Below are 57,671 nucleotides of genomic sequence, written 5' to 3'. Positions count from 1 at the left end.
CATATCCAAATATTCTTTATTGGTCAGCTTGTCATATAACCAAGATCCGTGGGATTTTTCAATATCCATCACGAAATCAAAACCGTCTGCCAAAACGTGCCTGCCGATGGTTTCTTTAACTCTATTTGCCTGTATATCTATTGTTGTCTGTTCCATATTGTGAATTGAAATTTATTAAAAGATCAAAAATTAGAGATTCTTAATCGTTTAATTTTAAATAATTAGAGTAATACTTTTATAAATCAAATTTAATCCCCTGTGCCAAAGGCAGACTCGCAGTATAATTTATCGTATTGGTCTGGCGTCTCATGTAGTATTTCCAGACGTCGGAACCTGATTCTCTTCCACCTCCGGTTTCTTTTTCACCTCCGAAAGCGCCGCCGATTTCCGCACCGGAAGTCCCGATGTTGACATTGGCAATTCCGCAGTCTGACCCTGCATGGGAAAGGAACAGCTCTGCCTCTCTTAGGTTCTGCGTCATGATGGCAGAGGATAATCCCTGCGGAACATCATTCTGGATAGCAATAGCTTCGTCTAACGTGCTATACTTGATTAAATATAAAATCGGCGCAAAAGTCTCATGCTGAACGATCTCGTAAGAATTCTGAACTTCAGCGATACACGGTTTTACATAACAGCCGGATTCGTATCCTTTTCCGTTCAGCACTTCGCCTTCAACCACAAAGTTTCCGCCTTCTTCCTTACATTTTCTGATTGCTTCTTCATACTGTGTAACTGCTACGGTATCGATAAGCGGGCCTACATGATTTTTCTCATCGAGCGGGTTCCCGATCTTCAGCTGGCCGTATGCTTTTACCAGTCTGTTTTTTACTTCATCATATACATTTTCGTGGATAATCAGCCTCCTTGTTGAAGTACATCTCTGACCGGCAGTTCCTACGGCTCCGAAAACGGCTCCGATAATCGACATGTCAATGTCTGCATCTTTAGAGATAATGATCGCATTGTTTCCTCCCAATTCAAGGATTGATTTCCCGAACCTTTCGGCAACTTTAGATGAAACCATTCTCCCGACTCTGGTAGAACCGGTAAATGAAACCAGGGAAATTCTTTTGTCATCCACTAATTTCTGTCCGATTTCATGATCTGCAACCAGAACACTCGAAATTCCGTCATAAAGACCGTTTTCCTTCAACACCTCATTCATAATATTCTGACAGACAATGGCACACAGCGGTGTTTTTTCTGACGGCTTCCAGATGGTTACGTTTCCGCAGATCCACGCCAAAGCGGTATTCCATGCCCAAACGGCTACCGGAAAGTTGAATGCTGTAATGATTCCTACAATTCCAAGTGGGTGGTACTGTTCATACATCCTGTGGCCCGGCCTTTCAGAATGCATGGTATATCCGTGAAGCTGTCTTGAAACTCCCACGGCAAAGTCGCAGATATCAATCATTTCCTGAACCTCACCCAATCCTTCCTGTAAGGATTTACCCATTTCATAGGAAACAAGCTTACCCAAATCATCTTTATATGTTCTTAATTTCTGGCCTAACTGCCTTACGATTTCCCCTCTTTTAGGAGCCGGAATGAGTCTGAACTCTTTAAAAGCTTTTTCGGCAGTTTCAATTACTTTATCGTAATCAGATGTCCCGGAAGTCTTTATTTTAGCAATCAGATTGCCGTCTACAGGAGAATAGCTTTCTATGGTTTTTCCAGAGGCAAAGTATTTCCCGCCTGATGAAGTCCCTTTATTTTCTTCTTTAATCCCCAGATTTTTGAGTGTTTTTTCGATTCCAAAATCCTTTACTTTTTTAGACATAAAAATTTTACTTTTCGTTTTCCCTAAAGTTAAAAATATTAAGCGAACTGCAAAATTTTAATTTTGGCCTCTTTTTTATTTGGACTAATTATAAACATGCTTATCTTTGTACAGTAATCATTTGAATTTCAGAAATGGAAAATAACAAGACGATACAGGAACCGCTGCAAGAAAAAAAGGATTCTAAATGGAAAAGCCTGGTAAAGAAGTTCGGTATTGGAGGCATTATCTTTTTTACCGTCAAAGGCATCATTACTTCCACGCTTATTTATTTTCTCGGAAAAAATTTCTGGACGGTGATCAGCAATTACTTTTCGACGATGTTTGATTAATTGATTAATATATAAAATGTAAAAAGCAGGGAAAATTTCTCTGCTTTTTTATTATCAATGTATGGTATTCTAATCTTTTTTCTTTCTTCCGGACTCAATTAATTTTTGATGCAGCAAATACTCAATCTGTCCGTTCACACTCCGGAATTCGTCATTTGCCCATTTTTCCAGAAGCTTGTAAGTAGCTTCATCCATCCTTAAAACGAAAGATTTTTTGCTTTTATTTTCGGAAAGATTCTGAGCTTTTTCTAATTTCATTTTATTGATTTCTATTTCTGATCGTGATAATTTATTTTAAATGCAATTTTTACGTAGCTTTTTTATTGAACTTTATATGTAATTCCGCAGAGGCATTTCAATTCGGCAGTTATTTTGTGTTCGGTCATTCAAAACGAAATAAAGTAAAAAATTCATTACTCTACTAGTGTTCTTTTTGTGGAAATGACAACCTTTATCTTGATAAATTAATTATACAAAGTTCCGGCATTTAAGATCGGTTGTGCGGCTTTTTCACCACAAAGAACCACCATTAGATTGCTTACCATGGCAGCTTTTCTTTCATCATCCAGTTCGACGATATTCTCTTCAGAAAGCTTTTTTAACGCTAAATCTACCATACCGACAGCTCCTTCTACAATCTTAGTTCTTGCTGCAACGATGGCCGTTGCCTGCTGTCTTTGAAGCATAGCGCCGGCAATTTCCGAAGCATAAGCCAAATGTGAAATTCTTGCCTCCTGAATGATGATGCCTGCTTTTGAAAGCCGGTCTGTAAGTTCCTGCTCCAAAATAGAATTGATCTTTTCGCCCCCTTCTCTTAACGTAATCGGGGCGTGATCGTCTTCCAGATTGTCATAAGGGAAACTCATTGCCAAATGACGTACCGCCGCTTCACTCTGCATTTTTACAAAGTCTGAATAACGCTCAACATCAAAAGCTGCTTTGTAAGTATCTCCCACTTTCCAAACCATTACGACTGCAATTTCTATGGGATTTCCCATTTTATCATTTACTTTCAGCGTCTGCCCCTGAAGATTTTCAGAACGGAGAGACATTTTCTGTGAAGAATACAAAGGGTTAATGAAGAACAATCCATTATCTTTTACCGTACCCACATATTTTCCAAAGAAGTTCAGGACTCTTGAATGATTGGGCTGAATAATCATCAAACCTTTAATGAAAAAGAAAAATGCAATAAAACATGCTCCTGCTAATACGATATTGGTAATATTTTCACGGTCTGTCCCTGTGATAAATAAGTAAGCAGATGCTACGAACAAAACTAAACAAATAACTAAAGCGAGATACCCCGACATTGGTTTTAAAACTTTTTCCATGATATAATTTTTATTTTGATATTAATTTGATATCATAAAGATATAATTAAGTTTTGAATGGCAGGTGATAAGTTTTGAGTTTTTTTTATTTATTTTAAATTACAATAAGCTCTCAGTTATTCCAATAATATCTACAATTTTAACTTTTTTATTCATATCCTTAATTTGACGATTTCATATTGAATTCGGATAGTTGAACTATTTTTTATTATCATTTATTCCGGTCAGTTTATTCAATTGTTGAATTGAGCAGATCTTATACAGGATTTTTTTAACATCTACTTCTATTTCAATAAAAAATCCCTGAAAATTAATTTTCAGGGATTCTGTTTATATATAAATCTTAAAGTCTATTTTTTATTCAAAGATCTGAATTTAACATAAGAAACGGCTGATAAAAGTGCCATCGATGCTAACCCGATATATACCCATGCCGGAACCGGAACCGGATCTCCTGCCGCGTATGAATGCAGACCGCTCAGATAATAGTTTACCCCGAAGTACGTCATTACCATGGAACAGAAGGCAAACATGGTGGCTACGTGGAATGCCCATCGGTTTCTCAGCCCCGGAACCAGTCTCATGTGTAATACGAAAGCATAAACCATGATGGAGATGAATGCCCACGTCTCTTTCGGGTCCCAGCTCCAGTACCTCCCCCAGGATTCGTTAGCCCAGATTCCGCCTAAAAAGTTTCCTACGGTTAAAGCGAACAAACCGATGGTTAAAGACATTTCGGAAACGATCACCAGTTCCTTCAGTGTGGTATCATGATGGATTTTATAATCTTCTTTATTTGAAATAATATAAAATACCAGACTGATCACGGCAATAATCATTGATAAAGCAAAGAAACCGTAACTGGAGGTAATAATAGCCACGTGAACGATCAGCCAATATGATTTTAATACGGGAACCAGTGGTGTAATCTGCGGGTCAAGAGCCGAACCTCCATGGGCAAACCCCATCATGATAACAGCTACCATGAATCCGGCTGCAGGAATCAAGGCATTGGAATTTCTGTACAGGATTAATCCGGCTGTAATTCCTACCCACGAAATGAAGATAATGGCTTCGTATCCGTTACTCCACGGCGCGTGGCCTGAAATATACCATCTGGCAATCAGTCCCAGGAAATGGAAAATATAGCCTATGGCGCCTATAACAACAATCGCTTTAATAATTTTATTTAAAGATTTTCGGGATTTGAACAACTCAACAAAACCTAAGATCAGCAGTAGGCTTCCTACGATGGTGTAGAAGATTAAAAGTTTAAAATTGAGGTTCACCTCATTCATAAATACTTCCAGGTCAACTTTTGACTTCGAAGGGACCACCGCTTTACCCCATTTCTGCTGGTAGTCTGAAAGCTTGGCCAGTTCTGCATCTACCTTGCTCCAGTTCCCGCTCTGCTGCGCCTGTAACACTTCTGCGAAATAAGGTCCCATTACTTTCTGAGACTCAATATCTGGTTCCATTTTTTGGTCCAGCCATGAATGCCAGGTATGGTTCGCATCATTTTTCACAGGAACAATTCTCATAAACTGTCCGCTGAAAAACTCATTGAAAATCTGAACCCTTTCGTTAACCGAAATCACTTCCTTGTCATAATTGGTCTGTTCAGATGGTTTTTTACGGAATGCCGTGTTATAATCGTGCTCAAGGATGTAGGATAAATTCCCGTTGGCATCTGCCGGGAAAAGATTCATTAATGAAGTATAGTCTTCATCGTTGGCTTTTGTTTTCTTTTTTAGTTCATCTCCTCCTTTTGATCCCACTTTGATCATCGGAACCATTGTCCAGCTCGGTGTATCGGTATTGACCGACAGGAACCATTGATTGGCAGTCAGAGATTTTCCGTCTGTTCCTTTAAACTCATCTTTTTTATACAGCTTTCTTAAAACATCCAGTGCTTCCGTGTTGATCGGAACAATTCTTCCTTCAAAATTCTGAACCAGAAGATACCCGAATTTGTCTGCATGTTCTTTGCTGATTTTATTTCTTGCTATAATTTCATCAGCAGAGATCATTTTCATTTTGCTCAGCGGTGCTGCTAGTGAATTCTGTTGTGCTTTCTGCTGAACCTTTGTTTCAGGTGCCGGAGCGGGATCATGGCTGTGGTTGTCACCTTCCGTATGGATATGTTCCCTGCTTCCGTCGGTTGTTCCGTGTGTTTCGATTTTCTGAGCGCTTAATCCCAGGCTTAAAAACAACAGAACTATTGTCGCCGCTCTTTTTTTATTAACATCCTTCAGCATTTTATTCAGTTTCCAGAAATGGGTTCCTTTCCAGAAGAAAACAACGAAAAGACCTCCGAATAATAAAGCATATCCGATATAGGAAATCAACGTTCCCCAGAAATCATGGTTAACGGAAAGTACGGTACCCATCCTGTCCGGATCAAAGCTGGACTGGAAGAAACGGTATCCTTTATGGTTTAAAACGTGGTTCATATAAATTTTAAAAGGCGTCTGCTTGCCTTCATCAATAATTTTAATATGGCTTTCATAAGCACTCGGAGAGGAACTTCCCGGATAAGTTTCCATCACGAAATCATCCAGTTTCAGCGCAAAAGGCGTATTATAGATTTTAGGACCAAAACCGATCATAATGTTCAAGCCGTCCATGGCAATCTGCTTGTAGGCATTTGGGTTGCCTTTTTCTACTGATAAATCAACCAGCTGTGTCGTTTTCGGACCCTGAATTTCAACGGTAAGCATGTCCGGAACATTCTGGTCTTTCTTTCGGTCACCTTCAAAAGCCATCAGCTTTCCTTTCTTTAATCCTTCAGGGACAACCAGTTTTAATTCGTTGATGCTGTATAGGCTTCTTAATACCAGTGGCTGGAATTCGTCTTTTACCGTATTGCCTGTAGCCTGCGTAGCCATTGTCATAAAGGATGCATCCACCGGGGTCTTGATCATCAGTTTCCCGCCGTCATTTCTGAATTCTACGGCTCCTTCAATCGCCCTGTTGAAAGTAACCAAAGTCCCGTTTATGGATTTGGTCTCTCCCGGTTTGATATAGATATTCTGCCTGCCTGTATTCCCTGTAGAAACCAGATGAAGATATTGTGCGCCATTCGGGTCAGCAATTAAGCTGTCCTTTTTTCTCTGAACATAATCCTTGGCAACCACTTTTACATGTTTTCCGCGGAAATCGTACGTTGCCTGTAAATCTTTGTGCAGCGGAGACATCAGATACGGAATGTCCTGATAATCTAGGGCATCGCCTTTTTCTTCAATCTTGATCTTAAGGAAATTCTTATCGGTTACAATCTCGTTTGATGTTTCCCCTTCCCTGATGTGCATCGTACCTTCAAAGCTGATGTACCGGGTCACGGCTCCACCAACGAAAATCAATACGAAAGCAAGGTGAAATACCAGTACCGGCCATTTTTCTCTCCTCCACAACCTGTATCTTCCGATATTACCGATGAAATTGAGAATGAGCAGGAACATAATAAGTTCAAACCATTTCGCTTCGTAAATTAATGCTTTTGCTGTTGGAGTTCCGTAGTCGTTTTCTAAGAACGTTGCATATGCCATCGCGAATGCGTACACCAATAACAACACAGCCATTGTCCTGGTCGAGATAAGAATATCCTGGAGTTTCTTCATGTTATATATACTTGATAGGCAAAAATAAGGATGATAAACTATAAAGAGGGTAAAAAAAGCTGTTTTTTATCATTTTAAAGAAGTCAGACGTTATTTTGAAACATTCTTAATAACATTGATTGAGAGTGAGAAAAATTGAATCCGTCATCCCCTATGCAGAAAAAATTCTATAACCACAAGCCATAATTATAAAGATAATACGGAACCTACTTTATAATTAACCGCTTTGTGCATAAAAAACAACAATACGCTGTATTGATCATGATCGGTAGAATAGTTTCACTTATTGTTTACACCATTTTTAAAATAAAAAAGATTCCTTTACTATAGAAAAAACATTAAATTTGTTCCCATTGATATTATGGACAAGAATACATCAAAACAACAGCAGGAATCGCCTGAAAAGGGCAAATTTTTATCGAAGCCCAGAGTCTTTTTCGGGCTTACCTGTATCCTTTTTTCTGTAGTGCTTACCTTTTCATTTGTCTCTTACTTAATGAATTGGCAGGCAGACCAGAGCCAGGCGGGAACCATGCTTGACAAAAGCATCAAATCTTCCAATCTTTTCGGCAAGCTGGGTGACTGGCTTGGAAATATTTTTATTTTCGAAAGTATCGGAGTGGCTTCATTTATTATTGCCTTTTTATTCCTGGTATTCGGGACACTAATTCTGAAAAAGAAAATGTTCAAGCCCTGGAAAACGGTCGGCCACTCGCTGTTTTTTATCTGTTGGCTGCCGATCCTGTTCGGAGCGGTTACCAAAGGTCAGGGAGTCCTGAGCGGAGTCTACGGCTATCAGATTATGGATTCTTTGAATGCAATTATCGGAAGTGTCGGACTTTGGATGGTCCTGGCAGCGAGTATTGCTCTTTATTTTATCCTGGAATTCAATCTTCGCCCGAGCTCTATCAAGTCCAGACTGAATGATATTAATGAAAATACCATCGGAAGGGTAAAATCGATGATGCCGAGCTCCGATGAAAATTTTGAAGCGGACGAAGAGCTTATCGAAGAAGCCGGAATTGCTGAAGAACCTTTGCCGAAAATCACGGTTACCGAATCGGTAAAGTCCAAAACCCGTATACCGGACCCTGTCGCTGTTCCGAAAGGATTTCCTGAAGTTCCGGTTTCCACGGATCTGGATACCATCGTAACACCGAACCAGACCTCTTTTGAGGAAGAAAAAAACGATTTTTCCCAGCCTCTAAATGTCAATCTGAATCTCAGTTCAAAACCTGCAGTACCGACTTCCAATCCGGAAGAGGCCTTTGACATGAGACCTTCCGCTCCGCCGGTAACACCTGTATCAGCACTTGTATCTGACGAAGAGATTAAATTCAATGTAGAAGTGGCTAAGGTGGTTGACATCTTGGATGATTCAGACAGAAAATCCAATGAACTGGTACAGAAACACGGGCTTTATGACCATAAACTGGATCTTGCCAATTTCCAGATGCCGACTGTGGATCTTTTACAGGATTACGGAAATGAGGAAATCTCTATCAATAAAGAAGAACTAGAAGAAAATAAAAATAAAATTGTCGGATTACTGAAGAATTTTAATGTTGGAATTGCTGAGATCAAAGCAACGATAGGTCCTACGGTAACTTTATATGAAATAGTTCCGGAAGCGGGAATCCGGGTATCAGCCATCAAAAAGCTTCAGGATGACATTGCGCTGAACCTTTCGGCTTTGGGAATCAGAATTATTGCGCCGATGCCGGGGAAAGGAACGATAGGAATCGAAGTTCCGAGAAAAAACCCTACCATGGTTTCTATGCGCTCAGTGATTGCTTCCCATAAATTCCAGAATACGGACATGGATCTTCCCGTGGTTTTCGGTAAAACGATTTCCAATGAAATTTTCATGGCTGACCTTTCCAAAATGCCTCACCTGCTGATGGCGGGAGCTACAGGACAGGGTAAATCGGTAGGGATCAATGCCATTCTTACTTCCCTCCTTTATAAAAAGCATCCGAGCGAACTGAAATTCGTGATGGTGGATCCTAAAAAAGTAGAGCTTTCATTATATTCAAAAATTGAAAGGCACTACCTGGCGAAATTACCAGATTCAGAGGATGCTATCATTACAGATACCAATAAAGTAATCAATACCCTGAATTCTCTCTGCGTAGAAATGGATATGAGGTATGACCTGCTTAAAAATGCATTCTGTAAAAACTTAAAGGAATACAATAAAAAATTCACGGAAAGAAAATTAAACCCCGAAAACGGGCACCGCTACTTACCTTATATCGTTTTGGTGGTTGATGAGTTTGCCGATTTGATTATGACGGCCGGAAAAGAAGTGGAGTTACCGATTGCCAGACTGGCCCAGTTAGCCAGAGCCGTAGGCATCCATCTGATTGTAGCCACCCAAAGGCCTTCGGTCAACGTTATCACAGGGATGATCAAGGCCAACTTTCCTGCCCGGGCGGCGTTCAGGGTAATTTCAAGTGTAGACTCCAGAACAATCCTGGATTCTCCAGGTGCAGATCAGCTAATCGGTAAAGGAGACATGCTGTACTTCAACGGAAATGAAATTTTAAGGCTTCAGTGTGCCTTTGTAGATACGCCTGAAGTGGAAAGACTGGCCGAATTTATCGGGGAACAGAAAGGGTATGCTTCCGCATTCCTCCTTCCGGAATATGTTTCTGAAGATTCTACCAGTACCGTGGGTGCTTTTGATCCTAATGAAAAGGATGCTTTATTTGAAGAAGCGGCAAGAATTATTGTTTCCACGCAGCAGGGTTCCACCTCGATGCTTCAGAGACAGCTTAAATTAGGCTACAACAGGGCCGGAAGAATTATGGACCAGCTTGAAGCCATCGGGATCGTAGGCGGATTCAACGGGGCAAAAGCAAGAGAGGTGCTCATCAGTGACCTTCATTCTTTGGAACAGTTTTTGGAAGACATGCGCAGTTAACGGAATTACCGTTAGTTTAACTTTTACCATTTAAAAAAGTCTAAAGATTAAAGAATTAAATAAAATGAAAAATATTATTTCAAAGGTGGTTGTAAGCAGTCTGGTTGTAGGAGCAATAGGCTTTACAAATGCCCAGAAAATTGATGCCAAAGCAAAAAAAATATTAGACGATATTACAGCAAACTATAATTCTAAAAAGAATACATATTTCAAATTCTCTTTCGGAACCGGGACTAACGGTCAGGTATCCAAAACAGAACCGGGAATCTATTACGCTGCAGGAGATAAATATAAACTGAAAATCATGGAAATAGAACAGATTTTCGACGGAAATAAAATTTACAACATTAATGTGGAAGACACGGAAGTCACCGTAGCGAAGCCCAACGGCAGCGGCTCTATGTTCTCCCCTATCAATTATCTTTCCACTTACAGAAAAGATTATAACGTCACTTACAACGGTAAAAAAAATGTAGACGGCGTAAATGCGGATTTCATTAAGTTGACTCCGGTAAAATCAAACGGGATTAAATATGTCTATCTTTTCGTAGATTCAGCAAAAAAACAAATGGTAAAGCTAGAGCAGCATGGCAGCAATAATGATGTTGCCGTCATTGCAATTAAAGATTATAAAGAAAATCAGAATCTGGATTCGGGAATGTTTGTTTTCGATAAGGGTAAGTATAAAAATTACCTGGTTACGGAATTATAAAGTGAATTATATGTTAATCTGAAAAGCGGAAATCTTTCCCTGCAACATACATTTCAGGTTTTTACAGAGATACGCCTCCATTTAATTATAAAATTTCATAAAATATAAGAGCTGCAAAGGAAACTTTGTGGCTTTTTGATTAATTTTGGCGAATGTTTAAAATATTAGACCGGTATATCATAAAAACTTTCTTCGGACCGTTTATTTTTATATTCAGCGTACTGTTTTTCATATTTATTGTTAATATTGTATGGGTTCAGCTAGGCCAGTTTATGGGGAAGGGATTAAGCTCATGGCAGATTCTTAAACTGCTGTTTTACCTTGGGGTAAGTGTGATCAGTATGGTTTTGCCGCTTACCATCCTGCTGGCAAGTATTATGGCATTTGGTGAATTCGGCGAACGCTATGAGCTTGCCGCTATGAAGGCAGCCGGAATTTCATTGACCCGCGTCATGCTTCCGCTGTTGGGAGTGACTTCTATTATGGCGGTCATGCTTTACTTTTTCTCCAATAATATCATTCCGGATTTTCAGCGGAAAGCCAAAAATATGCTCTTCAATATTGCCCAGACCAAACCGGCACTGAACTTTACTCCCGGGCAGTTTATCGATCAGATTCCCGGCTACATGGTGAAATTTGATAAAATTACCGGGGAAAACGGAGAAAATATTACCGGTGTTTTTATTCATAAAAAAGCAACCAGTTATGAAAATCAACGGTCTATCGTTGCGGAAAAAGGAAGATTTGTGCCGGCAGCCAACAAAAATTACCTTCAGCTGGTTCTTTATAACGGCTACGTGTATGAAGATAATTTTGCAGGGAAAAGTGAGAATGTCCGCTTAAAACAGCCCGATCAGTCAATTAAATTTGATTCCCTGGTTTCACATTTTGACGTAAGCGATATCATCAACAGAGCCATTGAAGAGGAAAAGATTACAGATGATTACCGTTTCCAGACCTTTAATCAGCTGAATATAACGATTGACAAAACCAAAAAGGACAACGAGAAATTCTTCACCAATGTCAATAATGATGTGCTCGGTCAGACGAATTCGGTAATAAGCTACATGGATACCAAGCAGAACAGGGCAAAGGCAAAACCCAAGCAGATTCTGAAACTGGACACTCTGAAAAGTGAAAAGAGACTGGAAATCATAAAAAATGCCTACAGCAGACTGGATAACCTGAAGACCACACTGGATGCTAAAAATAACGAAATTAATCCCGGGATAAAATATTACAGCAAAGTGGTAATTTACCAGCAGCGGATTATTACCTATTCATTTACCTGTATTATTTTCTTCCTGATCGGGGCCAGTCTGGGTTCCATCATCCGAAAAGGAGGCATGGGGCTTCCGGTTATCATTGCCATTGTTATATTCATTATTTTCTATATCATCAATGTAGGGACGGAAAATATGTCGTGGTCGGGCAAACTGAATCCTTACCTGGCTGCGTGGGTCCCCAATATGGTGCTTTTCCCTTTCGGCATCTGGATGACTTATAAAGCACTGACAGATTCCCAGTTATTTGATGCTGAAAAGTACAAAGCGCTGTTAAAGCCGCTCATCAAACTATTCGTTAAAAATAAAGAACACCAACGATATCAGTAATAAATTGGTAAAATAAAGAGAAGATCCGAATGTTTCCGGATCTTTTTTTATGGTATGTTAAAATTTCCTTTTATATGGTTATAAAAATTACCTTTGCCGGAATCTAAATATCAACTTATGAAAAAATTATTACTTATTGGATTATTCGGCCTCGTTTCACTGAACGTTTATGCGCAGGATGACAATACTGAATATGAAATGAGAGCCTATGAAAAGCCAGGCTATATTATCGATAAAAGCGGAAAGAAAATTGAAGGCATTGTAAGGTTGGCCGGCAGTGAAACGAGCCCGTGGACCAATCAGAAAAAAGTAAAGTTTATTGCGGCTTCTGATATTGACAGTTCTAAGAAAAGACAGAAATTCAAAACGCTTGACACCGATGACCTGAAAGGATATATGGCTATTGACAATGATGCCGAAAGACATTTTGAAGCCATTAAATATACCAATACCAAAGAAGGATTCAATACGGCAAACGGAGGACTGAGCGGAGGCTTAAAAGCATTTAACAACCTTACGAAAAGCACACAGTTTGCAGAAGTTGTAGCCGACGGGAAAATCAAGGTATATCGGTTATATGGTTTCCCTACTACCTTTTCAGCAGGCGGGCAGATTGATGCAGCGGAAAAAGAAAATAAAAGAATGAGGGAAAATCCTTCTTACGTGTATTCCAAAAAAGGAGGAAAGCCCGAAGAACTTACGCTGGCCAAGGCGAAAATGATTGTGGCAGACTGCCCTGTGGTCAAAGGGAAAATCGCGAGCGGGGAATACGGATCACTTAAAACCGATACCAAGCAAAGATCCGGATTAGGCAAATTTATTAAAAATGAAGTTGACAAAGCCATGTCCGATAACCTTTCTATCGTTAATGAAGTCATTTTTGATTACAATGAAAATTGTAAATAATCACTCCTAAAAATCTATAAAAGCAGTTTCAGAGGTTGGAACTGCTTTTTTTGCGCTTATTTTTCTGCACGTTTTTTGTTAGGTAACAGTAACCCATCACCTGATTATTATGAAAACCGCACTTCTTACTTTAAGTTTAGCTCTCATCATTTCATGTAAAAAAGAAAACCGTCCGGAACATCAAAGACAAGATATCGCTAAAGACAGTATGTCTATTAAAAGCATCCCGGATACAGTAAACAGTGACACTATAAAATCCGTGGATGATATTAAAAAAGAGTATGCTGTGATCAGTAATCTTTTGGCAATGAAAAAATTAGATTCCTCCAGCAGATTTACGTATTACTGTAATGAACGAGAAGGTGAAGTAGTCTTATACAAACAGGATGGGAAAATCCGAATGGTGAAAGATTTTTATGCAGAGCACAGCCATTTTTCTTCATTCACTCAGTATTTCATTAAAGATAATCTGGTCTTTTTCATTTTTCAGGATGAAACATTATGGAATTTTGACGGCGGGACTGCCGAAAAGCCGGAAACAAAAGATGACATTACAGAAAAACGCATGTATATTTTAAATAATAAAGCAGTACAGTGCCTCGAAAAAAAATATTCTATACGTTCTAAAGGGAACAACAGGCAACCGGATAAAATAGCCAGCCGGGCAACCCAGTGTGATATTTCAGAATTATTAAAGAATTATCAGGCCATCATCAGAAATAAAGATAAAAAAGGCGAACTCAAATGCCTGTAAAAATAAAATCGGCTTCTGAAAAAAAAGCCGATTTTTTATATTGTAAAAACTGAACATTATACTTTCATAATTTCAGCTTCTTTTACTTTAAGATGATCGTCACAAGCTTTCACATATTTATCCGTAAGAGTTTGAATGTCTGCTTCCACTCCCTTAATAAGATCTTCGGAAACACCGTCCAGCTTTTTAAGTTCTTTAATGCCGTTCTGTCTTGCATTTCTTATCACAACTTTTGTATCCTCAGTTTCACCTTTAGCCTGCTTTGCCAGCTCTCTTCTTCGTTCTTCCGTCAAAGGCGGGACATTAAGGATAATATTGATTCCGTTGTTAGAAGGGGCAAACCCTAAATTTGAATTGATGATGGCTTTTTCGATATCATTAATCGCTTTAGAATCCCAAGGTTGAATAGAAATCGTCATCGCATCCGGAACAGATACATTGGCAACCTGGTTGATGGGAGTCAATGATCCGTAATATTCCACCATGACATCCTGAACCATATTCGTAGACGCACGTCCCGCCCTGATTCTCTGAAATGCATGATCCAGGTGCTTAACGGCTGCTTCCATGTCGTCTTTTACAGACTCTACTATAAGATCTAATTCTTCCATTATATAATAAAAATTTGATAAATTGCACATTTATAAATAATCGGTATCCGTATTTTTGAATTTCTGAATCTCTTAATGAGACTAATTCCTAAATCCTGGTACCAAATGCCTGAAATTACAAATCAACTAAAGTACCAACACTTTCTCCGTCTATAATTTTTTCCAGATTGCCCATTCTGTTCATATCAAAAACAATAATAGGCAGCTTATTCTCGTGGCTCAGGGTAAAAGCGGTCATATCCATTACTTTAAGGTTCTTAGCATATACTTCATCGAACGACAGCGAATTGTATTTTACGGCATCTGCATTCGTTTCAGGGTCGCTGTCATAAATTCCGTCTACTCTTGTTCCTTTTAAAATAACATCTGCACCGATCTCGATAGCTCTTAAAGTGGCTGCTGTATCGGTTGTAAAATAAGGATTCCCGGTTCCGGCACCGAAAATAACCACCCTGCCCTTTTCAAGATGTCTTACGGCTCTCCTTTTGATGAAAGGCTCGGCTACTTTATCCATTTCAATAGCAGACTGAAGTCTTGTCCTGATGCCTACATCTTCCAAAGCGCCCTGCAAAGCCATTCCGTTGATTACTGTTGCCAGCATGCCCATATAGTCACCCTGTACCCTGTCCATTCCCTTAGCAGCACCCGCAACACCACGGAAAATATTTCCTCCTCCGATTACAATGGCGACTTCACAGCCTTTATCCACTGCTTTTTTGATCTCAGTTGCATATTCCTGTAGCCTTTCGTTGTCAATACCGTATTGTCTATTCCCCATTAAGGCTTCACCACTAAGTTTGAGAAGGATTCTTTTATATTTCATTTTAATTTTTAAATAACTTTTAGCTGTGTCATTTTCCTGTAGAATTTGACTTTGCAAATATAATCATTAATAATATTGCTTTTACATATCGATCATAAATTTTAAGAACAGCCCCTTTCAATATTAAAAGTTTGGGCTTATAATATACTTTTCGAATAATAGTATGGATTTTTTTGTCTTTTTCAGAGGCGGAATATTTCTTTCCTGTTCTATATTAAAATCATCAGGTAATCTCCGGCAATTTACTTTCAAAAAAAAACAAATAAATAATTGATTATCACTATTTAAAATCCTTATTTATAATAAAAAATGACTTTTTTATTATAAATAAAAATCATATACAGACTTAAAATAAAGGATACATTGACAGGGATTAAAATATTTAATGATAAATAATGTGAGAAATATTTTGAAAAGTACGAAAAAGGATTATTTTTGCATTACTAATAAACTGAGTTGAAGAAAATTGTCATTTTTTCATTATTTCTGTCAGGAATTGTTTCTTATGCACAAACAGGAACAAACGTTTTTCCGTTTTTAAATCTTCCTGTATCTGCCAGACAGGCTGCTTTAGGCGGTGATGCAATTTCTATAAGAGATCATGATGTATCCTTTGCCATTGCAAACCCCTCTTTGTTAAATAAAGATTCTGATAACCAGCTTTCTTTAAATGCCACAGCATATCTTGCTGATTCTAAATACGGGACGATTGCTTATGCCAAAGATTTTGATAACGGCCACATGGCTACGATCAATGCGAGGTACATGAGCTATGGAGATATTCCCAGAACTGATGAAAGCGGTTTTGAAAACGGAACCTTTAACGCTTCTGATGTAGCGATCGGAGCCGGATATGCCTATCAGTTCGAGGAAGACTGGACCATCGGCGGAGGATTGAATTTCATTACGTCAAAAATCGACAGCTATACGTCTTCTGCCGTTTCAGGAAATGCAGGCGTTACTTACCATAACAGGAAAAATAAGGAAACAGCTTCTCTGGTGTTCAGGAATTTCGGTTATCAGTTCAAATCTTTCAACGGGACAAGGGAAAACCTTCCGTTCCGGGTAGATATAGGATATACTAGAACTTTAAAAGCCATTCCGTTAGCCATTACGGTCACGGCTCATGATTTACAGGAGTTTGACATTTCATCTCCATATAATGTAAACGGTCAGGAAGTGAATGCAGGCAGAAAAATTGCCGATCACTTTTCCCTGGGTGCCGAACTATTCCCTGAAAAAGGATTCAATATCAGATTAGGATATAATGTGAAAAGAGGAAATGAACTTGCGGTGGCAGACCAGAGGAACTTCTCAGGCCTTTCTGCAGGATTCGGAATTAAAATTTCAAGGTTCCGTGTAGATTATGCCCATGTACGGTATCACAATTCTTCAAATGTCAATCAAATCGGGGTTTCGGTAGATCTTACCAGCCATGCCGGCGAATAATTTACATCATAAAATATATCAAAATAAAAGGACCTTAAGAATTTTCTTAAGGTTTCTTGATTTTTAAGAAAAATTCTTTGAAATTTGCAGTATGAAAAAACCTGTTATAGCAATCGACGGCTACTCCTCCACCGGAAAAAGCTCCATCTCCAAAATCATTGCCGAAAAACTTGGACTTATTCATTTGGATACGGGTGCGCTTTACAGAGGCGTAACTTGGTTTGCACTCCAGAACTGCCTTGATCAGAATGGTATGATCGACCTTAATAGGTTATTTTCATCATTTGATCAGATCGATCTCGAATTTAGAAACAACCATGGCGAACTGATCCTTTTTCTTAATCATATCGATATTTCAAAAGCCATCAGAACGAATGAGGTTTCTGAAAATGTAAGCTTTATTGCCAAACAGAAAGAAGTACGGGATTTTTTACTCCGGTATCAGCGTGCCTTGGCAGAAAATGGCGGTATTATAATGGACGGGCGTGACATTGGGACAGTGGTATTACCTGATGCCGATTATAAATTTTTTATGACAGCCAGCATAGACGAAAGAACAAAAAGGCGGTATCAGGAACTCATCAGTCTCGGCATTGAAGCCGATGAACAGCAGGTGAAACAAAACCTGATGATACGCGATAAGATTGACAGTGAGCGTGAGATAGCTCCGTTAAAACAGGCCGATGATGCCATCGTTATTGACAATACTTCTATTGACAAAAAAGAAACTATTGACCGCATTTTGTCATACATAGATAATATTTGACATTTTTTATAGTGTCACAACTGCTTTTGGTATGTTAATTGTACATTTCATCACAAGTAAAAGCTAATATTTATTAACTATTAAAAAAAACGAAAATGTCTAAGAAAAACAATACAGCAGGTGTTTTGGCAGGACTTCTTGCAGGAGCCGCAGCAGGTGTTATTTTAGGAATGCTTTATGCTCCGGAAGAAGGTAAAGAAACAAGAAAAAAAATTAAAGACAAGGCGGGCGATCTTAAAGATCAGGCTAAAAACAAGTACGGAGAAGTTTCTGAAAAAGTAAAAGATCAGTACGGAAACATTTCTTCAACTTTTAAAGAAACTGCCAGCAGTGTAGCTAACACAGTAAAAGACGGATATGATAAATACAAAGATCAGATCGTCTCAAAAACTGCAGATGTAGTTAAAAATGTAGAATCTGAACTGAATGATTTAAAATAATAATTTATCTAGATAAATTATGCAAAGGAACTTTATAAATAAAAGTTCCTTTTTTTATAACTTTAAAGAAAAACAATGATTGAAACTTTAAAAGAATATGCGTCCAAAAGGATCGATCTCCTGAAAATAGAAGCTACGGAAAAATCTTCGCTTTCAGCCGGAATGATTACCTACCTCGTTCTTATGCTGGTGGCCTTTGGTTTTTTCATTATCCTTTTTAATTTCGGGATTGCCTTCCTTATTGGCGAAGCATTAGGAAACCATTCTTACGGCTTCCTGATTGTAGCAGCTTTTTATATGCTGATCATGATCATTATTATGATGTGTAAAAAGAGAGTGGTCAACTTTGTGGCAGACAAGGTCATTAAATTTTTAAATCATTAAACTATGGGCAGAAAGTATGAAAGTTTAGAGGAATTAAGAAGAAAGAAAAAGCTGTTGAAAGAGGAAATCGACGGTTTGGAGAATCTCCTTACATTCAAGAATACGAAAGAAAGCCTGAGTGCATTCACCAATGGCTTAACTGATCAGTACCTGCAGGAAAAAGTAGATGAAGACGGCGATGAAAAAGTAGTTCTGAGAAAAGATGTGATTGCCCATCAGATTTCTTCGGAGATCAAGGATGCACTGATCAATAAAAAAGCTGCCATGAGCATTGCCAATACTGCGCTTAAAAGTGACGCTTTTGACACCCTGATCAAACTCGGAGTAACTGCCATCGTAGGAAACTATGCAAGGAAAAGCCTGAAAAGCGCCAACTGGAAGAAAAAGGTCCTCGGTACGGCAATGATTTATCTTGCCCCTATCGCCCTTCGATTCTTAAGAAAGAAACTGGAAACATACCAGAAAAACAAGAGTGTTTCCAGCATGGAACAATTAATCTGAAAGTCAAATTTAGATTTTAGAAGTCAACAAAAATTATATTGATTTTTAAAACTGACTTCTAAAATCTAATACCTTTCATTCAGAGAACAGCTGCCCTAAAATGATTCCTGCAGCCATGGACACATTAAGGCTTTCTGTAGACTGAGATTTTCCGAACCTCGGGATCATAATGCTTTTTTGAAGGAATTTTTCCGTTTCCGGTCGTATCCCTTTCCCTTCATTCCCCAAAATTAAATTTATTTTTTCCGGCTTTTTGAAGGTGTAAATATTCTCCCCTTCCATATCGGTGCCGATATTTACATTTTCCGTAACGGATAAATACTCGGATATATCAGTATACACGATATTCACCCGTGTAAATGATCCCATACTGGCCATAATGACTTTCGGGTTATAAAAATCGACGGTATCTTCGCTGCAGATGATCTGTTCAATTCCGAACCAATCTGCCAGCCGGATCATTGTACCCAAGTTTCCAGGATCCTGAATGCCATCCAGCACCAATTGGATATTCTTATCTTCAAATTTTACCACTTCCGACAGGTAACATAACGCCACTGAATCTTTAGGGTTTTGTAGGAAACTGATTTTTTTCAGTTCATTTTCAGAGATATGAATAACGGGTGTCTCCACACGATCCAATTTTTGAGGATCGGTAGAAAATATTTCTTTAATTTTAAAATCCGAATTACGAAGTTCAGTAATGATTTTGTTGCCTTCAACCAAAAACAAATTGTATTTTTGCCTGAACTTCTTTTTATCTAAAGACTGTAAAACTTTTATTGTATGAGCTGTAAGCATTATAAGAATTCTCCTCAAAAGTATTATAAAATTATATCATTTGCAACATTTGTAGGGCTCATTTATGCTTGTAGTACCACTAAAAAAGTTCCGGCCGGCGATTACCTGCTGGTTGAAAACAATTTTGAATTTACAGATAAAAAGGCATTTTTCGACAGCGAGTTAAAAGGTTACGTACAGCAGAAGCCCAATAAAAGGCAGTTTCTCTTTATGCCACTGAGTTTATGGCTCTATAATGCCGCTAATCCAAAATACGATACCATTCTTAACGAATACATGACCTATCCCAACGAACTGAGAAATCAAAAATTAAGAGATTCTCTTTTTGTTAAATATAATATGAAGAGCAGTGTCGGAAAAAGTCTTTTTTTTGACCGGCTTTACCACAGCTGGGGTTCTGCTCCGGTGATATTGGACCAGACCAAAACTGAAAAAGGGGCACAATCCATTGAAAAAAGATTAACTTACCGTGGATACTGGGATGCTGAAGTGAAATTCAAGCATGACCTGGATTCTGCTTCCAAAAAAGCGGCAGTCACTTATTTCATTACCCATAATGATCCGACCTATATTAAAGAATATTACTACAATATAACAGATCCGGCTGTAAAAAACGTCTACCAGCAGAAAATTCATGAGAGCCTGGTAAAACAGGGAGAAATCCTGGATCAGACTGTCCTGGAAAAAGAGGTGACAAGAATTAATGAGCTGATGAAGGATTACGGGTATTATAAATTTAATAACCTTGGCGATGAAGTCTATTTCGTTGCCGATTCCCTTAAGAGCAGAAAACAGGTTCCTCTGACGCTGGAAATCCATAAAGATTCCACAAACTCTCCGTATAAAGTAGCCACTATAGGAAACATTGATATTGCCATTGTAGATGAAACCGGTGAATATCCTAAGAAAACAAAAACAGACAGTCTAAGAGGAATAAGATTTCATAAAATCAATAATCAATATGATTCCCGGGCGATATGGAGAGCCATTACGGTCGGGCATAAGCAGGTGTATGATCAGAAAAAATTTGATCTGACCAAAAGAAATCTTCTGTCGATGAATAATTTCAGCATTTTAAAATCGAGGGATTCTTTAAGATATGGAGGCGGCACTGCACCTAACGACAGTATCATTGATGTGATGTATGTCCTGAAGCCACTGCCGAAATATGAACTGAAACTGGGTACGGATATCAATTATTCCCAGCTTTTAAACTTAGGCGTATCCCCTTCAGTGGATTTAACGACCAGAAACATTTTCAGAGGGGCGGAAAACCTTTCAACCAGCATTGCCGGAACATTCGGATCAATCAGAAGTACAAAAGATATCAACAGCAGGGTTTTAGCCTATGAACTATCTGCCCAGGCTTCACTTAACTTCCCGAGATTACTGTTGCCTTTCGATTACTATAAATTACTGCCGAAAAGATACAGCCCCACTTCATCAATTGTTCTCGGAACTTCCGTACAGAATAATATAGGTCTTGGCAGAATCAATTTCAATACCGGGCTCAATTACCTTGCAACGGTCAACGATAAGGTTTCACACAGGCTGACCCTGTTTAATACGCAATTGAGTTTAACGAAAAACAAAGATGCATATTATGATTATTTTGTAAATGATAAGGAAATTCAGGAAGATATCTTTAAAAATTATTTTGAATCTAATCCTGCAGTTGCCCAGCAGTACCATTCCGGGCAGCTGAGTATAGATGAGGTTTCCAGACTGATTACGCTGGATATGAATTATGCTTCCAATCTTGATCAGGCAGGGGCTGACCGTTTTATTGCATTTGTAGGAACACTGGTCAATAAAGACCGGCAGACCCAAGATGTCCTGATTTCTTCCTTCATATATAATTTTATTTATAACGAAATCGGTAAGAAAAATTATCCGAACGCTTTCTATTTTAACGGAAAAGTGGAGCTGGCCGGAAATATATTCAGCATTTTTAATCAGAAAAGAAATGAAGGGGGAATTATTTCAAGCCCGGAAAGGACGATTTTCGGAGTTCCCTATGCCCAGTTTGTAAAATTTGACTTTGATGTAAGAAAATATTTTAAGTTTAATAACAATACACTGGTTCTCCGTCAGTTCCTAGGACTTGGGATTCCTTATGGAAATTCTTCCAGCATGCCGGTGATCCGTTCTTATTTTAACGGCGGATCCAATGACATCAGAGCCTGGGTGGCTTTCGGAGGACTTGGACCCGGGGATTCACAGATCGATGAAAGGGTGCGTACTTATCAGACGGAGAATATGAAATTAACGACGAACATTGAGTTCAGGGTTCCTTTCAGCGATATGTATGAAGGAGCAATTTTCACAGATATCGGAAATACGTGGAGCCTGAATAATGACAATGAAGGATACGGAAATGAGTTTAAATTCAACAGGTTTATAAGGCAGATGGGCGTCGGCAGCGGATTCGGATTAAGGGTAAATGTGGCCTATATTACATTAAGAGTAGACCTGGCCTATAAAATGTATGATCCGAACAAACCGGAAGGCGACCGTTGGAGGCTGAAAGATTTCCAGCCGTTCAAACCGACTTTAAATATTGCATTCGGATATCCGTTCTAAAAAATGTATAATAGCAGCTTGAAAAATCTTGTTGCTATTAATCCGGCGAAATCCCCAACGCCAGATAGACTACCGCCACTGTTCTCGCGAGAATTTCCCTGAACTGGTTCCTGTAATAGCTTTCAGGTTTGCTGACATCCTGCGCATCAAAACCCAGTGCATTCATATTGTTGTTTCTTGCAAACAATAAAGCTCTCAGGTTATGAAATCCCTGGGAAACAATAATCACGTTGTCTTTTTTGTATACATCTTTGCAGCGCAGAATGCTCTGATAGGTATTGAATCCTCTCGGATCTTCCGTGATGATCTCTTCCGGTACTCCTTCCTGGTAGATCAGATAATTTTTCATCGCTGCCGGCTCATTATATCCTTTGCTCTTTTCACCGCTCACAATAATTTTCCGGATCCGTCCATGGTGGTACAGCAGGGCTGCTGCGTCCATCCTTTTCGTAAAATAAGGATTCGACTGCCCTGATCTCATCTTTGGCGATGTCCCGAGCACCAAAGCGATTTCCCTCGGCGGGATTTTGGAAATTTTGGTATAGGTTCTCCCGTCCGTCAGGGCGAACACCCATGCATTGGAAAGGCATATCAACAGAATGCCCATTTCTATTGATATGAATATCAGATTAAATATGTTTTTTATTATTCTCAACTAAGATCAAAGTTAAGCTTTATTTTCCTGCTTTTCGCAATAGACATGCAGGCAAGAATATGCCTTTTCTCTTCTTCTTTTTCGGTCAGATATTCATTTTCCAGCAGTTCTACTTCGCCTTCTTCCAGAGTGCATTCACAGCTTCCACAGATGCCCGATTTGCAGGAATATGGTACATTGTATTTCTGAATCAATAATTGCTGAAGGATCCTTTCCTTATTAGTAGGAAGTTCAGTATTGTATTGTTTACCAAGCATAGTAAACTCCACTTCAACATTTTCTATCAGCGGAAATTCTTTTTCCACAGGATAAATATCATCATTGTATTCTTCAAAAAGCTCAAAGTGAATATTTTTCTTCGGAATCCCGTGATGATAGCATGCATTAGCCAATGTTTTGATCATCTCTCCTTTCCCGCAGATCAGCACTTCATCTACAGCATCCCAGATGGTAGATTCCTCATCCGTATCATCCAGATGAAGGATCTGATTGATAATCAGGCTTAACCTTTTTGCGTCCAGCCTTCCGTAAAACAGACTGTTAAGCGGTTTCTCCCGAGAATAAAAATAGAAAATCTGAAGCCTGCCTCCGCAGGTTCTGGCAAGGTTATCCAACTGTTCCCTATACATGAGTTCCTCAGAATTCTTATTGCCGAAAAATAAGAACATCCTTGTTCGCGGCTCATTATGAAGAATATTTTTGAAATGGCTTAGGATCGGAGTAATCCCTATTCCGGCGGCAAATCCTACAATCGTCCGGAATTCGCTGGGTTTAGATATCAGGGTAAACCTTCCGGCAGGCTCGCTCACTTCGATTTCATCACCGGTATTATAGTTTCTGAATAATTGGGAAGCGGCTCCCACGGCAGAATTGATCTTAATTCCCAATGCTATTTTCCCTTCATATGGTGCTGAAGTCATTGAATAATCATTAATGACCTCTTTACCCTGGGACTGAAATTTTATACTGACAAACTGCCCGGCATCAAACCTGAAATTCTCTTTAAGATGCTCAGGAATCTCAAATTCCAGAGCGAAAGTATTTTTGGTCAGTTCTTCCTTTTTCGTTATTTTTAGCCAATGAAACCGTGTAAGTTTCCCTTTATAGATTTGTTGTTCCATACTTCAATTCAAAAATAGAAAAAATATTATGAAAAAGATAATTTTATCCACGCTTGTTCTTTTTGCTTTGGCAAGTTGTAAAAAGGAAAGCGAGAAAAATAACGAAGCGGCGGCAGCAACAGATTCTGTTTCTGTCCCGGAAACACCTTCTCCAGCTGTTTCATTGAAAGAAGTTAATCCAGACAATATTTCAAGAATCTTAAATAATAAAAACGATACCCTGTATGTAACGAATTTTTTCGCTACCTGGTGTGGCCCATGTGTAAAGGAAATACCCCATTTCAAAAATAAAATTGAGGAACTTAAGGGAAAACCGGTCAAGATTACCTTTGTAAGTTTAGATCAGAGAGATATCTGGAGCACCGAAGTTCCCCGTTTTACAGCAGAACACGGAATTCAGGATTATACCGTTCTTCTGGACGGACAGCTTATGGATGCCAAATTTTTTAAGAACAACTTTAAGCAGTGGGACGGCGGTGCCATCCCTTTTACCTTTATGAGAAAAGGCGATAAAACAGACGAAACCCTGGGAATGATCAGTGAGGATATGCTTACTTCAAAAATCAATTCCTTTTTAAAATAAAAAGTGCATCTGCATTTCTAAGAATGTCTAAAAAATTTAAAATCCTGTATTTACTTTTACTGATTGCAATAATTTTTACCGCAGTTATCAATCTGAACACAGGATTTTTAAGCCTAAACTTTAGCGATTTTTTTGGAGAGTCAGCAAACAGCCAGATTGCGGAAATCCGTGTAAACCGTGTGTTTGTAATGCTTTTAGCGGGACTTTCCATTCCCACTTCGGGGTTTCTAATGCAGGAATATTTTCAGAACCCTTTAGCCGGACCGGATATCCTGGGAATCACTTCCATCGCAAGTCTTTCGGTGGCTTTTTATATTTTCTTTTCATATGATATTGATCTTCCGGAACTCCTTCAGAACAGCTTTCTCAGTCTGTCTTCAATTGCAGGCAGTCTGGTTCTCATGTTGGTCCTCTTATCCATGTCAAAAAGATTTACAGATAAATCATACCTGATTATTTTTGGTTTTCTGGTTTCCGCTTTTGCCGGAGCAATCGTTTCCCTACTTCAGTTTTATGCTGAAAATCAAAGTCTGAAAAATTATATCTTATGGTCTTTCGGGGCAAACAATATGGTTTCCAGAAGCCAGATTTATGTGTTGTCCATACTGGTGTTCATCGGGTTATTTATTTGCTTTAAAAGCATAAAACCTTTGATAGGAAATTCTTTGGGATCTGCTTATGCGAGAAGTTTAGGCGTAAATTTAAATCAATTGAAACTCCTGATCATCATCGCCTCTTCCCTGCTCTCGGCCTCTGTTACGGCATTTCTGGGCCCTATTTTATTTATCGGGATTATTGTCCCGCATTTTTGCAGGCTGATCTATAATCCGGCAAAGCTCTGGCAGCAGTGGGGGCTCAATATGCTTCTCGGAATGCTGATCATGTTACTGTTCTCCGTTATTGCTGAAAAATCCCAGATCCCTCTGAATGTGATCAGTTCTCTCTTCGGAATCCCTGTTATCCTGACGATGCTTTTGAAACAGAATAAATCTGTACATCCATGATCAGTTTGAGAGAATCATTTTAATCAGGGAGTAAACATAAACTTATTTAAATCTGCGAAGAATAAAACTGAATACAATGCACCTACAAATCAAACAAGCCGATATCGGTTATGAGACAACCTTAATTTCAAATGCAGATGCCCATCTGAATTTAGGGGAAGTGTGCTTGCTGATCGGGAACAATGGTGTAGGAAAAACCACTTTAATCAGATCTATCTTACATCAGACGCCTTTATTAAGCGGAGAAATTTCAATCAATAATAAAAATATAAAAACCCTTTCCGTAAAAGAAATTGCAGAAAATATTGCCGTTGTTTTCTCAAAATCGGTTATTCCGCAAAATTATACGGTTGAAGACCTTATTTCATTAGGGAAATATATTTACTACCCTTTCTATTTTGAACTCAGAAAAGAAGATATAGAGGAAGTTTCGGAGATTATCAGAGAACTGGATCTGGATCAGTATAAAAATACTTTATTACATAATCTTTCAGACGGGAATCTTCAGAAAGCCTTTATCGGAAGAGCACTGACCCAAAACTCCCCTATTATTATTCTCGATGAACCGACGACTCATTTGGATGAAAAAAATAAAATTATTATCCTTAAAACACTCCGGAAGCTTGCGAAAGAACAGAATAAATTAATTCTTTTCTCTTCCCACGACTGGCGGCTGTCCAAAGAATTTGCAGACAAAATATGGTATGTAAAGGAAACTCATTTATATTCCGGAATTGTTGAAGATATCCTGCTTCAGCACCATGAGCTGACAAATGTTTCATTATTTCAGGTTAATGAAAACTTTATTGCGCCGATAATTACCGCGCAGGAACTTTATAAAGAAATGTTGTATTCTCTGCTTCAGAAAAATTTCCGGAAAGATCTCTCGTCTTTGCATTTCCGTTTTCAGGATACATTTTGGATAATTTCCAATGATTCTTCAGAATACCAATGCGAATCATTTGAAGAAATCATTAATTTAGTAAAAACCCTGTATTAACACGTCTTTTTCTTTGCATAATTCACATGCTATGCATGCATAGTATTATGCTAATCATACAATTTAACAGCCTTATTATCAGATTATTAACAAATTTTAACGTTAATAAATACTATGCATGCATAATATTTGCTACATTTGAATAACACCCTTTCAACAATAACGATGGATAACAAAGATAAAATAGAAAATGTAGATTTAATTTTAAAGCAGACCTGGCTGGCTGTTTCTAAAATGTATACAGATCTTGCACAGGAACATGATTCTACGGCTGTTCAGGCTCTTACGCTTCTTAAAATAGATCCTAAAGAAGGCACAAGAAGTACAAACCTGGGACCTAAAATGGCTATTGAGCCTACTTCTCTTACAAGAATTATCAAACTTCTTGAGGACAACGGCTATATCTATAAAGAAAAAACAACCACAGATAAAAGAGAGGTTATTATAAAGCTTACCGATAAAGGGCTGAATTCCAGAAATATGTCCAAGGAAGTTGTGGTTAATTTTAATAAAAGAATCATGGAGAAAATTGCTCCTGAAAAATTAGAAACGTTTAAAGAAGTCATGACGGAGATAATGAAGATCGCAACGGATCTGAATAACAGAAAATAAACAATGATTTCCCAAGTGCCAGTCTGATAGAGAAAAAATGTGGATGCCATGACATTCTTCTTAGCGTCCTTATTTCATTCAGCACGGCAGATGTATAAACCAAAATAAATAATAAATAGAAAAATAATGAAAAGAAGAATCAAACATGTCACCGTTCTTGGTTCAGGAATTATGGGAAGCGGTATTGCGGCGCACTTTGCCAATATTGGAGTTGAAGTTTCGTTGCTGGATATCGTTCCTTTTGAATTGTCTGAAGCAGAACAGAAAAAAGGTTTGACCAAAGAAGACAAAGCTGTTCGTAACAGAATCGCTTCCGAAAGCTTTGAAAAACTCAAGAAAGCAAGCCCAGCACTGCTCTATTCTCCAAAATTCGCCGATAGAATCAAGATTGGAAATTTTGATGATGATTTACAGAAAATAAAAAGTACGGACTGGATTATTGAAGTGGTGGTTGAAAAACTGGATATCAAAAAATCAGTATACGAAAAAATAGAGCAGTTCAGAAAACCCGGAACACTGATCTCTTCAAATACCTCAGGGATTCCTATTCATTTCCTAACGGAAGGAAGAAGCGAAGATTTTAAGCAGTATTTTGCAGGCACACACTTTTTTAATCCTGTCAGATATCTGCCGCTTTTAGAAATTATCCCTACCAAAGATACGCTTCCTGAAGTCATTGACTTCTATATGAATTACGGAGCGAAATTCTTGGGCAAGACAACCGTTTTAGCAAAAGATACGCCGGCATTTATTGCCAACAGGATCGGGGTTTTCTCCATGATGGACCTCCTTCACAATGTCCAGAAATTAGGGCTTACCGTTTCTGATGTTGATAAATTGACGGGCCCGGTAATCGGACGGCCGAAATCGGCGACCTTCAGAACGGCCGATGTGGTCGGACTGGATACTTTAGTGATGGTAGCCAACGGTGTCCGCCAGAGCGGTGCTGAAGCGAATGATTTCAATGATGTTTTTGCCCTGCCGGATTACATCCAGAAAATGGTTGATAACAAATGGTTAGGTTCAAAGACACAACAGGGATTCTATAAAAAAGTAAAAGGTACAGACAGGAAATCCGAGATTCACGGATTGAATCTTGATACCCTAGAATATGAACTTCAGGGGAAATCCTCATTCCCAACTTTAGAATTAACCAAAACGATCGACAAACCGATTGACCGCTTTAAGGTGTTAATCGGTGGAAAAGATAAAGCCGGAGAACTGTACAGAAAATCTTTGGGAGCCTTATTCGCTTATGTTTCCCATAAAGTCCCTGAAATTTCTGACGAAGTATATAAAATCGACGATGCGATGAGAGCCGGCTTCGGCTGGGAAAACGGTCCTTTTGAAATCTGGGATGCAGTCGGTGTTCAGAAAGGCATTGAACTGGCTAAAGACGGAGGCTACGAAGTTTCAGACTGGGTAAAAAATGTAGAGACGTTTTATAAAGTCAATGATGAAGGACAAAGCATTTACGTTGATAAAAATTCAGGAGAATATAATAAAATTCCGGGGCAGGATTCTTTCATTATTTTAGATAATATCAGAAAAAACAAAACGCTTTGGAGCAATTCGGGAGCTTCTATTGAATACCTAGGCAACGGAATCATCAACTTTGAAATCCGTTCTAAAATGAATTCTTTGGGAGGAGAAGTTCTGGACGGATTAAACAGGGCGATTGATTTAGCTGAAAAAGAATATGACGGACTGGTGATTGCCAATCAAGGTACCAATTTCTCTGTAGGCGCAAATCTGGCGATGATTTTAATGATGGCGATCGAACAGGATTGGGATGATTTGAATATGGCCATTGCTTATTTCCAGAAATCCATGATGAGGGTTCGTTACTCCTCTATTCCTGTAGTGGTAGCACCTCACGGAATGACGCTTGGCGGCGGTTGTGAAATGACCATGCATGCCGACAGGGTTGTTGCCGCAGCAGAAACCTATATCGGATTGGTGGAAACCGGAGTCGGTGTAATTCCCGGCGGTGGCGGAACGAAAGAACTGACCTTGAGAACGTCAAGGGAATTCCACAATGATGATGTTAAAAACAACAGGCTCCGCGAAGCGTTCATGAACATCGCGATGGGCAAAGTGGCTACTTCCGCTTATGAAGCCTATGACATGGGAATCCTTGAAAAAGGAAAAGATATCGTTGCCGTTGATAAAAGAACACAGATCAAAACAGCAAAAATGCTGGCCCTGAGTTTAGCAGAACACGGCTACACTCAGCCTATCGAACAGAAGGTAAAAGTTTTGGGTAAAGATGCATTGGGCATGTTCTATGTAGGGACCGACCAGATGTTAACCGGAAATTATATCTCGGAACATGACAAAAAAATCGCAGATAAACTGGCCAATGTCATGGTCGGCGGAAATCTTTCCGAACCCACAGTTGTCACGGAACAATACTTATTGAACCTTGAACGAGAAACCTTCCTTCAGCTTTGTGGTGAAAGAAAAACACTGGAGCGAATCCAGTATATGTTACAGAATGGGAAACCGTTGAGGAACTAGATTTTCTTGTAAAATGTAAAAAGTATTAATGTATTAGCCATGCACAATTTCAGAGATTTAGAAGTTTGGACAAAATCAATGAAACTTTGTAAAATATTTTACTTAGCTTCAAATAATTTTCCTAAAGACGAAATGTATGGATTGACATCTCAGTCAAGAAGAAGTTTATATTCAATTCCGTCTAATATAGCTGAGCGTGCGGGTCGAGATACAAATGCTCAATTTTCATATTTTCTTAATATTGCTTTAGGTTCTTCATTTGAATTTGAAACACAAATATTAATTGCCAATGATTTAGGTTTCTTTAAAGAAGATGAATTTAATAGTCTCTATTCAGAAATCAAACATATACAAAATATGCTGGCAAAATTGAAGCAGAAATTTAATACTCAAGCATTTTAATTCATATATACATTTTACATAAATACTTTAATACATAATGAAAACAGCATATATAGTAAAGGGTTTCAGAACAGCCGTTGGAAAAGCGCCAAAAGGAAGTTTACGATTTACAAGACCCGACGTTATGGCAGCTACCGTGATTGGAAAATTAATGGCTGAGCTTCCGCAATTGGATAAGAACAGGGTTGACGACCTCATTGTAGGGAATGCCATGCCTGAGGCCGAACAGGGCCTGAATGTTGCCCGTCTGATCTCTTTAATGGGATTGAATACCGATAAAGTTCCCGGCGTTACCGTTAACCGGTATTGTGCATCCGGAAGTGAAGCGATCGCCATTGCTTCCGCAAAAATCCAGGCCGGAATGGCCGACTGCATTATTGCAGGCGGTACAGAATCCATGTCATACATTCCGATGGGCGGTTACAAACCGGTTCCCGAAACGGATATTGCCAGAACCAATCCTGATTATTATTGGGGAATGGGTTATACGGCGGAAGAAGTTGCCAAACAATACAACATTACCCGGGAAGAACAGGATCAATTCGCTTTTGAATCCCACATGAAATCTTTAAAAGCGAATCAGGAAGGAAGATTTGCCAGTCAGATTGTCCCGATTCCTGTAGAATATAATTTCCTGGATGAAAATCAGAAAATGCAGACCAAAAAGTTCGACTTTTCTGTAGATGAAGGTCCGAGAAAGGATACCTCTCTTGAGGGCCTTGCCAAACTTAAACCGGTTTTTGCCAACGGCGGAAGCGTGACTGCCGGAAACTCTTCCCAAATGAGTGACGGAGCCGCTTTTGTCATAGTGATGAGCGAAGAAATGGTAAAAGAATTAGGATTGGAACCTCAAGCACGGCTGGTAGCATATGCCGCGGCCGGACTGGAGCCTAGAATTATGGGAATGGGACCGTTATATGCCATTCCGAAAGCATTGAAACAGGCCGGATTAGATCTTAAAGACATTGAGCTCATTGAAATGAATGAAGCATTTGCCTCTCAGTCCGTAGCTATTAAAAAGGAATTGGATCTCAATCCGGAAATCCTGAATGTCAATGGCGGTGCCATCGCTTTGGGCCACCCGCTGGGATGTACCGGAACAAAATTAACCGTCCAGCTGCTTGATGAAATGAGAAAACGCGGCAATAAATACGGTTTGGTAACCATGTGCGTGGGAACGGGTCAGGGTGCGGCCTCAATTTTCGAGCTTCTTTAAAATAATTTTGAATCGTGAATTTTAAATTTTGGATCAATACAAAAGGGCTATTAAGAAGTGGAAACTCTATTGAGCAAATGTACAGGAAGCTTTGGCCGGTTTTTCAGAAAGATTTCCTTTACAAAATGTCAATATCAAGTAAAGAAGCAAGAGAAACCCAATATTGGATTGATTTGTTATCACAATCTCAATTAGTAAAATATAATGAGACAAAATATAAGTCAGAAATACAAAGTATCGTAAATATATTGACTTCAATTGTTAAAACACTTCAGGATAAATTAAGGCAGCAGACATAATTCAAAATTCAAATAAAATAACTTCAATTTAAAATAAAACAATGAATAATATACTAAAAGGCGGCGAGTTCCTGATCAAGGAAGTTCCTGCACAGGAAATCTTCACTTTAGAAGAGCTCTCAGAAGAGCAAAAAATGCTTCGTGATTCTGCAAAAGAATTTATTGACCGGGAAGTTATTCCTCAAAATGTAAGGTTTGAAAAGAAAGATTACGCCTTAACCGAAGAAAAAATGCGGAAGCTGGGTGAAATGGGACTTCTGGGGGTTGCGGTTCCTGAAGAATACGGCGGTCTCGGAATGGGCTTTGTGAATACCATGTTGGCCTGCGATTACTGTTCGGGGGCAAACGGTTCCCTGGCAACGGCCTACGGTGCCCACACCGGAATCGGCACCCTTCCTATCCTGTTGTACGGAACGGAAGAACAAAAACAGAAATACCTTCCGGATCTGGCGACAGGTACAAAATTCGGAGCGTACTGTTTAACAGAACCGGATGCCGGTTCTGATGCTAACTCCGGAAAAACAAGGGCAAAACTTTCTGAAGACGGGAAACATTATATCATCAACGGACAGAAAATGTGGATTTCCAATGCCGGTTTTGCAGAAATTTTCATTGTCTTCGCTAAAATTGAAGATGATAAAAACATCACAGGATTCATTGTAGAAAAAGAAGGGACCGAAGGGTTAAGTTTCGGTGAAGAGGAACATAAACTGGGAATCCGCTCGTCTTCAACGAGACAGGTATTCTTTACGGATATGAAAGTACCTGTTGAAAACCTTTTAGGGGAAAGGAACAATGGTTTCAAGATCGCTTTAAATGCACTGAATGTAGGAAGAATCAAACTGGCGGCAGCCAATCTGGACGGACAGAGAAGAATCTTAAACCATTCCCTGCAATATTCCAGCGAAAGAAAGCAGTTTGGTGTTTCTATTTCAACATTTGGAGCCATCAGAAAAAAACTGGCGGAGATGGCTACCGGGATTTTCGTGTCCGAAGCCGGAGCCTACAGGGCCGCAAAAGATGTTGAGGATAAAATCAATGAGCTGGTTGAAGGCGGAATGAACCATCAGCAGGCTGAATTAAAAGGTGTGGAAGAATTCGCTGTAGAAGCCTCAATCCTTAAAGTGTTCGTTTCAGATTTAACACAGCATACTGCCGATGAGGGAATTCAGGTATACGGTGGAATGGGATTCTCTGAAGAAACTCCGATGGAAGCGGCTTGGAGAGATTCAAGAATCGGAAGGATCTATGAAGGAACCAATGAGATTAACCGTCTTTTATCTGTCGGAATGCTGATCAAAAGAGCGATGAAAGGTGAACTGGATCTGCTGTCCCCGGCGATGGCAATTTCAAAAGAATTAATGGGCATCCCGTCATTTGAAGTTCCTGATTATTCTGAATTCATGAGTGAAGAAAAAGCAATTATCGCCAACCTTAAAAAAGTGTTTTTAATGGTTTCAGGGGCTGCGCTTCAGAAGTTCATGATGGATATTGAAAAACAGCAGCATTTATTATTGAATGCGTCTGAAATCCTTAACCAGATCTATATGGCGGAATCTGCAATTCTGCGAGCTGAAAAACACTTCTCTGCAGACTCAGCAGAAGCATCCATGGCCCAGCTTAACCTTTATAAAGCCGTTGAAAAAATCATCACGTCAGCAAAAGAAGGAATCATTTCTTTCGCCGAAGGTGACGAACAGAGAATGATGCTTTCCGGATTGAGAAGGTTTACAAAATACACTAACAATCCGAATGTAGTGGCACTGACTGAAAAAGTAGCTGCCCATTTTATCAATAAAGGAGGATATTAGTCTTCTATATATAAATTTGATTTCTTAATTAAGCGTCTCAGTAATTGAGGCGCTTTTTATTTTAATATTAATTTTTTTCATCAAGTCATAATAAAAAAAGTCTAAAATGTCTTATAATAATAAAGACCGATCTTGAACAGTTTTAAAAATTATTTTTATTTTTAGCAAAAATTACCCTTATGAAAATTATATTTTTCACCTTTGTTTTTATTTCAGTTTCGCTTTCTGCACAGCAAAAAGAGAAAAGGCAGTTAATTCCTAAGACCGATACGGTGCGGATGAAAAAACCGGATCTCAATACAAAGGATATTAATTCAGCAGAGCGGGAGAAAGACCTTTATAAAATTCCCACGGCCAGGCCTGCAAACGATTCTGTATATTCCGGCATGAAGGATAAAAGGAAAGATTCGACAGATTATAAAATACTGAACGGGATAACTCCTGAAAATAAAAAAAATACGCCGGGAAGATAAATCCGGCCTAGAATCTAGTCTTATAGATAAACATAAGCCTGTATTGATATTTATTAAAAATAATTATAAAATATAGCCTCAGGATTTAAGGCATTTTTTATTTTTGCACTTTACATAGTATAATGACAAAAGAAGAACTGCTCCACAGAGCTATTAAAATTGCTGATAAAGCACATAAAGGCCAAACCGATAAATATCATGCTCCTTATATAGCTCACGTGATGCGTGTCATGGAATACGGCAAAACCATGGATGAAAAAATCGTTGGCGTGCTGCATGATGTTGTGGAAGATCACCCGGCAGAATTCAGTCTGGATTATTTAAGAGACGAAGGATTTCCCGAATACATCATTTTTGCGATCAGCTGCCTGACAAAATTTGATCCTGAAGAGGAATACGATGATTTCGTGAAAAGAACAGAACGGTCTCCTCTTGCTGTGGCCGTAAAATTAAATGATCTCCGTGACAATATGGATCTGAGAAGGGTAAACCGCGAATTAGCTCAGAAAGACATCAAAAGATTCAATAAATATTTAAAGGCTTACCATTATTTGATTGATAAATATTAATCTGCTCCCGGGAAATGATAGGTTCTTGCAGGAGGATTGGTATCGTCGATATTGATGTTGATAGCAAGATATAAAAAGTGGGCATTTTTATTTCCTTTCGCTTCAAATTCCCTTTGCCAAAGGTATCCTCCCAGGATCCCGAAGTTCTGATCAATCTGATATCCCAGGCCTCCGTATACCCTGTTTCTTGCAAAAGCAGGTTTTATAGGGCTGACAATAAAAATTTCGTCATAAGCATTGGCGAATAAAGTGCCAGGCTCAATTTTCTTGGCATTCAACGGAACTGAAATATTCAAACGGTAACGGTACCGCATTCTCTCGGAATTTTTATCTGTCTGAGGCTCATAAAACCAAGACTTTTCAGCACGGAATCTGTTTTCAAATTTCACAACTCCTTTTTTGAAATCAATAACGTCCTGTAACCATACCCTGAACTCTTCTTTGTTAATGGCGTGATCTTTATAGGTTGCGTATCTTCCCAAACCGATAAAAGGTTTATGGTTCTTGGTAAGGTTATACCCAAGCCCGCCTTTTATTTCATAATAATCAGGATAGGTATAATCTTCAATACTTCTCATCTGCCCTTCGGCATATAGAAAAAATTTCGGGTGAAACTTATAGGTTAAGGTCAGCGCATTGAAGGCGGAAATATGTTCCTGCGCTTTAAAAAACGTAAGACTTAAAAATAAACTAAGGCTTAGAAAAAGTTTCATCTTAAAAAAATTTCTGCAAATGTAAATGAATTAACAATTTCGTAATATTAACTTTAATTCATCCTGTATTAACATTTACTTAATATTGATATTATAAGAAAAGCCGATATGGAACCATCTTTGCGGCATGGCAACGCCAAAAGTTTCCGTATATGAAGTATTTGTTACATTATTGACCAGAACGTACACCGAAAAGTCTTTTTTAACAAAACTTAATTTTTCATCCAGTAAATGGTAGCTTCCGTTATTCATCCGCTGGTTATAACGGTAAACAAGTTCATTGGTGAAGTTTTTCAGGAATTTGGTTTCCAATTTTGCAATTACCTGATGCCTCAGATTATCTAAAAGGTATCTTGCGGCAAATTCACCTACAGAGTTTAATGTATTGTCCAGATAAGTGTATCCCACCGAATACTTCAGCCAGCCGTTAAATTGGTGACTGAGCTCAAATTCTAGCCCTTTACTGCTCGTATCCCCAATATTCTGAGCATACCAGACAGGGTCGTTCAGTGAAATTTTTGTCCAGTCTATAGAATTATGGGAATCCCTCAGAAAACCGCTTACTTTTACTAAAATATTTTTAGTCTGGTACTGATATCCTATTTCTGCAGAAACTGCATTTTCAGGTAACAGATCAGGATTTCCCTGTTCCGTCTTACTTACATAATAAAGATCGGTAAACGTGGGCACCCTTGAAACCCTTGAAATATTTCCGTAGATCTTATTGTTCGGGTCGAAATTATAGCCGACATCCAATCCGGGATAGAAGAAATTTCCGTTCGTGGAATAATTCGCCCAGGAAAATCCCGGACTGATATTTAATTTTTTATCCAACAGGGAAAAATGGTGTTCAAAGAAAACCTGGGAAACAAAACGGTCACGGTGCCCTAAATTATTACTTGCCAGAAATTCTTTTCTCAGTTCCACGCCGACTCCTGTGGTTCCCAATCCCCACTGGTAGCTGGAATTCACTTCTCCACCGACATTATTTCCGATGTGCATATTTCTGTAAATTTCAGGTTTCGCCCTGTTGAACAGATACATATCCTGCCCTCTTCGCCAATAGACATTCGAGTGGATCTTTAGATTTTTAAAGGTCTGCTGATGGGACAGACTTATTACTGAGGCCTGCGTTTCTTCATACTGCTCGGTGGCCTTGGCAGAAGAATAAAACCCGTTGGCTCCGAACTTTTTCTCAGAAAACCCTGCCTGTAATCTGATGTCCCCGTCTTTTATGGCTAATTTACTCTGATAAAAAACATTCCTGATTTCATAATCGGTATTGTACATATACCCTTGAGACGAATTGGAATTTGCCGCAAGCGTATTTGAAAATTTCTCATTTCCCAGCTGCGCATTCAGTCCGAAGCCAAACGTTTCGTAATCCCCGGCTTCTGCACTTATTTTCACCCTTTTCCCGAGATGGGTTTTGGTAATGACATTAATAACTCCTGCATAAGCATTTTGCCCGAAACGTCTTGCTCCCGGACCTTTGATGACCTCGATTCTTTCCACATCTTCCAGATCAATCGGTAAGTTCATAGAATTATGCCCGGTCTGAGAATCGCTCATCCTTATTCCGTTTAAAAGCAGAAGAACCTGCTCGGAAGAACTTCCCCGAAAAGCAAGATCACTCTGTACACCATTTGCGCCCCTCCTTCTGATATCCATCCCGGAAACCTGCTGAAGGATCTCGTCAATACTTTTTGCCGGGGAATTTTCAATCTCCTGTCTTGTAATAAGGGTGATATTCTGGTTGGCAATTTTATAGGGTACTGAAATCAGTTTTCCCTGAATTTCAATACTGTCGATGTCAGTTGATTTTTCCTGCGCGTGAGCGAAAAATAAAGTTCCAAGGAAAAATATATTTCCTGCTTTTTTAATCATATGATCAGAATTATTCTCAGTTAGTTCGGAAGCCCAAAAGTAATGGAGTTTGGGAATACACACAAATGATAGATGTCATGAAAAAAAATGCAGTTCCGGCGGCAGATTCCAGGACGTGAATTCAGGGTCTTATATTTCCCTCCTTAAAAGTATCACGACATCCCTGAATAATTTTCACATTCCGAATTGCTTATTGAGAAATATGATTTTTATGTATTTTTCAATCATAATAAAACTTTAAATATAGTCTGCTCTTTTCGGATATTATATAAAATGAAGAAAATTTTAGACTTAATTAGATGTTTCAGTATCTATGGGTTTTTAGCACCTCATGTTGTTTTACAGAAATTTATACTCCATTATTAAGCTATTAAATTGGTCACGATCAATGAAATCAATTTGTATTATTTGTGCTTAATTAAAAGATCAGAATCCGTCAAAAAGTCGTAATTTTGTTAGTCTTAATTTTACTATGGCTAATACAACAGATATAGATATTAAAAAGCAGATTTTCGTTAAGAATGCACATCTCAACAATCTGAAACACATCGACGTCCTGATCCCGAAAAATAAACTGATTGTCATTACAGGCGTTTCCGGAAGCGGAAAATCTTCCCTGGCTTTTGACACCATTTATGCGGAAGGGCAAAGAAGATATGTGGAAAGTCTCAGCTCTTATGCACGCCAGTTTTTAGGGAAACTGGAAAAACCTAAAGTGGATGACATTAAGGGTCTGGCTCCTTCCATTGCCATCCAGCAGAAAGTCATTTCTTCTAATCCGAGATCAACGGTAGGGACTTCTACGGAAATCTATGATTACATGAAGCTTCTTTTCGCAAGGATCGGGAAAACATTTTCTCCCGTATCCGGTGAAGAAGTGAAAAAAGATTCGGTTTCCGATGTGGTGGATTTTATTAAATCATCCAAGAAAGACGCTTCATTTTTGCTGGCTGCGCCCCTGGAATATGATGCGGAAAATTTTACTGAAAATCTGAACGTATTAAAACTGGCAGGTTTTACACGACTGGAAATCGGCGGAAATGTTGCGGGGATCGAAGATCTGGAAAGTTTTGGGTTTACGCCCGAAAAGGGAATGAAAATCAATCTGGTGATCGACCGTTTCTCTTATGAGGAAGATGAAAGCTTTTTACAGCGTCTGGCAGATTCTATCCAGATGGCTTTCTATGAGGGACGGGGATACTGCTCGCTGAAAAATACAGATACCGGGAAAGTAAAAGAATTTTCAAATAAATTTGAACTGGACGGAATCGAATTTCTGGAACCTAACGTTCATTTTTTCAGTTTTAACAACCCTTACGGCGCATGCCCGACCTGTGAAGGCTACGGTAAAGTAATCGGAATTGATGAAGACCTGGTGGTTCCCAATAAAGCCCTGTCGGTTTTTGAAGATGCCGTGGCTTCATGGAGAGGAGAAAGCATGAGCGAATGGAAAAAAGACTTCATTAAAAAAGCAAAAGACTTCCCGATCCACAAGCCTTACCACCAGCTGACCAAAGAACAGAAAAAATACCTTTGGAAAGGCGACGGCAAAAGCACCTTCCCGTCCATCGATAATTTCTTCAGAATGCTTGAGGAAAATTTATACAAAATCCAGTACCGGGTCATGCTTTCCCGTTACCGCGGAAAAACACTCTGCCCTACTTGTGAAGGTTTAAGGCTGCGTGAAGAAACGACCTGGGTAAAAATCGACGGTCATAACATCCAATCGATGATTGAGCTTCCTATGGATGAGCTTTTTCCTTTAATCAAAGGATTAACACTATCGGAACACGATCAGGAAGTGGCAAAAAGGCTGTTATATGAAATCAGTACCCGCCTTGAATTTTTATTAAAAGTGGGCTTAGGGTATTTAACCATAAACAGAACATCCAACACACTTTCCGGTGGTGAAAGCCAGAGGATTAATTTAGCAACAAGCCTGGGAAGCTCACTGGTAGGATCTATCTATATTCTGGATGAGCCGTCCATCGGGCTGCACTCCAGGGATACGGAAAATTTAATTGAAGTCCTTAAAAACCTCCGTGATCTAGGGAATACCGTTATCGTGGTCGAACATGATGAGGATGTGATGAAAGCTGCAGATTATATTATTGATATCGGCCCTGAAGCCGGTTATCTCGGTGGTGAGCTGGTTTTTGCAGGAAATTATAAAGAACTGAAAGATGCAGATACCTTAACGTCAAAATACCTTACGGGAAGACTGGAGATTGAAGTTCCGAAAAAGCGGAGAAAAGCAAAAGAATGGATCCATATTAAGGGCGCACGTCAAAATAACCTTAAGAATATCGATGTTGATATTCCATTGGAAAGCCTTGCCGTAATTTCGGGGGTTTCCGGAAGCGGAAAATCGACTTTAATGAAAGAAATCCTGACGAATGACATTCAGATTCAGTTGGGCATGGGCGGAAAAAAAGGCGAATACGATGCTGTAGATTTTCCTAAAAAACTGATCAAGCATATCGAATTAATCGACCAGAACCCGATCGGAAAATCTTCCCGTTCAAACCCTGTAACCTATCTGAAGGCTTACGATGATATCAGAGATTTATTCGCCAAGCAGAAAGTTTCAAAAATGATGGGCTATAAGCCAAAACATTTCTCTTTCAACGTTGATGGCGGAAGATGCGACGAATGTAAAGGAGAAGGCGTGATCAATGTATCGATGCAGTTTATGGCGGATATTGAACTGGAATGTGAAGTCTGTAAAGGGACCCGTTTCAAAAATGAAATCCTGGAAGTGAAATTTGACGAAAAAAATATTTCCGATATCCTTCACATGACCGTAGATGAGGCACTGGCATTTTTCAAAGATAACAATGAAGATAAAATCGTAACCAAACTGAGGCCTTTACAGGATGTCGGTCTGGGATATCTGCAGTTAGGACAAAGCTCTTCCACCCTTTCCGGTGGTGAAGCCCAGCGTGTGAAACTGGCATCGTTTCTTGTCAAAGGTGTGACGACGGATAAAACATTGTTTATTTTTGATGAACCTTCCACAGGGTTGCATTTTCATGATATTCAGAAATTACTGAAGTCATTGCAGGCTCTGATTGATCTTGGCCATTCTGTGATTGTCATTGAACATCAGCCGGATATCATTAAATCAGCCGATTATATCATCGACATTGGACCGGAAGCCGGAAAACACGGCGGTGAAGTTGTTTTCGCCGGAACGCCGGAAGAACTGGCCAAAGATAAAAAATCCCATACCGCGAAATATATCAAAGAAAAGCTGGAAAATTAAAAAATGAACAGAGAGTATTTTTACTCTCTTTTTTTGTATAGTATAGAAAAGGAACTTTCACGAGTAAATGTTTCATCTGTGATTGTTGAAACCAAAAAGCTCAGCTCAATCTGTTACCGTTACTTTTCTCTTTTATTTTTAGATGCAGAGAGAAAACCAATCATCTCTTCTTTTATTATATTTTACCGGCATTTTAAAAACTTTTATCCTTTCACTTTTTTCAGAATTGATTTCCAGAAAGTCATTCCCTTTTAATAATTTGTGTTGCAGACTGATTCGTGAGTTCTTTTTTTGACGATTAAGTTATTAACAATACATTGTGGATAACTTGTGGGTTTTAACATTCAATTCATTGAAAGCAAGAAATTTATTCCTACATTTACTCTGTAATACATCTGAAAATGAATTCAATTTTTGCTTTTTTCAGTTCTGAAATTGCAGTTAAATTTATAAAAATTTAAGCACAGCGTTGTCGGCTGTGCTTTTTTATTGTTGTCTAATTAAAAAAATGAGATGTTTTATCTACTGAGCCCGTTCCTAAAGAGCGGGTTCTTTTATTTTTAAATTTTAAATTTATTTATTATCTTTGGGCCCACGGTCTCATAGTTCAACGGATAGAATAGAAGTTTCCTAAACTTTAGATCCAAGTTCGATTCTTGGTGAGATCACCAATACTAATGATAAACAGGCAAGAATTATTTGTCTGTTTTTTTTATTTTCTGATTCCGTCAACTCAATATTGAGTATATGAGATCACTCTAGAAATAATAAAACCGGCAATATAAAATTACCGGCTGATAAAACAAAAATTGATATGGATATGATTGATACGTTTTTGTTATTACAAATTTATATTTATTTAGAATTGATAAAAATAATAAATCTGTGATTTTTGTCAGTTTTCTGATATTCGCAGCCAGTAATCATATTTATTTATTGACTTAACTCATCGGATTCTTGTCAGCTGGTCCAGTTTTTTCAACAGTGCAGGAATTCTGAAATCTCCGTACATCTTTTCTATTTTTTCTTTAATCTCATCGGTGCCGGCACCTTTTACAGTAAGGAACAGTGGAACTTCGCTTTCTCCCCGAAAGATCATCTTTCTTTGCAAATCGGGAGTACCGAATTCATTTTTCGCAATTCCGATAACCGGGAATTTTTGCTCCAAAGCTTCATAGAGATAACCTCCCAGTCCCATTTTCCCTTCATTACCTAATGTAATATATCCGTCAACAATAATAAGATCACCTTCACGCAGTTTAATCTGTTTTAGCAGACTGAGGATACACGGCAATTCCCTTTTATAAAATGCACCGCTTTCATAACCGGAAGTAATTTCTGTTTTCTCCATGAAAACCTGGGTTTCTTTTTCAGAAGTCCATTCTTCAAAAGCAATGCATACCGTATAGGCATAGTCCTCGAAATAATAGGTATCAAAAGCGTAAATCATTGTTTATGGATAATTTTAAACTTATTAGAGTTTGTTTAAATTTTTATAAAATTTCGAAACTAAAATCAAAATCCGTTCTTATTATTTATCTATTGAAAAATTCCCCGAAATGCCATAAAATTCCGCTGGGGTCATGGACGAAACATTCTTTTCCCCACGGCATGGTTTTAACAGCCGTCAGCCGGACATTTTCATATTTCTCCGTGAGATTAAGGCCTGTGAGGTAATTCCGGAATGCTTCCGTATCATCAACTTCGATAAAAAGCATTGTATTGTTGATCCAATCTTTTACGTAAGCATCCTGAAGGTAAAATCCCGTCCCGTTCCATTGGAATAAGGATAGGTTGCTTTCAAGAACGGTTTCTTCAAAGCCAAGGTCTGAATAAAATTCCCTGCTCGTTTTGAAGTTTTCAGAACCTATAAAAGGCCGGATTGATTTTATATTCTGTTTCATTGTGCGCCAGTTTTCAAAAGTCATTTCAAATTTTATTTCTCCTTTTCCGTGAATCCCTGCTTCATTCCAGCCGGATTTTCTGTAAAATATTTCAGCCCTTGTATCGGGCAAAGTTCCAAGCCAGACCTTTTCTTTTGTCTGTTTAAAATACCAGGCTAGCATTACATCGTGAAGCTTTCGCCCGATGCCCTGCTTTTCAAAGTCAGGATGAAGAAACAATGCCCAGATATTGTTCTCTTTGAGGTCAACAATTGAAAATCCCACGATCTGATTATCAATTTCACAGACCCAGCCCTTTCCCCTGTCAAATAAAAATTCTTCACAATCTTTATCTGTAACCAGATTCGGATCAGATAAAGTATTTTCTCTAACGGCATTCCTTACGACCTGAATTTGAGGAATGTCTTCTAATCTTGCTTCACGGATTTTCATTTTAATAAAACTTAATTAAAAAATACCTTTTCTATATGTCAGTTATTTTCTGTCAACTATAATTCTGGCCGGCCTGTTGGCAATTTCCCATGCAGTGGCAAAAACCAGCTGGGTTCTTTTTTTCAGCAGTTCGTAGTCGATTTTATCCACATCATCAGTCGGTTTATGGTAATCTTCATGAATCCCGTCAAAGAAAAACGCTACAGGAACATTGTTTTTTGCAAAATTATAGTGGTCTGATCTGTAATACAGCCGCTGGGTATCATTAGGGTCATCATATTTATAGTTCAGTTCCAGATTATTGGTCTTTTTATTGGCGGCTTCATTGATTACTTTCAATTCAGAGCTTAACATTTCAGATCCTATTACATAGACGTATTGTTTGCCTCTGTTTTCAGGATCGTCGCGCCCGATCATGTCAATATTTAAATCAACAACTGTATTGGCCAGTGGAAAAACCGGATGGTCCGTATAATATTCAGATCCGAATAATCCGTGCTCCTCTCCTGTTACATGCAGGAAAAGGACAGATCTCTTTGGGCCGTTTCCTGCTTTTTTGGCACTCTGGAAGGCTTTGGCAATTTCCATCACGCCAACTGTTCCGCTTCCGTCGTCATCAGCACCGTTATATACTACGCCATTCTGGGTGCCGACATGGTCATAATGGGCAGAAACAACCACAATTTCTTCAGGTTTTTCTGAACCTTCTATAAATGCCAGGATATTTTCAGAATCCGGAAGGTTTCCGCCGCCTCTTTTTTTCATGAAATCTGCAGGAACCTTCTGGTAATAGGAACCCAGTGTTTTAGGATAGGAAACACCCAGACTTTTATAATAATTGATCATGTATTCTCCCGCCTTCTTTTGTCCCGGACTTCCGGTATCCCGGCCTTCCATTTCATCCGAAGCAATCACATACAGGTTTTTCTTCAGATCAGCTGCCTTAATTTCCTTATAGGCAGAAAGAAATGCTTTATTACTTTTTGCAGTTAATGATGCCGATGTGCCGCCTGAATTTTTAGCCGTTCCGCAGCTTACCAGTACCGATACTGAAAATAGAGAGATGATTAGTTTTCTCATTATAGAATAATTTGTCTAAAAATACCAAAATTTATTTAATCTGTAATGAATGGGTAATTTCTTATATTTGAGAGACAAACAATAACCTATGGAGAAAGTTTACGGATTTACCCATTACTCATTTTTTACGGAAATGTCTGAACTTGCCTCCAGGCAAAACAGCTTTGATCTCTCGCTGGGTTTGACAGATTTCGATATTGATCCCCGCTTAAAAGATTTTTTAAAGGAAGCAGCAGATCAGGATACCCATAATTATGAACCGCTTGCAGGAAGCCCATTGCTGATTCAGAATATCATTCATTTTAACCTGAAAAGAAGCAACAGCATTAAGCTGAAGGAAAATGAGGTAACTATTACACCATGCGCTACCTTCACTTTATATACGGCACTTAAATCCATTTTAAACCAGGGTGATGAAGTAATTGTCATTCAGCCCTCTTACTACACTTACAGCCCGTCAATTGTCCTTAATAACGGCATTCCGGTTTATTATGATCTTGATACTGATTTGAACATAATCCCGGAAAAGCTTCAGCAGTGCATTTCTGAAAAAACAAAAGCCATTATCATCAATTCGCCACAGAATCCTACAGGAAAGATGTGGACTGAACATGACTGGAATGTTTTGTACGGATTAATAAAAGACCGGGAAATTTACCTGATTTCAGAGGAAATCTATGATACCTACTGTTATGACGGAACGGAACATTACAGTTCTTTCCTGCATCCCGAGCTCAGGAAAAGGACATTCTGCATTTTCTCGTTTGGCAAAATGTTCCATTCCACAGGCTGGAAAGTAAGCTATTTATTAGCATCAGAAGAGCTTACAGCTAAATTCCGTTGCCATCAGCAGTACATTTCCTACAGTGCCAATGCCCCGTGCCAGTATGCCATTGCCAAATACTTAGAAGTTTTTGACCCTTCTGAAAACCGGATCCTGATGCAGAAAAAGCGCGACCTGTTTAATGAATTGATTAAAGATACCCCTTTAATCGTAGAACGTAAAACTGAAGGCGCGGTTTTTCAGGTAGTTAATTTCAGGAATGTATCTGAAATAATGACCGATGTAGAATTCTCCAGATGGCTTACCGTTGATAAAAAAGTGTCCTGCCTTCCTTTGTCGGCTTTTTATGATTCAAAACAGGATTCTGATTACATCCGTTTCAGCTTTGCTAAAAAAGATGAACTGATTATTAATGCTCTGGAACATCTGAGAAAAAATTTATAGTGATTTTAAAGATTTTCAATCAGACTTACAAAATCATATTCTTTACATCACATCAGCTCAAAATTTTGGTATATACCTTTATAATCTGTGAAAATCTTGTCAAATGTTTTATAAAATGACAAAGCACCGCTGATGCAGTGTTTTGTCTGTTATCTCAATTGGGTTTAGAGTGCTAACACTCTGACATCGATCCTTCTGTTTTTTGCCATACACTCGTCAGTATCATTAGCTTCGCAGACAGGGTGCTGAGCTCCGTACCCTTCTGCTTCTAAACGGTCTCCGGCAACACCAAGTTCCAGCAATTTCAGCCTGGTGGTCTGAGCCCTGAGATTGGAAAGCGTCTGGTTGCTTTCTTCATTTCCTGTATTGTCAGTATATCCCCCCAGTTTTATTTTAAGATCCGGATAAGCATTAAGAATCTCCACTAAATTCAGCAACTGTGTTTCGGAACCCGCTCGTAATTCGCTTGAACCGGTCTCGAAATAAAGATTTTCAATCGTAAACCATTTATTCGGATCCAACACTGACTGATCTTTACTTTTTATCAGTTCGTACATCTGAAGCAGCTGGCTGTTACCTCCGATGGAAATTTTCTTTCCGCCTTTTAACTGAACTTCCTGCATAGCCCCGGTATCATAAACGAAATCGCCGTTTTCATTTAAATGTCCTTTAATATCTGCAGGAACAGGCAATACTGCTGCATTTCCGGTAACAGCGTGGGTATTTTTCATTCCTGTCAGGCTTTCAATCTTAGCGGCTCTGTTGGCTTCTATTTTATCTTTATGTAATACGGCTAAAGTCGGGGCAATAACCAGGGAAACAATAGACATCAGCTTGATCAGGATATTCATGGATGGCCCTGAAGTATCCTTGAAAGGGTCTCCAACGGTATCACCCGTTACTGAAGCTTTATGAGGTTCCGAACCTTTATAATACATCTTGCCATTGATATCCACTCCTTTTTCAAAAGATTTTTTGGCATTGTCCCAGGCACCTCCTGCATTGTTCTGGAACATTCCCATTAATACCCCACATACCGTGGCACCGGCTAAAAATCCGCCCAGTACTTCCGGACCGAAAATAAACCCGATCAGTAGTGGAGAAACAATCGTAATTGCTCCGGGAAGCATCATTTTCCTGATGGAAGCATCGGTAGAAATCGCAACACACTTTTCATATTCAGGACGAGCAGTTCCTTCAAGGATTCCAGGGATTTCCCGGAATTGCCTGCGCACTTCCTCCACCATGGCCATTGCGGCCTGCCCGACTGCCTTAATGGCAAGGGACGAAAATATGAAAGGAATCATTCCTCCTACGAACAATCCGGCCAGCACGTCGGCTCTGTAAATATCAATGCCGTCGATGCCTGCAATCCCTACGAATGCGGCGAATAAAGCTAAAGCGGTTAACGCCGCAGAAGCAATTGCAAATCCTTTGCCTGTAGCTGCCGTTGTATTTCCTACAGAATCCAGTATATCCGTCCTTTCACGGACTTCTTTTGGAAGTTCACACATTTCAGCAATTCCACCGGCGTTATCCGCAATCGGCCCGAATGCATCAATAGCCAGCTGCATAGCGGTCGTGGCCATCATTCCGGCTGCCGCAATAGCGACACCATACAGTCCGGCACATAAATAGGAACCGTAAATCCCTCCTGCCAAAACAAGGATCGGAAGCAAGGTTGATTCCATCCCAACGGAAAGACCGCCGATAATATTGGTGGCATGGCCTGTTGAAGACTGCCTTACAATACTGGAAACGGGCCTTTTTCCCATTGCCGTATAATATTCTGTGATAATGCTCATTAAAGTCCCTACAACCAGTCCGACCATAATCGCTCCGAAAACGCCTATCTTAGTGAACTCATGACCCCTTAAAACCATTTTATCCGGTAAAATATAAGTAACAAGGAAATACGAAGCGATTGCAGTGATGACAATACTTCCCCAGTTTCCCAAATTTAAAGCATTCTGAACATTGGAAGTTGATGACTCTTCATTGTCATTGATCCTGACAAATAAAGTCCCGGCCATTGAAAAAAGAATCCCGGTTCCTGCAATAAGCATCGGTAAAAGAATCGGGGCAAAGCCGCCAAAAGAATCGTCAGATATCGTTTCTCTTCCCAATACCATGGTTGCTAAAACGGTTGCCACATAAGACCCGAATAAATCAGCTCCCATTCCTGCAACATCGCCCACATTATCCCCTACATTATCTGCAATGGTAGCTGGATTTCTCGGATCGTCTTCCGGAATTCCCGCTTCCACTTTTCCTACCAGGTCAGCGCCTACATCAGCTGCCTTGGTATAGATACCACCCCCAACTCTGGCAAATAAAGCAATTGATTCTGCACCCAGGGAAAATCCTGTGAGGATTTCGATCGTCCTTTTCATTTCATCAGAATCTACCGTGGCATCGGGCGCGAAGATCTGCTTGATAATTAAAAATAAAGCCCCCAATCCTAACACGGCCAATCCGGCAACGCCCATTCCCATTACAGATCCTCCTGTAAAAGAAACTTTTAAAGCTTTTGATAGCGAAGTTTTTGCAGCCTGCGCCGTTCTTACGTTGGCTTTAGTGGCAATTTTCATCCCGATAAACCCGGCGAGTGCGGAAAATACCGCGCCTATAGCAAAAGCCAGCCCGATGGTCCAGTGGGAATCGGAGTTAGTTCCTCCCATTATGGCTAATAAAATGGCTACAATAGCTACGAAATACATCAGAATCCTGTACTCAGCTTTTAGAAAAGCCATGGCACCATCAGCAATATAACCGCTGATTGTTTTCATTTTTTCATCTCCGGCATCCTGCTTACTTACCCAATTGCTCTGAAGAAAGGTGTAAACTAAAGCAATGACACCAAAAATTGGCACTAATAAGAATAAATCCATAGTTTAATATTTTTTTGGTAATAGAATATTAAATATAATAAATAATTCTCATGATGATGTGATAAATATCCGCAACTGCTAATATTTAATCCGGTAACGATTGAAATGGACCAGGTAAGTTTCGAAGCCTCCGTTATATCAGGTCAAATAAAAAAGGGATAAATGAAAATTCACTTATCCCTTTTTTATTATTTTAATGAAGAATTATCCTCCGTATTTATTGGTGTAATCATCCTGAGAAGCCTTAATCACTTTTTTAGCATGCTCGGCACCGTATACTTCCTGGATTCTGCATTTCGCAGGCTCATCCGGTAAGTTTTTATAAGTCAGGAAATAATGCATTAATCGTTTCACTTCCGCATCAGGCAATTCTGAAATATCTCTGAAATGCCCGAAAGCATGGTCTCCTATCATTACCGCAACAATTTTATCATCCGCTTCACCCCCATCGATCATTTTAAAACCTCCGATCGGAATAGCTTCCAATAATAAGCCTCCTGAATGAATGTTGTGAGAACTCAAAACACAGATGTCAAGCGGGTCATGGTCTCCCATCGTTACATCTTCTGCCCCTCTTTCAACAGCAAGATTCATTACAGCCGCATCACAGTAAGTTCTCGGAACAAAACCGTATAATGCAGGAATGATATTTGAGAATTTCTGAGGCCTGTCAACCTTCAGAAATCCGGTTTCCTTGTCAACTTCATATTTAATGGTATCAGAAGGTACAATCTCCACGAAAACATTAACAATATTCGGCGCATCTTCTCCTGCAGAAATTCCGTGCCATGGATGTGCTTTAAAATTTGGAATCATTATTTAATTGTATTTATTTTTTAGTTAAGCTATTATTAAAATTTCTTTTCTCATGTTATCTATCGTTGCTGAAATATAGTCATCTCCGTTCATGTAATTCATGATGAAAATGGTCTTAAATTCATCAAGATCAGTATTCCCGTTAATTTCTTCATAGGTTTTGTGAAGCAGGCCAATGACAGCATTTTTAGAATCGACAATATTGTTCCAGGAATTTTTTGTTATATAAAGCTGCTGCGAAGAATTATATTCGAATTCTTCATTAACCGACTTCTCCGTAAGGAATATAAACTCATGAACCGCCAGTTCCTTATCAAAACGCTGAATCAGATTTGAAGGCTTTATCCTTTCCAGAAACAGGATCATCCTTTCATAAGACTGTGTCTTGTTTTCTGAATTCGATTTTACGGAAAGAAGCTTTATTTCCTGTTCTTTAAGTTTGATATAGGTGAATACAAATTGCCTGAGCAAAACCAGAAACGGTATTGCAATGATCAATGCAAAAGCATACGGTAGATATCCTGAAAAACTTGCCATAAATTTGAGGTAGCAAAATTACTGATAATTTTACAATATTTATACAGTCTCGGCTAATATTTGCTTTTTGTAATTTTGATAGGAAATCAACGATAAAATAATAATTAAGTAAAACCCGACCATCATTCTGTTTACCAAGCTCGGAAACATAAAAAACCGCAGGAACACTGTAAAATAAATCGCGCAATACAGGCTCAGGTAGATAAAACTTTTTCTGTCTCTGCTTTTTAACAATCTGTAATCCAAAATAACAATAATAAAAATCAGCAATAAGAGAAAGTATGAAGTATTAAATTCAAAGAGCAGCTTTCCTTTTATAACCGCCAGGTATTCATGGAAATTAAAAGTATCGGGATTGGATATCGGATACAGCTGTACTTTGGTAAACTGGTTCATAAACAAAACCGACCACGGAATCTGATTGAAGTATTGTATGATCCCAAAAGTTAAAACAAAATAAGTAAATGAGAAAATAATTTCTCTCGTCTTTAATCTGAAATCAGACTTAAATACGTAAAGCAATAATAATAAAAAACTGTAAAAGATGAAATATTCAGGCCTTGTAAGAATGCATAAAATACCAAAAACCGTAGCAGTAAACAAATTTTTTTTCACTACCACATAATAAAAGCTAAGCAATAGAAGTAATGTTGACAAACCGTCCGGGGTTGCATGACGCGAAGTATCTAGCAGAGGTTTAAATAATGATATTAAAACTGTTAAAAGTAAAGCAAGATAATGATTTTTAAGAATTTTCAATAAAAAAACAAAAATAAGCAATGTTATTAAAATGTAAGAAATAATGGTAATCAGAAAAGTAGAAGTGGAAGCTTCAAATCCGGCTTTAAAAAAAATAGAATTGATAACGTTATACAAAGGCTTTACGGTAAAAAGCTGAAGTTCTTCTTCGTAGACTTCAGGCCTTTCAGATAGAATTTTATAATAACTGTTATCTCCTACCGCTTCTTCCTGTCTTCCGGTATTGATCTTACCGGTTTCAGGTCTTTTTATTTTTAATTCATCATATACTTTTTCGTGAATCTCTTCAATAGTCATATCTGGAAAGTTGGTTTTATAGACCAAACCCATATACGCTTCTATATCTGCATTGTAATATTGATGGGTATAGAGATAACAGGACATTAAGCACAAATAGATTGACAGTAAAAATGTAACAATAATTTTGCTTTTCATAATATTTTATGGCTATACAGTTTAATTAAGGCTCGTACGAAGCTAAAATAAACATTTGAATGATTCCAGCAGTCGATGTTAAACAGACACTATTTATCAGGTCATTTTAATCTTTATAATTTAGAAGTTACCTATACTTTTTTTAATGTTCAGACAATTCCTGACAATTTCCTTTTTGGAATTTCTAATAATCGGATAAGGCTTTAGTTCGGGCCGGAACCCTCTGAAGAATTCTTCAACTGCAGGGATTTCGCTTCCTTCAAAATCAAAAATTTTATTACTGATGTTCCCCCTGATCACACGATCAATAACAACACATGACCCTGAAAGTTTCATATACTCCTTATCATTAAATGTCCCGAGCAGGGCAGCAGTTTTCTCGTCATGGTATACTGCAATGGCATTAATAATTTTATTTTCATATAAAAATGCAGTAATACCAAGAGATCCTGAATCATAAAAATTCTGAAAAGTTTTTAAAAATTCCTGTTTGTCATATCCATTTTTTGCTCCGATAATATTTTCAGAGATAAAAGAATATGCTTCAGGCATTGACACCTCTCTGATTTCAGACATCGCCAGTACTTCTTCATCCAGCCTTAATTTTCTTTTCCTTTTCGGTGAATATTTCTGCCTTACCACCTCATATTCTTCAGGATAGATAAGAAAGTTCTTTCTTGTTATCAGCGGCCTGCTGAAAATATTCTGATCATTAAAAGGATAGTACCAGATATTATATTTTTTCTCAAAGAAATTTAGAAAATCATCATTAAGATGTATATCATCTTTAGTAGAAAAGATTCCTAATTGCTGACACAACCTTGGGTTGATCACTATTTTTAATCCGAATTTCCTGATAAAAGGAACCGGCATTACCGCTTCATAATCATTGAAAACCAGAATTTCCCATTGCTTGCGTGACGTAATGTCCAGGAAAAGTTTGGAGGCAGAATATTTTCTCTGTTCAGAATTTTCCAGGCATCGGGTATATTTCTCAAAATCAATGTCATTGTATTTCAATCGTCTGATCATAATATTCCGTCGTCTGAAAAACTAAAATATGAGTTTTGGGTAATAATAAGGTGGTCTAGAAGCTGAATATTCAGCATTTTTCCGGCCTCTTTTATTCTTTGGGTAATCTCAAGGTCTTCTTTGCTGGGTTTCAGGTTGCCGGAGGGGTGATTATGCGCAATGATGAGTGCCGTGGCATAATGATCTAATGCTGTTTTAAACAATATCCTTATATCTACAATAGACTGATTGATTCCACCTTGGGTCAGCTGTGCAAAATGAAGCACTCTGTTGCTTTGGTTGAGAAATATGGCCCAAAATTCTTCTGTTCTTAAATCAGATAAATAATTTCGCAAAATTTTGTACCCGTCACTGCTATTTGAAATAAGCAACTTTTCGGGAATTTCCTGTCCGGCCCTTCTTCTGCCGATTTCAAGTGCCGTGGCAATTGTAATCGCTTTCACCTGTCCGACTCCTTTGAATCTCATCAGATCTTTCACGGAAAGCAGGCTGAGCTGATTCCAGTTATTATTTACCGAGGTAAGAATTTTTCTTGAAAGCTCCAAAGCACTTTCGTCTTTGTTTCCGTTCCTCATAATAATGGCCAGCAGTTCGGAATCAGATAAGGAATTTTTACCTTTCTGCAAAAATTTTTCGCGGGGACGGTCGTCTTCAGCAAGGAATTTTATAGACATATTTTTCATGGTTTAGTTAATAAAAAGCATATAAAATAATCGGCTTCTTCGATCCGTCTATGTATTTTGCCGTTTCAGTAAAAGCTTTCGGGGAAAGCATAGGACATCCGAAACTTAAACAGGTCAGGTTTTTCGATTCAAGGTCAGGCACGCAATAGTAAGAATGCAAAACAATTGCCCGGGCTCTGGCATTGCTATTGGTTTCATCAAGGCCGTCCATACGGTAAGCCTTGCCAAATTTTCCGGAGTAGCTTTCCCTGATCTCATATTTCCCCAGAGATGACTGATGGGAACCCTCTGTATTGCTGAATTTTAAAAGCCCTGATTTTTCGACAGCAGAACCTTCACCATGCGCTACAATGGCTTTCTGTACTATTTTATCATTTTTAAGATCATAAAAAAAGTATCTGTACTTTCCGGAGTGAATTTTAAAATTAATGAAAACCGCAAAATCCTGATTGTAATCCTTTCCTTTAAGATAATTTTTAATCTCAGAAACTTTTGATTTGGGCAGGTATTCTTCAACAGCAGATGATGGCTGAGATCCGATTGTAAAATGGAAACTCAGGAAAATCAATAAAAAAACAAATTGCTTGATCATATGCTTCTGAAAATTTTATTCGATAATCAACCCGTCTTTCATCACTAATTTTCTGTCGGTAATTTCTGCAAGGTTCGGGTTATGGGTTACAATCACAAAAGTCTGATTGTATTTATCTCTCAGGTCAAAGAACAGTCGGTGAAGATCATCGGCATTTTTTGAATCTAAGTTACCAGTCGGCTCGTCAGCAAAAATAATTTTAGGGGAATTGATCAAAGCCCTTGCTACGGCCACTCTCTGGGCTTCACCACCGGACAACTGGTTGGGCTTGTGGTGCAGCCTCTGTTCAATTTTCAAATCTTCAAACAAAGCATAAGCCTTTTCAACAGATTCTTTTTCATTAGCGCCGGCAATTTTAGTCGGCAGCAGAACATTTTCCAAAGCCGTAAACTCAGGAAGCAATTGATGGAACTGGAATACAAAACCGATGTTCTGGTTTCTGAACTTAGAAAGCTGCTTATCATTCATATTGATAAAAGACTCCTGCGCAATGGATATTTCAGTACCGAATTTATTCGAATGAGAAGGCTGGTCCAATGTTCCCAAGATCTGCAACAGCGTAGATTTTCCCGCTCCGGATTCTCCCACAATAGAAACCACTTCACCCGTTTTAATGTGAATGTCAACACCTTTCAATACTTCTAAATTCCCATAAAATTTATGGACATTCCTTGCTTTAATCATAATTCAAAAATAGTAAATTGATTTTAAATAATGACAATTTTAAAGCTAATAGTATATCAATACCCAAAGCATTTTCTGAATTATTTTTAATACTTCATCTTCGGCATAAATAAAAAAACCTCTCAGTTATGAGAGGTTTATATTTCAAAAACTTAGAAAATTACAGTAACAAAGTTAAAGGGCTTTCCAGATAGGTTTTTAAAGTCTGTAGGAATTGGGCTCCTGTGGCACCGTCTACTACTCTGTGGTCACAGGCCAATGACAGCTTCATAATGTTTCCGACTACAATCTGACCGTTTTTAACAACCGGCTTCTCAATAATGGCACCTACTGAAAGGATGGCAGCATTAGGCTGATTGATGATGCTGGTGAACGTTTCAATTCCAAACATTCCCAGGTTGGAAATAGAGAAAGTAGAACCTTCCATTTCATTCGCTTTGAGACCTTTGGATTTTGCTCTTCCGGCCATATCTTTTACCGCAGCAGAAATCTGCGTATAGTTCATCTGATCGGTATTCTTAAGCACTGGAACTACCAATCCGTCAGGAATAGCCACGGCTACACCGATATTGATGTTTCCTCTGTGGATAATCTTGTCGCCGGCCCAGCTTGAATTTACCTGAGGGTGTTTTCTTAATGCAACCGCAGTCGCCTTAATGATCATATCATTGAAAGAAATTTTTGTATCCGGCAAAGAATTGATTTCTTTTCTGGCTTCTATGGCTTTATCCATATTGATCTCTACCATTAAATAGTAGTGAGGCGCAGAGAATTTGCTTTCAGCAAGACGTTTTGCAATAATATTTCTTACCTGAGAGTTCGGTGTCTCCGTATCTTCACCCTGAACAAAGCTTACCGCTACCTGAGCTGCCGCAGACGATGATGCCTGAGCCGGTTCAGAAGTTTCTTGCTTAGCCGAAGGCTGGTAGTTTTCAATATCTTTCTTAACGATTCTCCCGTTTTCCCCTGAACCCTGAAGATTCTGGATATTCACGCCTTTTTCTTCAGCCATTTTTTTAGCTAACGGAGAGATGGCTACACGGTCAGAAGACGAAGCATTTTCAGCAGGAGCCGCCTGTTCTTTTTCTTCTTTTGCCTCAGGTTTCTTTTCAGCAGGTTTTTCCGATGACTGACCAGTTGCTTTCGGAGCACCAACTCCTGAAACATCTGTTCCTTCAGGACCGATAATGGCTAATACGGAATCCACAGGAGCGGCACCGCCTTCTTCAACACCCTGCTTCAATAATACGCCGTTGAATTCAGACTCGAAATCCTGAACAGCTTTATCGGTTTCAATCTCTGCAAGAAGGTCTCCCTCTTTTACGGTATCTCCGACATTTTTGTGCCATTTAGCCACTTTACCTTCTGTCATCGTATCAGAAAGTCTCGGCATTGTAATCATTTCTACCCCGGCAGGAATTTCAGCATCGGTCTGTTCCACACTGGTAGCGTTATTTTCTGTTTTTAATTCTTCTTCAGATTTTTTCTCCTCGGAATCATCAGCTTTAGGAGCTTCTCCGCCGGTTAACCCGGAAATATCTTCTCCTTCTTTACCGATAATCGCCAAAACAGAATCTACAGCAGCGGCACCTCCTTCTTCTACGCCTACGTATAAAAGAGTACCTTCTATCTCAGATTCAAAATCCTGAACGGCTTTATCGGTTTCAATTTCAGCTAAAATATCTCCTTCTTTTACCTGTTCCCCTACTTTTTTATGCCATTTTGCCACTTTCCCTTCTGTCATTGTATCAGAAAGGCGCGGCATTGTAATTACTTCTGCCATAATTTATTATGATAATTTGTTAATGTGATGAAGTGAGAATCAGAAATAAAATAATTAACTCATTTTTCAAATTCTCAAATTACCTGATTATTGATTTTCTAATTTATCTAAGAACGGATAATTTTCCTGAGCATATACATACTCGTAGATTTTTTCAGGATCCGGATACGGGGAATTTTCCATGAACTCGATGCATTCTTCAACAAAATCCCTTGATTTGTTATCCGTTGCTTCCAGTTCTTCTTCGGTCGCCCAGTTATTTGATAAAATTCTTTGTTTAATCAATTCAATCGGGTCATCACTTTTATGAATCGCCACTTCTTCTTTAGATCTGTAAGGCTCTGCATCAGACATTGAATGTCCTCTGAAACGGTAAGTTCTTGCTTCAATAAAGGTAGGTCCGTCCCCTCTTCTGGCTCTTTCGATAGCTTCGTAAGCCGCTTCAGCCACTTTTTCAGGATCCATTGCATCTACAGCAAGACAAGGCATTTCATAACCCAGTCCTAATTTATAGATGTCCTCATGGTTGGCTGTTCTTTTTACGGAAGTTCCCATAGCATACTGGTTGTTTTCAACCACGAATACGACAGGCAGTTTCCAGTTCATCGCCATGTTAAACGTTTCATGTAATGAACCCTGTCTTGCAGCTCCGTCTCCGAAGAAACAGATATTCACCGCTTTTCTGTCGAAATACTGGTCTGCAAAAGCAATACCTGCACCTAAAGGAATCTGTCCTCCGACAATACCATGTCCACCGTAAAACCTGTGTTCTTTGCTGAAAATATGCATAGATCCGCCCATACCTCCTGACGTACCGGTAGCTTTTCCACAAAGTTCCGCCATGATTCTTTTAGGATCCACTCCCATAGCCATAGGATGGATGTGGCATCTGTAGGCGGTAATCATACTGTCTTTCGTTAAATCCATTGCATGGGTAAAACCTGCAGGAATGGCTTCCTGACCGTTATACAAGTGTAAAAAACCTCTGATTTTTTGTTTTAGATAAAGAGAACGGCATTTGTCTTCAAACCTTCTCCACATTGTCATATCTTCATACCACTTCAGGTATACCTCTTTAGAAAATTCTTTCATGTGTTAGCCTTTGCTTATTTATATATGAAATAGTTAAGCAAAATTATAAAAAAAACTTTGTTTTTATTGTATTTACACCCATTGTTTTTTATTTATACTATTATATTTACATGATCAAACTTAGTTATGGAAGAAAAACGCCCTTCGATTATTTACAAAACCTCAAAAATCATATCGGATTTCTTCAATCCTTTGGTTTCTTTAGTTATATTTTTCTTTTACATGAGCGTAAAAACTTATTCTTTACACGACTCATTAATGTATTTTCTACCGATACTGCTGATGATTATACTGCCGGTAGTCATCTGGCTGGTATGGAATGTTAAAACCGGCCGGTATACCAATATGGATGTATCTAACCGGGTCCAGAGGATCTCTTTGTATTTCTTTATTGCAGCTTGCGTCATCGCTTATATCGCTTTTGATTATTTCAGGAAAGGGCATGTGGACTTAATCATGATCTTTATCTTAATTTTGCTTCTGGTCATGCAGCTCAGCAATTATTTCATTAAAAGTTCCATGCACACAGCATTTAATGTATTTGTTGCAGCCTTATTTTTTGCTTTGGACAATACTTTGGGAATTTCATGGCTTGGCATTGCCGCTTTGGTAGGAATTACAAGGGTGATTGTCGGAAGACATACCCCGAAAGAAGTAATGACGGGAGCAGGAATTGCTTTTATGGTATCTTTTATCTATCTTTATTGCAACATACAATTTCAACCGTAAGGATCTCATATGAAAATAAATCATCTTACATCTGCTGAGGAAAACTTAATGAAGCTGCTGTGGAAGCTTCATTCCTTTTATTTAAAAAATATTATGGAACAGCATCCTGAACCTAAACCTCACCAGAACACCGTTTCCACCTATTTAAAAATTCTGGTTGAAAAAGGCTATCTGTCTACAGAAAAAGAAGGACGGATTTTCAAATATACGGCAGTCGTACCATTTGAGGAATACCGGAAGTTTTTGTTGCAGGAACTTGTGCAAGGTTTTTTCAGCAATTCAGGGAAGGAGGTTTTGGAGCTTCTAATAAACGAGCACATGATTTCGCAGGAAGATATAAAGGAGTTGGGCATTGAAATTTTTGTCATAAGTCCGGAACAAGCAGAAGAACCGACATTTGAATATGCTGATGAAATTCTGAACCCTAAAAAAACGAAAGACAAAAAGAAAGGGAAAGACAAAAAGAAGAAAAAAAATAAAAAGGAATAAATTTAGAACGGATTAAACTAACATAAACATAAAA

52 protein-coding genes and 1 tRNA gene (1 of these 53 running past the window's edge) are annotated in these 57,671 nt (G+C 38.7%); 28 read left to right on the top strand and 25 right to left on the bottom strand.

The window, feature by feature from the left end; all coding sequences use genetic code 11:
* Together lat and amaB are read right to left on the bottom strand one after the other, a co-directional pair.
* A protein-coding gene (gene lat, locus H561_RS0101185) for an L-lysine 6-transaminase (RefSeq protein WP_027385335.1) crosses the window boundary here: on the bottom strand, positions 1-156 show its start. 1,173 nt of this gene lie to the left of the window's left edge; 156 of the gene's 1,329 nt are visible here — the first part of the coding sequence; the start codon lies at positions 154-156; the stop codon falls past the left edge of the window.
* Between the two features lie 79 nt (positions 157-235).
* A complete protein-coding gene (amaB, locus tag H561_RS0101180; protein ID WP_027385334.1) occupies positions 236-1,786 on the bottom strand; it encodes an L-piperidine-6-carboxylate dehydrogenase in 1,551 nt (516 codons plus the stop codon).
* 134 nt (positions 1,787-1,920) lie between these two features.
* Here amaB and H561_RS21880 point away from each other — a divergent pair, with 134 nt between their 5' ends.
* Positions 1,921-2,118, top strand: coding sequence for a hypothetical protein (locus H561_RS21880; protein ID WP_034761052.1), 198 nt, complete (start codon positions 1,921-1,923; stop codon positions 2,116-2,118).
* Between the two features lie 69 nt (positions 2,119-2,187).
* Here the strand turns inward: H561_RS21880 and H561_RS21875 are convergent, their stop codons facing one another.
* The 3 genes from H561_RS21875 to ccsA all read right to left on the bottom strand — a co-directional run bounded on the left by H561_RS21875 (position 2,188) and on the right by ccsA (position 7,072).
* Positions 2,188-2,376, bottom strand: a complete 189-nt coding sequence (locus H561_RS21875) for a hypothetical protein (protein WP_034761049.1) — start codon at positions 2,374-2,376, stop codon at positions 2,188-2,190.
* A gap of 206 nt (positions 2,377-2,582) precedes the next feature.
* Positions 2,583-3,452: an SPFH domain-containing protein gene (locus H561_RS0101165; protein ID WP_027385333.1), complete on the bottom strand. Its 870-nt coding sequence runs from the start codon at positions 3,450-3,452 to the stop codon at positions 2,583-2,585.
* A gap of 350 nt (positions 3,453-3,802) precedes the next feature.
* A complete protein-coding gene (gene ccsA / locus H561_RS0101160) occupies positions 3,803-7,072 on the bottom strand; it encodes a cytochrome c biogenesis protein CcsA (protein ID WP_027385332.1) in 3,270 nt (1,089 codons plus the stop codon).
* A gap of 361 nt (positions 7,073-7,433) precedes the next feature.
* Here ccsA and H561_RS0101155 point away from each other — a divergent pair, with 361 nt between their 5' ends.
* The 5 genes from H561_RS0101155 to H561_RS0101135 all read left to right on the top strand — a co-directional run bounded on the left by H561_RS0101155 (position 7,434) and on the right by H561_RS0101135 (position 13,983).
* Positions 7,434-9,998: an FtsK/SpoIIIE family DNA translocase gene (locus tag H561_RS0101155; protein WP_027385331.1), complete on the top strand. Its 2,565-nt coding sequence runs from the start codon at positions 7,434-7,436 to the stop codon at positions 9,996-9,998.
* A 64-nt stretch (positions 9,999-10,062) separates the two neighbouring features.
* Positions 10,063-10,710 carry a LolA family protein gene (locus H561_RS0101150; RefSeq protein ID WP_027385330.1) on the top strand — a complete coding sequence of 216 codons (648 nt, stop codon included), beginning with the start codon at positions 10,063-10,065 and terminating at the stop codon, positions 10,708-10,710.
* A gap of 152 nt (positions 10,711-10,862) precedes the next feature.
* Positions 10,863-12,323 carry an LptF/LptG family permease gene (locus H561_RS0101145; RefSeq protein ID WP_027385329.1) on the top strand — a complete coding sequence of 487 codons (1,461 nt, stop codon included), beginning with the start codon at positions 10,863-10,865 and terminating at the stop codon, positions 12,321-12,323.
* 117 nt (positions 12,324-12,440) lie between these two features.
* Entirely contained in the window at positions 12,441-13,229 is a 789-nt protein-coding gene (locus H561_RS0101140) for a hypothetical protein (protein WP_034761046.1), read from the top strand.
* Positions 13,230-13,338: 109 nt separating this feature from the next.
* Positions 13,339-13,983: a hypothetical protein gene (locus H561_RS0101135; RefSeq protein ID WP_027385327.1), complete on the top strand. Its 645-nt coding sequence runs from the start codon at positions 13,339-13,341 to the stop codon at positions 13,981-13,983.
* A gap of 56 nt (positions 13,984-14,039) precedes the next feature.
* On the opposite strand, the gene frr is transcribed toward H561_RS0101135, so the two are convergent.
* Positions 14,040-14,594 carry a ribosome recycling factor gene (gene frr, locus H561_RS0101130; protein ID WP_027385326.1) on the bottom strand — a complete coding sequence of 185 codons (555 nt, stop codon included), beginning with the start codon at positions 14,592-14,594 and terminating at the stop codon, positions 14,040-14,042.
* A 115-nt stretch (positions 14,595-14,709) separates the two neighbouring features.
* Positions 14,710-15,417, bottom strand: a complete 708-nt coding sequence (pyrH, locus tag H561_RS0101125) for a UMP kinase (protein ID WP_027385325.1) — start codon at positions 15,415-15,417, stop codon at positions 14,710-14,712.
* A gap of 456 nt (positions 15,418-15,873) precedes the next feature.
* Here pyrH and porQ point away from each other — a divergent pair, with 456 nt between their 5' ends.
* From porQ to H561_RS0101100, 5 genes are all read left to right on the top strand, one after another.
* Positions 15,874-16,866, top strand: a complete 993-nt coding sequence (porQ, locus tag H561_RS0101120) for a type IX secretion system protein PorQ (protein ID WP_027385324.1) — start codon at positions 15,874-15,876, stop codon at positions 16,864-16,866.
* A gap of 91 nt (positions 16,867-16,957) precedes the next feature.
* A complete protein-coding gene (gene cmk / locus H561_RS0101115; RefSeq protein ID WP_027385323.1) occupies positions 16,958-17,632 on the top strand; it encodes a (d)CMP kinase in 675 nt (224 codons plus the stop codon).
* A 95-nt stretch (positions 17,633-17,727) separates the two neighbouring features.
* Complete coding sequence (locus H561_RS0101110) at positions 17,728-18,072, top strand: YtxH domain-containing protein (RefSeq protein ID WP_027385322.1); 345 nt, start codon at positions 17,728-17,730, stop codon at positions 18,070-18,072.
* A 75-nt stretch (positions 18,073-18,147) separates the two neighbouring features.
* Positions 18,148-18,456 carry a phage holin family protein gene (locus H561_RS0101105; RefSeq protein ID WP_027385321.1) on the top strand — a complete coding sequence of 103 codons (309 nt, stop codon included), beginning with the start codon at positions 18,148-18,150 and terminating at the stop codon, positions 18,454-18,456.
* A gap of 3 nt (positions 18,457-18,459) precedes the next feature.
* Complete coding sequence (locus H561_RS0101100) at positions 18,460-18,957, top strand: hypothetical protein (protein ID WP_027385320.1); 498 nt, start codon at positions 18,460-18,462, stop codon at positions 18,955-18,957.
* A 75-nt stretch (positions 18,958-19,032) separates the two neighbouring features.
* On the opposite strand, the gene H561_RS0101095 is transcribed toward H561_RS0101100, so the two are convergent.
* Positions 19,033-19,758, bottom strand: a complete 726-nt coding sequence (locus H561_RS0101095) for a TrmH family RNA methyltransferase (RefSeq protein WP_027385319.1) — start codon at positions 19,756-19,758, stop codon at positions 19,033-19,035.
* Here H561_RS0101095 and tamL point away from each other — a divergent pair.
* Positions 19,744-22,341 (top strand): translocation and assembly module lipoprotein TamL, encoded by a 2,598-nt coding sequence (tamL, locus tag H561_RS0101090; RefSeq protein ID WP_027385318.1) that lies wholly within the window; start codon positions 19,744-19,746, stop codon positions 22,339-22,341. The two genes, H561_RS0101095 and tamL, sit on opposite strands and share 15 nt — an antisense overlap.
* A 37-nt stretch (positions 22,342-22,378) precedes the next feature.
* Here the strand turns inward: tamL and H561_RS0101085 are convergent, their stop codons facing one another.
* Positions 22,379-22,996: a SanA/YdcF family protein gene (locus tag H561_RS0101085; RefSeq protein ID WP_027385317.1), complete on the bottom strand. Its 618-nt coding sequence runs from the start codon at positions 22,994-22,996 to the stop codon at positions 22,379-22,381.
* Positions 22,993-24,117, bottom strand: coding sequence for a ferredoxin--NADP reductase (locus tag H561_RS0101080; RefSeq protein ID WP_027385316.1), 1,125 nt, complete (start codon positions 24,115-24,117; stop codon positions 22,993-22,995). Before H561_RS0101080 ends, H561_RS0101085 begins: the two co-directional genes overlap by 4 nt.
* 28 nt (positions 24,118-24,145) lie before the next feature.
* On the opposite strand from H561_RS0101080, the gene H561_RS0101075 reads away from it, so the two are divergent.
* The 11 genes from H561_RS0101075 to H561_RS0101025 all read left to right on the top strand — a co-directional run bounded on the left by H561_RS0101075 (position 24,146) and on the right by H561_RS0101025 (position 34,606).
* Positions 24,146-24,700, top strand: coding sequence for a TlpA family protein disulfide reductase (locus H561_RS0101075; protein ID WP_027385315.1), 555 nt, complete (start codon positions 24,146-24,148; stop codon positions 24,698-24,700).
* Between the two features lie 23 nt (positions 24,701-24,723).
* Entirely contained in the window at positions 24,724-25,704 is a 981-nt protein-coding gene (locus H561_RS0101070) for an iron ABC transporter permease (protein ID WP_027385314.1), read from the top strand.
* A 76-nt stretch (positions 25,705-25,780) separates the two neighbouring features.
* Positions 25,781-26,704 (top strand): ABC transporter ATP-binding protein, encoded by a 924-nt coding sequence (locus H561_RS0101065; RefSeq protein ID WP_027385313.1) that lies wholly within the window; start codon positions 25,781-25,783, stop codon positions 26,702-26,704.
* A gap of 165 nt (positions 26,705-26,869) precedes the next feature.
* On the top strand, positions 26,870-27,316 hold the full coding sequence (locus H561_RS0101060; protein WP_027385312.1) for a MarR family winged helix-turn-helix transcriptional regulator: 447 nt from the start codon (positions 26,870-26,872) through the stop codon (positions 27,314-27,316).
* 126 nt (positions 27,317-27,442) lie between these two features.
* On the top strand, positions 27,443-29,836 hold the full coding sequence (locus H561_RS0101055; RefSeq protein WP_027385311.1) for a 3-hydroxyacyl-CoA dehydrogenase/enoyl-CoA hydratase family protein: 2,394 nt from the start codon (positions 27,443-27,445) through the stop codon (positions 29,834-29,836).
* Positions 29,837-29,875: 39 nt separating this feature from the next.
* Positions 29,876-30,238: a four helix bundle protein gene (locus H561_RS0101050; protein WP_027385310.1), complete on the top strand. Its 363-nt coding sequence runs from the start codon at positions 29,876-29,878 to the stop codon at positions 30,236-30,238.
* Between the two features lie 37 nt (positions 30,239-30,275).
* The gene (locus tag H561_RS0101045; RefSeq protein WP_027385309.1) at positions 30,276-31,454 is read left to right on the top strand and encodes a thiolase family protein; all 1,179 of its coding nucleotides are present in this window, start codon (positions 30,276-30,278) and stop codon (positions 31,452-31,454) included.
* A gap of 77 nt (positions 31,455-31,531) precedes the next feature.
* Positions 31,532-31,753 (top strand): four helix bundle protein, encoded by a 222-nt coding sequence (locus tag H561_RS24460; RefSeq protein ID WP_394330836.1) that lies wholly within the window; start codon positions 31,532-31,534, stop codon positions 31,751-31,753.
* A 41-nt stretch (positions 31,754-31,794) separates the two neighbouring features.
* Entirely contained in the window at positions 31,795-33,564 is a 1,770-nt protein-coding gene (locus H561_RS0101035) for an acyl-CoA dehydrogenase family protein (RefSeq protein ID WP_027385308.1), read from the top strand.
* 179 nt (positions 33,565-33,743) lie between these two features.
* The gene (locus tag H561_RS0101030) at positions 33,744-34,037 is read left to right on the top strand and encodes a hypothetical protein (protein WP_027385307.1); all 294 of its coding nucleotides are present in this window, start codon (positions 33,744-33,746) and stop codon (positions 34,035-34,037) included.
* Between the two features lie 122 nt (positions 34,038-34,159).
* Entirely contained in the window at positions 34,160-34,606 is a 447-nt protein-coding gene (locus H561_RS0101025; RefSeq protein ID WP_027385306.1) for a phosphohydrolase, read from the top strand.
* Here the strand turns inward: H561_RS0101025 and H561_RS0101020 are convergent.
* The gene (locus H561_RS0101020; protein ID WP_027385305.1) at positions 34,603-35,319 is read right to left on the bottom strand and encodes a DUF2490 domain-containing protein; all 717 of its coding nucleotides are present in this window, start codon (positions 35,317-35,319) and stop codon (positions 34,603-34,605) included. The two genes, H561_RS0101025 and H561_RS0101020, sit on opposite strands and share 4 nt — an antisense overlap.
* A 75-nt stretch (positions 35,320-35,394) precedes the next feature.
* Positions 35,395-37,206, bottom strand: a complete 1,812-nt coding sequence (locus H561_RS0101015; RefSeq protein ID WP_027385304.1) for a TonB-dependent receptor plug domain-containing protein — start codon at positions 37,204-37,206, stop codon at positions 35,395-35,397.
* Between the two features lie 472 nt (positions 37,207-37,678).
* Here H561_RS0101015 and uvrA point away from each other — a divergent pair, with 472 nt between their 5' ends.
* Both uvrA and H561_RS0101000 read left to right on the top strand, forming a co-directional pair.
* On the top strand, positions 37,679-40,471 hold the full coding sequence (gene uvrA, locus H561_RS0101010) for an excinuclease ABC subunit UvrA (RefSeq protein WP_027385303.1): 2,793 nt from the start codon (positions 37,679-37,681) through the stop codon (positions 40,469-40,471).
* Positions 40,472-41,067: 596 nt separating this feature from the next.
* Positions 41,068-41,142, top strand: a tRNA-Arg gene (locus H561_RS0101000).
* Positions 41,143-41,417: 275 nt separating this feature from the next.
* Here H561_RS0101000 and H561_RS0100995 read toward each other — a convergent pair.
* From H561_RS0100995 to H561_RS0100980, 3 genes are all read right to left on the bottom strand, one after another.
* Positions 41,418-41,921 carry an endonuclease V gene (locus tag H561_RS0100995; protein WP_027385301.1) on the bottom strand — a complete coding sequence of 168 codons (504 nt, stop codon included), beginning with the start codon at positions 41,919-41,921 and terminating at the stop codon, positions 41,418-41,420.
* 85 nt (positions 41,922-42,006) lie between these two features.
* Positions 42,007-42,807, bottom strand: coding sequence for a GNAT family N-acetyltransferase (locus H561_RS24420; RefSeq protein WP_081411613.1), 801 nt, complete (start codon positions 42,805-42,807; stop codon positions 42,007-42,009).
* 42 nt (positions 42,808-42,849) lie between these two features.
* Positions 42,850-43,887: a M28 family metallopeptidase gene (locus H561_RS0100980; RefSeq protein ID WP_027385300.1), complete on the bottom strand. Its 1,038-nt coding sequence runs from the start codon at positions 43,885-43,887 to the stop codon at positions 42,850-42,852.
* A gap of 88 nt (positions 43,888-43,975) precedes the next feature.
* Here H561_RS0100980 and H561_RS0100975 point away from each other — a divergent pair, with 88 nt between their 5' ends.
* On the top strand, positions 43,976-45,115 hold the full coding sequence (locus H561_RS0100975; RefSeq protein WP_027385299.1) for an aminotransferase class I/II-fold pyridoxal phosphate-dependent enzyme: 1,140 nt from the start codon (positions 43,976-43,978) through the stop codon (positions 45,113-45,115).
* A gap of 164 nt (positions 45,116-45,279) precedes the next feature.
* On the opposite strand, the gene H561_RS0100970 is transcribed toward H561_RS0100975, so the two are convergent.
* From H561_RS0100970 to pdhA, 10 genes are all read right to left on the bottom strand, one after another.
* Complete coding sequence (locus tag H561_RS0100970) at positions 45,280-48,006, bottom strand: sodium-translocating pyrophosphatase (protein ID WP_027385298.1); 2,727 nt, start codon at positions 48,004-48,006, stop codon at positions 45,280-45,282.
* Positions 48,007-48,210: 204 nt separating this feature from the next.
* Entirely contained in the window at positions 48,211-48,822 is a 612-nt protein-coding gene (locus H561_RS0100965) for an inorganic pyrophosphatase (RefSeq protein WP_027385297.1), read from the bottom strand.
* Between the two features lie 24 nt (positions 48,823-48,846).
* Entirely contained in the window at positions 48,847-49,359 is a 513-nt protein-coding gene (locus tag H561_RS0100960; protein ID WP_027385296.1) for a DUF7935 family protein, read from the bottom strand.
* 39 nt (positions 49,360-49,398) lie between these two features.
* Complete coding sequence (locus tag H561_RS0100955; protein WP_162143018.1) at positions 49,399-50,553, bottom strand: hypothetical protein; 1,155 nt, start codon at positions 50,551-50,553, stop codon at positions 49,399-49,401.
* A gap of 120 nt (positions 50,554-50,673) precedes the next feature.
* On the bottom strand, positions 50,674-51,585 hold the full coding sequence (locus H561_RS0100950) for a hypothetical protein (protein ID WP_051349267.1): 912 nt from the start codon (positions 51,583-51,585) through the stop codon (positions 50,674-50,676).
* On the bottom strand, positions 51,582-52,259 hold the full coding sequence (gene radC, locus H561_RS0100945) for a RadC family protein (RefSeq protein ID WP_027385293.1): 678 nt from the start codon (positions 52,257-52,259) through the stop codon (positions 51,582-51,584). The genes H561_RS0100950 and radC overlap by 4 nt, the downstream gene beginning before the upstream one ends.
* A 16-nt stretch (positions 52,260-52,275) precedes the next feature.
* Positions 52,276-52,860: a murein L,D-transpeptidase catalytic domain-containing protein gene (locus H561_RS0100940; RefSeq protein ID WP_027385292.1), complete on the bottom strand. Its 585-nt coding sequence runs from the start codon at positions 52,858-52,860 to the stop codon at positions 52,276-52,278.
* A 15-nt stretch (positions 52,861-52,875) separates the two neighbouring features.
* Positions 52,876-53,544, bottom strand: coding sequence for an ABC transporter ATP-binding protein (locus H561_RS0100935; protein WP_027385291.1), 669 nt, complete (start codon positions 53,542-53,544; stop codon positions 52,876-52,878).
* A 160-nt stretch (positions 53,545-53,704) separates the two neighbouring features.
* Positions 53,705-55,327 (bottom strand): pyruvate dehydrogenase complex dihydrolipoamide acetyltransferase, encoded by a 1,623-nt coding sequence (locus H561_RS0100930; protein ID WP_027385290.1) that lies wholly within the window; start codon positions 55,325-55,327, stop codon positions 53,705-53,707.
* A gap of 87 nt (positions 55,328-55,414) precedes the next feature.
* On the bottom strand, positions 55,415-56,419 hold the full coding sequence (gene pdhA / locus H561_RS0100925; RefSeq protein ID WP_027385289.1) for a pyruvate dehydrogenase (acetyl-transferring) E1 component subunit alpha: 1,005 nt from the start codon (positions 56,417-56,419) through the stop codon (positions 55,415-55,417).
* A 126-nt stretch (positions 56,420-56,545) separates the two neighbouring features.
* Here pdhA and H561_RS0100920 point away from each other — a divergent pair, with 126 nt between their 5' ends.
* Positions 56,546-57,148 (top strand): phosphatase PAP2 family protein, encoded by a 603-nt coding sequence (locus tag H561_RS0100920; RefSeq protein WP_027385288.1) that lies wholly within the window; start codon positions 56,546-56,548, stop codon positions 57,146-57,148.
* 9 nt (positions 57,149-57,157) lie between these two features.
* The gene (locus tag H561_RS0100915; RefSeq protein ID WP_027385287.1) at positions 57,158-57,637 is read left to right on the top strand and encodes a BlaI/MecI/CopY family transcriptional regulator; all 480 of its coding nucleotides are present in this window, start codon (positions 57,158-57,160) and stop codon (positions 57,635-57,637) included.
* The last annotated feature ends 34 nt before the right edge of the window (positions 57,638-57,671 follow it).

It is taken from the genome of Chryseobacterium gregarium DSM 19109 (genome assembly GCF_000430845.1).
Lineage (GTDB): Bacteria > Bacteroidota > Bacteroidia > Flavobacteriales > Weeksellaceae > Chryseobacterium > Chryseobacterium gregarium.
Note: the sequence above shows the minus strand (reverse complement) of the source record. Positions and strands in the feature narration are given on the sequence as shown.

Bases quoted from the DNA above. Each gene is read 5' to 3' on its own strand.
- H561_RS0100955 (WP_162143018.1), bottom strand. From the start codon at position 50,553: ATGAAAAGCAAAATTATTGTTACATTTTTACTGTCAATCTATTTGTGC.
- H561_RS0101145 (WP_027385329.1), top strand. From the start codon at position 10,863: ATGTTTAAAATATTAGACCGGTATATCATAAAAACTTTCTTCGGACCG.
- H561_RS0101095 (WP_027385319.1), bottom strand. From the start codon at position 19,758: ATGCTTACAGCTCATACAATAAAAGTTTTACAGTCTTTAGATAAAAAG.
- H561_RS21880 (WP_034761052.1), top strand. From the start codon at position 1,921: ATGGAAAATAACAAGACGATACAGGAACCGCTGCAAGAAAAAAAGGAT.
- H561_RS0100960 (WP_027385296.1), bottom strand. From the start codon at position 49,359: ATGGCAAGTTTTTCAGGATATCTACCGTATGCTTTTGCATTGATCATT.
- H561_RS0100965 (WP_027385297.1), bottom strand. From the start codon at position 48,822: ATGATTCCAAATTTTAAAGCACATCCATGGCACGGAATTTCTGCAGGA.
- ccsA (WP_027385332.1), bottom strand. From the start codon at position 7,072: ATGAAGAAACTCCAGGATATTCTTATCTCGACCAGGACAATGGCTGTG.
- H561_RS0101055 (WP_027385311.1), top strand. From the start codon at position 27,443: ATGAAAAGAAGAATCAAACATGTCACCGTTCTTGGTTCAGGAATTATG.
- H561_RS0101060 (WP_027385312.1), top strand. From the start codon at position 26,870: ATGGATAACAAAGATAAAATAGAAAATGTAGATTTAATTTTAAAGCAG.
- H561_RS0101100 (WP_027385320.1), top strand. From the start codon at position 18,460: ATGGGCAGAAAGTATGAAAGTTTAGAGGAATTAAGAAGAAAGAAAAAG.
- H561_RS0101035 (WP_027385308.1), top strand. From the start codon at position 31,795: ATGAATAATATACTAAAAGGCGGCGAGTTCCTGATCAAGGAAGTTCCT.
- pyrH (WP_027385325.1), bottom strand. From the start codon at position 15,417: ATGAAATATAAAAGAATCCTTCTCAAACTTAGTGGTGAAGCCTTAATG.
- H561_RS0100975 (WP_027385299.1), top strand. From the start codon at position 43,976: ATGGAGAAAGTTTACGGATTTACCCATTACTCATTTTTTACGGAAATG.
- pdhA (WP_027385289.1), bottom strand. From the start codon at position 56,419: ATGAAAGAATTTTCTAAAGAGGTATACCTGAAGTGGTATGAAGATATG.
- cmk (WP_027385323.1), top strand. From the start codon at position 16,958: ATGAAAAAACCTGTTATAGCAATCGACGGCTACTCCTCCACCGGAAAA.
- H561_RS0100950 (WP_051349267.1), bottom strand. From the start codon at position 51,585: ATGATCAGACGATTGAAATACAATGACATTGATTTTGAGAAATATACC.
- H561_RS21875 (WP_034761049.1), bottom strand. From the start codon at position 2,376: ATGAAATTAGAAAAAGCTCAGAATCTTTCCGAAAATAAAAGCAAAAAA.
- uvrA (WP_027385303.1), top strand. From the start codon at position 37,679: ATGGCTAATACAACAGATATAGATATTAAAAAGCAGATTTTCGTTAAG.
- H561_RS0101015 (WP_027385304.1), bottom strand. From the start codon at position 37,206: ATGATTAAAAAAGCAGGAAATATATTTTTCCTTGGAACTTTATTTTTC.
- H561_RS0100995 (WP_027385301.1), bottom strand. From the start codon at position 41,921: ATGATTTACGCTTTTGATACCTATTATTTCGAGGACTATGCCTATACG.
- H561_RS0101165 (WP_027385333.1), bottom strand. From the start codon at position 3,452: ATGGAAAAAGTTTTAAAACCAATGTCGGGGTATCTCGCTTTAGTTATT.
- H561_RS0101110 (WP_027385322.1), top strand. From the start codon at position 17,728: ATGTCTAAGAAAAACAATACAGCAGGTGTTTTGGCAGGACTTCTTGCA.
- H561_RS0100930 (WP_027385290.1), bottom strand. From the start codon at position 55,327: ATGGCAGAAGTAATTACAATGCCGCGCCTTTCTGATACAATGACAGAA.
- H561_RS0101140 (WP_034761046.1), top strand. From the start codon at position 12,441: ATGAAAAAATTATTACTTATTGGATTATTCGGCCTCGTTTCACTGAAC.
- H561_RS0101050 (WP_027385310.1), top strand. From the start codon at position 29,876: ATGCACAATTTCAGAGATTTAGAAGTTTGGACAAAATCAATGAAACTT.
- H561_RS0101080 (WP_027385316.1), bottom strand. From the start codon at position 24,117: ATGGAACAACAAATCTATAAAGGGAAACTTACACGGTTTCATTGGCTA.
- H561_RS0101075 (WP_027385315.1), top strand. From the start codon at position 24,146: ATGAAAAAGATAATTTTATCCACGCTTGTTCTTTTTGCTTTGGCAAGT.
- H561_RS0101070 (WP_027385314.1), top strand. From the start codon at position 24,724: ATGTCTAAAAAATTTAAAATCCTGTATTTACTTTTACTGATTGCAATA.
- H561_RS0101045 (WP_027385309.1), top strand. From the start codon at position 30,276: ATGAAAACAGCATATATAGTAAAGGGTTTCAGAACAGCCGTTGGAAAA.
- H561_RS0101155 (WP_027385331.1), top strand. From the start codon at position 7,434: ATGGACAAGAATACATCAAAACAACAGCAGGAATCGCCTGAAAAGGGC.
- H561_RS0101025 (WP_027385306.1), top strand. From the start codon at position 34,160: ATGACAAAAGAAGAACTGCTCCACAGAGCTATTAAAATTGCTGATAAA.
- H561_RS24460 (WP_394330836.1), top strand. From the start codon at position 31,532: ATGTACAGGAAGCTTTGGCCGGTTTTTCAGAAAGATTTCCTTTACAAA.
- H561_RS0101065 (WP_027385313.1), top strand. From the start codon at position 25,781: ATGCACCTACAAATCAAACAAGCCGATATCGGTTATGAGACAACCTTA.
- H561_RS0100940 (WP_027385292.1), bottom strand. From the start codon at position 52,860: ATGATCAAGCAATTTGTTTTTTTATTGATTTTCCTGAGTTTCCATTTT.
- radC (WP_027385293.1), bottom strand. From the start codon at position 52,259: ATGTCTATAAAATTCCTTGCTGAAGACGACCGTCCCCGCGAAAAATTT.
- H561_RS0101135 (WP_027385327.1), top strand. From the start codon at position 13,339: ATGAAAACCGCACTTCTTACTTTAAGTTTAGCTCTCATCATTTCATGT.
- H561_RS24420 (WP_081411613.1), bottom strand. From the start codon at position 42,807: ATGAAAATCCGTGAAGCAAGATTAGAAGACATTCCTCAAATTCAGGTC.
- H561_RS0100920 (WP_027385288.1), top strand. From the start codon at position 56,546: ATGGAAGAAAAACGCCCTTCGATTATTTACAAAACCTCAAAAATCATA.
- H561_RS0100915 (WP_027385287.1), top strand. From the start codon at position 57,158: ATGAAAATAAATCATCTTACATCTGCTGAGGAAAACTTAATGAAGCTG.
- frr (WP_027385326.1), bottom strand. From the start codon at position 14,594: ATGGAAGAATTAGATCTTATAGTAGAGTCTGTAAAAGACGACATGGAA.
- H561_RS0100935 (WP_027385291.1), bottom strand. From the start codon at position 53,544: ATGATTAAAGCAAGGAATGTCCATAAATTTTATGGGAATTTAGAAGTA.
- tamL (WP_027385318.1), top strand. From the start codon at position 19,744: ATGAGCTGTAAGCATTATAAGAATTCTCCTCAAAAGTATTATAAAATT.
- amaB (WP_027385334.1), bottom strand. From the start codon at position 1,786: ATGTCTAAAAAAGTAAAGGATTTTGGAATCGAAAAAACACTCAAAAAT.
- H561_RS0100980 (WP_027385300.1), bottom strand. From the start codon at position 43,887: ATGAGAAAACTAATCATCTCTCTATTTTCAGTATCGGTACTGGTAAGC.
- H561_RS0101150 (WP_027385330.1), top strand. From the start codon at position 10,063: ATGAAAAATATTATTTCAAAGGTGGTTGTAAGCAGTCTGGTTGTAGGA.
- H561_RS0101020 (WP_027385305.1), bottom strand. From the start codon at position 35,319: ATGAAACTTTTTCTAAGCCTTAGTTTATTTTTAAGTCTTACGTTTTTT.
- H561_RS0101030 (WP_027385307.1), top strand. From the start codon at position 33,744: ATGAAAATTATATTTTTCACCTTTGTTTTTATTTCAGTTTCGCTTTCT.
- H561_RS0101105 (WP_027385321.1), top strand. From the start codon at position 18,148: ATGATTGAAACTTTAAAAGAATATGCGTCCAAAAGGATCGATCTCCTG.
- H561_RS0100970 (WP_027385298.1), bottom strand. From the start codon at position 48,006: ATGGATTTATTCTTATTAGTGCCAATTTTTGGTGTCATTGCTTTAGTT.